Annotated in this window: 54 protein-coding genes, 1 tRNA gene and 1 riboswitch (1 of these 56 running past the window's edge); of the genes, 19 read left to right on the forward strand and 36 right to left on the reverse strand. The window is 49.5% G+C overall.

The window, feature by feature from the left end; genetic code table 11:
• Positions 1–526 (reverse strand): 3,4-dihydroxy-2-butanone-4-phosphate synthase (gene ribB / locus CFERDRAFT_RS02570; protein ID WP_040432969.1); only part of this gene is annotated, 526 nt, incomplete at its 3' end.
• A 180-nt stretch (positions 527–706) separates the two neighbouring features.
• Positions 707–858: riboswitch (FMN riboswitch) on the reverse strand.
• A 286-nt stretch (positions 859–1,144) separates the two neighbouring features.
• On the opposite strand from ribB, the gene rd reads away from it, so the two are divergent.
• Positions 1,145–1,321 carry a rubredoxin gene (rd, locus tag CFERDRAFT_RS02575; protein WP_006365647.1) on the forward strand — a complete coding sequence of 59 codons (177 nt, stop codon included), beginning with the start codon at positions 1,145–1,147 and terminating at the stop codon, positions 1,319–1,321.
• Between the two features lie 184 nt (positions 1,322–1,505).
• Here the strand turns inward: rd and mtgA are convergent, their stop codons facing one another.
• The 7 genes from mtgA to atpA form a co-directional block, all read right to left on the reverse strand.
• Positions 1,506–2,402: a monofunctional biosynthetic peptidoglycan transglycosylase gene (gene mtgA / locus CFERDRAFT_RS02580; RefSeq protein WP_006365648.1), complete on the reverse strand. Its 897-nt coding sequence runs from the start codon at positions 2,400–2,402 to the stop codon at positions 1,506–1,508.
• Between the two features lie 222 nt (positions 2,403–2,624).
• Positions 2,625–2,697, reverse strand: a tRNA-Arg gene (locus CFERDRAFT_RS02585).
• A gap of 46 nt (positions 2,698–2,743) precedes the next feature.
• A complete protein-coding gene (gene mutL, locus CFERDRAFT_RS02590; RefSeq protein WP_006365649.1) occupies positions 2,744–4,624 on the reverse strand; it encodes a DNA mismatch repair endonuclease MutL in 1,881 nt (626 codons plus the stop codon).
• A 197-nt stretch (positions 4,625–4,821) separates the two neighbouring features.
• The gene (locus CFERDRAFT_RS02595; protein WP_006365650.1) at positions 4,822–6,078 is read right to left on the reverse strand and encodes a CinA family nicotinamide mononucleotide deamidase-related protein; all 1,257 of its coding nucleotides are present in this window, start codon (positions 6,076–6,078) and stop codon (positions 4,822–4,824) included.
• Positions 6,079–6,091: 13 nt separating this feature from the next.
• A complete protein-coding gene (gene thrA / locus CFERDRAFT_RS02600) occupies positions 6,092–8,554 on the reverse strand; it encodes a bifunctional aspartate kinase/homoserine dehydrogenase I (protein ID WP_040432972.1) in 2,463 nt (820 codons plus the stop codon).
• 173 nt (positions 8,555–8,727) lie between these two features.
• Positions 8,728–9,603, reverse strand: a complete 876-nt coding sequence (locus CFERDRAFT_RS02605) for a F0F1 ATP synthase subunit gamma (RefSeq protein ID WP_006365652.1) — start codon at positions 9,601–9,603, stop codon at positions 8,728–8,730.
• A 47-nt stretch (positions 9,604–9,650) separates the two neighbouring features.
• Positions 9,651–11,231: a F0F1 ATP synthase subunit alpha gene (gene atpA / locus CFERDRAFT_RS02610; RefSeq protein ID WP_006365653.1), complete on the reverse strand. Its 1,581-nt coding sequence runs from the start codon at positions 11,229–11,231 to the stop codon at positions 9,651–9,653.
• A 220-nt stretch (positions 11,232–11,451) separates the two neighbouring features.
• Between atpA and CFERDRAFT_RS02615 the strand changes: the two genes are divergently transcribed.
• Genes CFERDRAFT_RS02615 through CFERDRAFT_RS02625 form a run of 3 tightly spaced genes read left to right on the forward strand, consistent with a single transcriptional unit; the run spans position 11,452 to position 14,487 of the window.
• Positions 11,452–12,414: a homoserine kinase gene (locus CFERDRAFT_RS02615; protein ID WP_040433011.1), complete on the forward strand. Its 963-nt coding sequence runs from the start codon at positions 11,452–11,454 to the stop codon at positions 12,412–12,414.
• 26 nt (positions 12,415–12,440) lie between these two features.
• A complete protein-coding gene (thrC, locus tag CFERDRAFT_RS02620) occupies positions 12,441–13,757 on the forward strand; it encodes a threonine synthase (protein WP_006365655.1) in 1,317 nt (438 codons plus the stop codon).
• A gap of 19 nt (positions 13,758–13,776) precedes the next feature.
• Positions 13,777–14,487, forward strand: a complete 711-nt coding sequence (locus CFERDRAFT_RS02625) for a lysophospholipid acyltransferase family protein (protein ID WP_006365656.1) — start codon at positions 13,777–13,779, stop codon at positions 14,485–14,487.
• A 22-nt stretch (positions 14,488–14,509) separates the two neighbouring features.
• Here CFERDRAFT_RS02625 and ribH read toward each other — a convergent pair whose 3' ends face one another.
• Together ribH and CFERDRAFT_RS02635 are read right to left on the reverse strand one after the other, a co-directional pair.
• Positions 14,510–14,977 (reverse strand): 6,7-dimethyl-8-ribityllumazine synthase, encoded by a 468-nt coding sequence (ribH, locus tag CFERDRAFT_RS02630; protein ID WP_006365657.1) that lies wholly within the window; start codon positions 14,975–14,977, stop codon positions 14,510–14,512.
• Positions 14,978–15,010: 33 nt separating this feature from the next.
• Positions 15,011–15,646 (reverse strand): D-sedoheptulose-7-phosphate isomerase, encoded by a 636-nt coding sequence (locus CFERDRAFT_RS02635; protein WP_040432973.1) that lies wholly within the window; start codon positions 15,644–15,646, stop codon positions 15,011–15,013.
• A gap of 259 nt (positions 15,647–15,905) precedes the next feature.
• On the opposite strand from CFERDRAFT_RS02635, the gene CFERDRAFT_RS02640 reads away from it, so the two are divergent.
• Both CFERDRAFT_RS02640 and CFERDRAFT_RS02645 read left to right on the forward strand, forming a co-directional pair.
• Complete coding sequence (locus CFERDRAFT_RS02640; protein WP_006365659.1) at positions 15,906–16,454, forward strand: Panacea domain-containing protein; 549 nt, start codon at positions 15,906–15,908, stop codon at positions 16,452–16,454.
• A complete protein-coding gene (locus tag CFERDRAFT_RS02645; protein ID WP_006365660.1) occupies positions 16,451–16,909 on the forward strand; it encodes a hypothetical protein in 459 nt (152 codons plus the stop codon). Before CFERDRAFT_RS02640 ends, CFERDRAFT_RS02645 begins: the two co-directional genes overlap by 4 nt.
• A 269-nt stretch (positions 16,910–17,178) precedes the next feature.
• Here CFERDRAFT_RS02645 and hemE read toward each other — a convergent pair whose 3' ends face one another.
• The 10 genes from hemE to CFERDRAFT_RS02695 all read right to left on the reverse strand — a co-directional run bounded on the left by hemE (position 17,179) and on the right by CFERDRAFT_RS02695 (position 25,320).
• Positions 17,179–18,231 carry a uroporphyrinogen decarboxylase gene (hemE, locus tag CFERDRAFT_RS02650; protein ID WP_006365661.1) on the reverse strand — a complete coding sequence of 351 codons (1,053 nt, stop codon included), beginning with the start codon at positions 18,229–18,231 and terminating at the stop codon, positions 17,179–17,181.
• 178 nt (positions 18,232–18,409) lie between these two features.
• The gene (locus CFERDRAFT_RS02655) at positions 18,410–19,258 is read right to left on the reverse strand and encodes a CoB--CoM heterodisulfide reductase iron-sulfur subunit B family protein (RefSeq protein ID WP_006365662.1); all 849 of its coding nucleotides are present in this window, start codon (positions 19,256–19,258) and stop codon (positions 18,410–18,412) included.
• Between the two features lie 16 nt (positions 19,259–19,274).
• Entirely contained in the window at positions 19,275–20,309 is a 1,035-nt protein-coding gene (locus CFERDRAFT_RS02660; RefSeq protein WP_006365663.1) for a succinate dehydrogenase/fumarate reductase iron-sulfur subunit, read from the reverse strand.
• An 11-nt stretch (positions 20,310–20,320) separates the two neighbouring features.
• Positions 20,321–22,024 carry an FAD-dependent oxidoreductase gene (locus tag CFERDRAFT_RS02665; protein WP_006365664.1) on the reverse strand — a complete coding sequence of 568 codons (1,704 nt, stop codon included), beginning with the start codon at positions 22,022–22,024 and terminating at the stop codon, positions 20,321–20,323.
• A 135-nt stretch (positions 22,025–22,159) separates the two neighbouring features.
• Positions 22,160–22,606: a CBS domain-containing protein gene (locus tag CFERDRAFT_RS02670; protein ID WP_006365665.1), complete on the reverse strand. Its 447-nt coding sequence runs from the start codon at positions 22,604–22,606 to the stop codon at positions 22,160–22,162.
• Positions 22,607–22,810: 204 nt separating this feature from the next.
• Entirely contained in the window at positions 22,811–23,452 is a 642-nt protein-coding gene (locus CFERDRAFT_RS02675) for a hydroxyacylglutathione hydrolase family protein (protein ID WP_006365666.1), read from the reverse strand.
• Between the two features lie 267 nt (positions 23,453–23,719).
• The gene (locus tag CFERDRAFT_RS02685; RefSeq protein ID WP_006365667.1) at positions 23,720–23,950 is read right to left on the reverse strand and encodes a metal-sensitive transcriptional regulator; all 231 of its coding nucleotides are present in this window, start codon (positions 23,948–23,950) and stop codon (positions 23,720–23,722) included.
• Positions 23,951–24,106: 156 nt separating this feature from the next.
• Positions 24,107–24,730 carry a DUF1997 domain-containing protein gene (locus CFERDRAFT_RS02690; RefSeq protein ID WP_006365668.1) on the reverse strand — a complete coding sequence of 208 codons (624 nt, stop codon included), beginning with the start codon at positions 24,728–24,730 and terminating at the stop codon, positions 24,107–24,109.
• A gap of 60 nt (positions 24,731–24,790) precedes the next feature.
• Positions 24,791–24,928 carry a hypothetical protein gene (locus CFERDRAFT_RS12275; protein ID WP_156777977.1) on the reverse strand — a complete coding sequence of 46 codons (138 nt, stop codon included), beginning with the start codon at positions 24,926–24,928 and terminating at the stop codon, positions 24,791–24,793.
• Between the two features lie 47 nt (positions 24,929–24,975).
• A complete protein-coding gene (locus CFERDRAFT_RS02695) occupies positions 24,976–25,320 on the reverse strand; it encodes a hypothetical protein (protein WP_006365669.1) in 345 nt (114 codons plus the stop codon).
• Positions 25,321–25,731: 411 nt separating this feature from the next.
• Here CFERDRAFT_RS02695 and CFERDRAFT_RS12610 point away from each other — a divergent pair, with 411 nt between their 5' ends.
• Complete coding sequence (locus CFERDRAFT_RS12610; protein ID WP_006365786.1) at positions 25,732–25,857, forward strand: hypothetical protein; 126 nt, start codon at positions 25,732–25,734, stop codon at positions 25,855–25,857.
• Between the two features lie 30 nt (positions 25,858–25,887).
• On the opposite strand, the gene CFERDRAFT_RS02700 is transcribed toward CFERDRAFT_RS12610, so the two are convergent.
• A complete protein-coding gene (locus tag CFERDRAFT_RS02700; RefSeq protein WP_006365670.1) occupies positions 25,888–26,517 on the reverse strand; it encodes a flavodoxin domain-containing protein in 630 nt (209 codons plus the stop codon).
• 441 nt (positions 26,518–26,958) lie between these two features.
• On the opposite strand from CFERDRAFT_RS02700, the gene CFERDRAFT_RS02705 reads away from it, so the two are divergent.
• From CFERDRAFT_RS02705 to CFERDRAFT_RS02735, 7 genes are all read left to right on the forward strand, one after another.
• On the forward strand, positions 26,959–27,183 hold the full coding sequence (locus CFERDRAFT_RS02705; protein WP_006365671.1) for a hypothetical protein: 225 nt from the start codon (positions 26,959–26,961) through the stop codon (positions 27,181–27,183).
• A 111-nt stretch (positions 27,184–27,294) separates the two neighbouring features.
• Positions 27,295–28,299, forward strand: coding sequence for an aminoglycoside phosphotransferase family protein (locus CFERDRAFT_RS02710; RefSeq protein WP_006365672.1), 1,005 nt, complete (start codon positions 27,295–27,297; stop codon positions 28,297–28,299).
• Complete coding sequence (locus CFERDRAFT_RS02715) at positions 28,296–29,237, forward strand: sugar phosphate nucleotidyltransferase (RefSeq protein WP_006365673.1); 942 nt, start codon at positions 28,296–28,298, stop codon at positions 29,235–29,237. The genes CFERDRAFT_RS02710 and CFERDRAFT_RS02715 overlap by 4 nt, the downstream gene beginning before the upstream one ends.
• 13 nt (positions 29,238–29,250) lie before the next feature.
• Complete coding sequence (locus CFERDRAFT_RS02720) at positions 29,251–30,414, forward strand: exo-beta-N-acetylmuramidase NamZ family protein (RefSeq protein WP_006365674.1); 1,164 nt, start codon at positions 29,251–29,253, stop codon at positions 30,412–30,414.
• 79 nt (positions 30,415–30,493) lie between these two features.
• On the forward strand, positions 30,494–31,903 hold the full coding sequence (locus tag CFERDRAFT_RS02725) for a sodium:solute symporter (RefSeq protein WP_006365675.1): 1,410 nt from the start codon (positions 30,494–30,496) through the stop codon (positions 31,901–31,903).
• A 248-nt stretch (positions 31,904–32,151) separates the two neighbouring features.
• Positions 32,152–35,979, forward strand: a complete 3,828-nt coding sequence (locus CFERDRAFT_RS02730; protein WP_006365676.1) for a PAS domain S-box protein — start codon at positions 32,152–32,154, stop codon at positions 35,977–35,979.
• A gap of 5 nt (positions 35,980–35,984) precedes the next feature.
• Entirely contained in the window at positions 35,985–36,344 is a 360-nt protein-coding gene (locus tag CFERDRAFT_RS02735; protein WP_006365677.1) for a response regulator, read from the forward strand.
• An 85-nt stretch (positions 36,345–36,429) separates the two neighbouring features.
• On the opposite strand, the gene CFERDRAFT_RS02740 is transcribed toward CFERDRAFT_RS02735, so the two are convergent.
• Positions 36,430–37,131, reverse strand: coding sequence for an SDR family oxidoreductase (locus CFERDRAFT_RS02740; protein WP_006365678.1), 702 nt, complete (start codon positions 37,129–37,131; stop codon positions 36,430–36,432).
• 193 nt (positions 37,132–37,324) lie between these two features.
• Here CFERDRAFT_RS02740 and CFERDRAFT_RS02745 point away from each other — a divergent pair, with 193 nt between their 5' ends.
• Together CFERDRAFT_RS02745 and CFERDRAFT_RS02750 are read left to right on the forward strand one after the other, a co-directional pair.
• Entirely contained in the window at positions 37,325–38,668 is a 1,344-nt protein-coding gene (locus CFERDRAFT_RS02745; RefSeq protein WP_006365679.1) for a pentapeptide repeat-containing protein, read from the forward strand.
• An 80-nt stretch (positions 38,669–38,748) separates the two neighbouring features.
• Positions 38,749–38,979, forward strand: coding sequence for a hypothetical protein (locus CFERDRAFT_RS02750; RefSeq protein WP_040432977.1), 231 nt, complete (start codon positions 38,749–38,751; stop codon positions 38,977–38,979).
• A 43-nt stretch (positions 38,980–39,022) separates the two neighbouring features.
• Here the strand turns inward: CFERDRAFT_RS02750 and CFERDRAFT_RS02755 are convergent, their stop codons facing one another.
• The 4 genes from CFERDRAFT_RS02755 to CFERDRAFT_RS02770 all read right to left on the reverse strand — a co-directional run bounded on the left by CFERDRAFT_RS02755 (position 39,023) and on the right by CFERDRAFT_RS02770 (position 43,361).
• On the reverse strand, positions 39,023–39,316 hold the full coding sequence (locus CFERDRAFT_RS02755; protein ID WP_006365680.1) for a hypothetical protein: 294 nt from the start codon (positions 39,314–39,316) through the stop codon (positions 39,023–39,025).
• 243 nt (positions 39,317–39,559) lie between these two features.
• Positions 39,560–40,102, reverse strand: a complete 543-nt coding sequence (locus CFERDRAFT_RS02760; RefSeq protein WP_232209744.1) for a PAS domain-containing protein — start codon at positions 40,100–40,102, stop codon at positions 39,560–39,562.
• A gap of 343 nt (positions 40,103–40,445) precedes the next feature.
• Positions 40,446–41,210, reverse strand: coding sequence for a TerC family protein (locus tag CFERDRAFT_RS02765; protein ID WP_006365682.1), 765 nt, complete (start codon positions 41,208–41,210; stop codon positions 40,446–40,448).
• 237 nt (positions 41,211–41,447) lie between these two features.
• Entirely contained in the window at positions 41,448–43,361 is a 1,914-nt protein-coding gene (locus CFERDRAFT_RS02770; RefSeq protein ID WP_006365683.1) for a potassium transporter Kup, read from the reverse strand.
• A gap of 614 nt (positions 43,362–43,975) precedes the next feature.
• On the opposite strand from CFERDRAFT_RS02770, the gene CFERDRAFT_RS02775 reads away from it, so the two are divergent.
• Complete coding sequence (locus CFERDRAFT_RS02775) at positions 43,976–44,479, forward strand: septal ring lytic transglycosylase RlpA family protein (RefSeq protein ID WP_006365684.1); 504 nt, start codon at positions 43,976–43,978, stop codon at positions 44,477–44,479.
• Between the two features lie 180 nt (positions 44,480–44,659).
• Positions 44,660–45,136, forward strand: a complete 477-nt coding sequence (locus CFERDRAFT_RS02780; protein WP_006365685.1) for a septal ring lytic transglycosylase RlpA family protein — start codon at positions 44,660–44,662, stop codon at positions 45,134–45,136.
• A gap of 28 nt (positions 45,137–45,164) precedes the next feature.
• Here the strand turns inward: CFERDRAFT_RS02780 and CFERDRAFT_RS02785 are convergent, their stop codons facing one another.
• The 6 genes from CFERDRAFT_RS02785 to mazG all read right to left on the reverse strand — a co-directional run bounded on the left by CFERDRAFT_RS02785 (position 45,165) and on the right by mazG (position 51,471).
• The gene (locus CFERDRAFT_RS02785) at positions 45,165–45,875 is read right to left on the reverse strand and encodes a class I SAM-dependent methyltransferase (RefSeq protein WP_006365686.1); all 711 of its coding nucleotides are present in this window, start codon (positions 45,873–45,875) and stop codon (positions 45,165–45,167) included.
• Between the two features lie 227 nt (positions 45,876–46,102).
• Entirely contained in the window at positions 46,103–47,965 is a 1,863-nt protein-coding gene (gene dsbD / locus CFERDRAFT_RS02790) for a protein-disulfide reductase DsbD (RefSeq protein ID WP_006365687.1), read from the reverse strand.
• A 48-nt stretch (positions 47,966–48,013) separates the two neighbouring features.
• Positions 48,014–48,901, reverse strand: coding sequence for an FAD:protein FMN transferase (locus CFERDRAFT_RS02795; protein ID WP_006365688.1), 888 nt, complete (start codon positions 48,899–48,901; stop codon positions 48,014–48,016).
• A complete protein-coding gene (locus tag CFERDRAFT_RS12615) occupies positions 48,855–48,983 on the reverse strand; it encodes a hypothetical protein (protein ID WP_269479149.1) in 129 nt (42 codons plus the stop codon). The genes CFERDRAFT_RS02795 and CFERDRAFT_RS12615 overlap by 47 nt, the downstream gene beginning before the upstream one ends.
• 19 nt (positions 48,984–49,002) lie before the next feature.
• Entirely contained in the window at positions 49,003–50,169 is a 1,167-nt protein-coding gene (locus CFERDRAFT_RS02800; protein WP_232209749.1) for a DUF3570 domain-containing protein, read from the reverse strand.
• A 492-nt stretch (positions 50,170–50,661) separates the two neighbouring features.
• Complete coding sequence (gene mazG, locus CFERDRAFT_RS02805; RefSeq protein WP_006365690.1) at positions 50,662–51,471, reverse strand: nucleoside triphosphate pyrophosphohydrolase; 810 nt, start codon at positions 51,469–51,471, stop codon at positions 50,662–50,664.
• A 155-nt stretch (positions 51,472–51,626) separates the two neighbouring features.
• Here mazG and mnmE point away from each other — a divergent pair, with 155 nt between their 5' ends.
• The gene (mnmE, locus tag CFERDRAFT_RS02810) at positions 51,627–53,051 is read left to right on the forward strand and encodes a tRNA uridine-5-carboxymethylaminomethyl(34) synthesis GTPase MnmE (protein ID WP_006365691.1); all 1,425 of its coding nucleotides are present in this window, start codon (positions 51,627–51,629) and stop codon (positions 53,049–53,051) included.
• A gap of 101 nt (positions 53,052–53,152) precedes the next feature.
• Here the strand turns inward: mnmE and CFERDRAFT_RS02815 are convergent, their stop codons facing one another.
• The 4 genes from CFERDRAFT_RS02815 to CFERDRAFT_RS02830 all read right to left on the reverse strand — a co-directional run.
• Positions 53,153–53,629: a DUF1566 domain-containing protein gene (locus CFERDRAFT_RS02815; RefSeq protein ID WP_006365692.1), complete on the reverse strand. Its 477-nt coding sequence runs from the start codon at positions 53,627–53,629 to the stop codon at positions 53,153–53,155.
• 196 nt (positions 53,630–53,825) lie between these two features.
• Complete coding sequence (locus CFERDRAFT_RS02820; RefSeq protein WP_006365693.1) at positions 53,826–56,507, reverse strand: carboxypeptidase-like regulatory domain-containing protein; 2,682 nt, start codon at positions 56,505–56,507, stop codon at positions 53,826–53,828.
• A gap of 53 nt (positions 56,508–56,560) precedes the next feature.
• Complete coding sequence (locus tag CFERDRAFT_RS02825; protein WP_006365694.1) at positions 56,561–57,385, reverse strand: fimbrial biogenesis chaperone; 825 nt, start codon at positions 57,383–57,385, stop codon at positions 56,561–56,563.
• A protein-coding gene (locus CFERDRAFT_RS02830) for a hypothetical protein (protein WP_006365695.1) crosses the window boundary here: on the reverse strand, positions 57,382–57,671 show its 3' portion. 361 nt of this gene lie beyond the right edge of the window; 290 of the gene's 651 nt are visible here — the last part of the coding sequence; the start codon falls outside the window, past its right edge — the gene reads right to left on this strand; it ends in the stop codon at positions 57,382–57,384. Before CFERDRAFT_RS02830 ends, CFERDRAFT_RS02825 begins: the two co-directional genes overlap by 4 nt.

A 57,671-nucleotide genomic window follows, 5' to 3' on the forward strand; every position in this document is an offset into this window, starting at 1 on the left:
GTGAGTCGCAGAGAACTCCGCAGGGGTTGAGCCCGGCGAGGCGCATGAGGTCAACCGTGCCTTCAGTGTGACCGGGGCGCTCAAGCACGCCGCCCGCCCTTGCCCTGAGAGGGAAGATATGACCCGGTCGGCGAAGATCGGAGGGAAGGGCATCCAGAGATGCGGCGGCTCTTACCGTATGGACCCGGTCGGCAGCGGAAACCCCCGTTGTCACCCCTTCGGCAGCTTCGATGGAGACGGTGAAGGCGGTCTGAAAACCGCTGGTGTTGTTGGCCACCATCATGGGGAGCTCAAGCGAGCGGACTTTTTCGTCCGTCATGCAGAGGCAGACAATGCCGCTGCACTCCCGTATGAGCAGTGCCATCTGGGAAACGGTAAGGTATTCGGCGGAATAAATAAGATCGGCTTCGTTTTCACGATCCGGAGAGTCGGCAACAAGCACCCCCTTACCTTCACGAAGGGCAGTGAGGGCTCGCTCAACACGCTCAAAAGAGTCTCCATACTTACGGGCAAGAATCTGATTCATGGTATCATATTTTATTGATGGCAATTAGGTACCATACCACAAAAGCATCTCAAAAAAACATGCTGCAAGCGGCAGCCAAAAGACTATGAAGAGTCCGGTGGCCGACAGCGCAGGAACAACATATTTCTGAGAGGTGCCCATGAATCAGGGCGAAGGAATGCAGGAGTATTTCCTGGGCATCGCTATCCTCTTTCATCCGGACTATAACCGTCGGCTTTGGAGTTTCACCAAATCTGCTGACCTTTCGAAATAATCGAAAGCGCTCGCGGGCTTTCCGGATTAACAGCCGGTATACCGCCGGTGGGGATTTTCACCCCGCCCTGAGAACAGGTTAATGATATGTTACAACAACAGTAAAAAGATACATAAGGCTGGCGAAAGTTCAAAACGGGTGCCCGCGATTAATTTTGACGAAATTGAGTAAACAGTCAAAATTTGCAGAATCCCTGAAACGCACGTCGAAGAGCAAACAACACTGTTCAGGGGAAAAAGGCGAACTTTTTAGCCGCCCGCGGACTTAATGTTAGCTGAATGAGAGGGCCGGATGACTCGACATATCCGGCTGATCTCTCATTGAATTTGTCATAACGAAAACGAATAATTAAAACGGAGTTTTTTATGGAAAAGTGGGTCTGTATACCATGCGGCTACGTCTATGATCCTGAAGTTGGTGATCCCGACAGCGGCATTGAACCTGGAACATCCTTTGAAAACATACCTGATGACTGGGTCTGCCCGGTATGCGGTGTGGATAAAACACTCTTTGAACCGCTGAGCGAACAGCGGGGCCATTAAATTAATTTGTTGCGCAGATTGATAGCTGCGTTGGGAGGTGCTCGAAATCCTCATGTACTCGCATGTACACTCCGGTTTCTCCGCTCCTTCCGCCTTGCTCTAAAACTGCTCACGACAATTTATTATGATACCCGGATAACAGAAAACGCTCCAGAACCGGAGCGTTTTCTTGTGTAAATCATCTTCAGGGTGTTTTCGGCTTGCCGCTATTTTCAGAAGGGGGTGCACCTGAAGTGCCTTCTCCCGATCCCCCGTCAGCACCACCTTGATCGGTTGCACTGCTATCCGCCGACAGCACATCATTAATAAGACTTTCGGGAATACCGACTACAACAGAATCAACCGCTGTGGTATCCGCAGGAAGCGACATAACCTCCTGATATCCGGGAACAATAATGCCCCTCCGCTGCATGATGGCATAGATGATTCTGGAACGGGCACGCACATAGGGCGATGAACCCACCGGGGAGTACCTGATCGGGTTCGGCAGTACCGAGGCAAGCTTTGCCGCCTGCTGTCCCGATAATCCAGAGGGAGCCACGCCGTAGTAGTGACGGGAGGCTTCGCCGATGCCGAAAATACCGTCACCCCACTCGGCAACATTGACGTAGAGCTCCAGAATCCTCCGTTTGGATAGTGTTTTTTCGATTCTCCAGGTAAGAATGGCCTCCTTGATCTTGCGTACCGGATTTTTTGATGCCGAGAGATAGAGATTCTTGGCCAGCTGCTGGCTTATGGTACTGCCGCCCATCTTGAATTTTTTGGCCAGCAGGTTTTTTTCTATAGCCCGCTCGATTGCCTGGTAATCAAACCCTCCATGCTGCCAGAACTTGTCGTCTTCGGCAATCAGCACCGCTTTGACAAGATTCGGCGAGATTTTTTTCAGGGGAACCCACCTCTGGCGGATCTTTTTATCCAGAAGTCCCTCCTGAAGCCACTCGGTTTCCCGATCCTCCATAAAAGCGGTTTTCGCCGGGTTCTCATCAACGAGTCTGCCGACATCGGGATAGACAAAGTAACGGGCAATATCGGCAACGAACATCACCAGAAAAATGATGATGATTGCTCTGATAAATCTCATGTGTGCAGGTAGTTAATGCTGCCGGAAATAATGGTCCCTCTCGTACAATCAATTGTTTCAGAGGGCCCTGTAACTATGGATGTAAAATACCAAATAAGCGGGAGATACAACGGCAGGTGAGCAAATTTCTTTGCCCCTGCAATCGATAAAATACAGCGCATGCATCCAATGCATTACATAAATGGTGAACGGGTGGGCAGTAAAGGGGGGAAAAAAGAAAAGTGCCCTCGGGCAGACTCGAACCGCCGACCTACAGTTTAGGAAACTGTTGCTCTATCCACTGAGCTACAAGGGCATAGGGGGGAATTTAGTACTTTTGCAGAAACTTGCAACAACCCCGCTTATTTTCTTCCGAACATCCGGTCGAGCTGGTCAAGCGAGAGCTTGATGATAACCGGTCTGCCGTGCGGACAGGAGTAAGGGTCACGGGTGGCAAAAAGGTTGTCAATCAGGGTACGCATCTCTTCGAGATTGAGCTTCTGGCCGGTCATGATGGCATTGCGGCAGGAGTAGGACTTGGCCAGATTGTCACGCTTGTCGAGCTTGAGTCGTGAAGCATTGTCCTGATATTCGGCAATCATCTCCTGAAGGATGGTCACCTCGGTGCCCGGCTTGACATCCTGCGGAACCCCCTCGATCATGATGGTCTTGTTGCCGAAGAGGCGCAGATTGAAGCCGAGTCGGTAGAGATCATCACGGATCTCCTCAAAAACCTCGTACTCCCATGGCCGGAACTCTACTTTCTGGGGAAAGAGCAGCTGCTGGGAGTTGGGAACATTCTGGGTCATCACATCAACCGCACGTTCGTACAGAACCCTCTCATGCGCCACATGCTGATCGATAATCATAAGGCCGGTCTTGATCTGGCAGATCAGGTATTTGTTATGCAGTTGCCAGATTTTCGGTTCAGCCTCTTTCGGGTTCGGCTGACCCTCATCTCCGGGTAGCGGAGAGAGAAGGGCAAAAGAGAGTCCGTCATCACCTTCACGAAGCTCAGACTGAGACTTCGGTGCCGGGGAGCCGGAACGGCCTGTAAAGAGTTCGCTCTGGAGCAGGGTTGACGATCTCGTTTCCGGAGCATGCTGAAATGCTCCTTCACGATAATTACGGTAGAGATCTCCCGTCGTCATGGATCTGTCCGGAATATCCTGGAAGGAGAGCTTCCGCCAGGCCGACTCCTGACGGGGCGCGCCAAAGGCATCATCACGCGCTGTAGCTGCCAGATCGGGTGAGAAATCATGGAGCTGGATAGCCCGCTTGATGACCGGATAGAACATATTGCGCACACTGCGTTCATCATCAAAGCGGACCTCAAGCTTGGCCGGATGGACATTTACATCGATACGCGACGGATCAATTTCGAGAAAAAGCAGCACAAACGGGGCCTGACGCTCCACAAGCAGTTCACCATAAGCTTGCTGGACAGCCTGGGAGAGCATCCTGTTCTGGATAACCCTGCGGTTGATAAAGAAATACTGGTCGAGCTTCTTGCGTTTCTGCATTGCCGGCTTGCCGAGAAATCCTCGAATGGAGAGGTAATCGTTCTCCTCTGAAAGCTCAATCAGGCTGTCGGAAAAATCACTGCCGTAAAAAAAGTTGAGCCGTTCGGCCATTTCCGGCGTCCTGAAATGGAAAAGCTCCTCGTCATCGTTGTACATCCTCCACTCGATTTCAGGATAGGCAAGTGCAAATGACTTGATAACCTCAAATATATGCTGAAACTCGGTTGCATTGGATTTCAGAAACTTCCGACGGGCAGGTACATTGTAGAAGAGGTTTCTGACGCTCATGGTTGTTCCCTGCTCTCCCTGAACACCCGACTCCTCGGCAAGAACTCCCCCTTCGTAGCGGAAGCGCAACCCGAGCGTCTCCTTTGCTGTACGGGTTTTCAGTTCGAAATGCGAGACCGAAGAGATACTTGCCAGTGCTTCGCCCCTGAATCCGAGCGTTTTCAGAGAGTCGAGATCCTCGACTCCGATAATCTTGCTGGTTGCGAAGCGCTCAACACAGAGCAGTGCATCTTCGCGCAGCATCCCCGCACCATTATCAACTATACGTATAAGCTCCTTTCCGGCATCCTTGACAGAGAGCGTTATTTTATCGGCTCCGGCGTCAATGGAATTCTCCAGAAGTTCCTTGACAACCGATGCCGGACGCTGAACAACTTCGCCGGCAGAAATTTTGTTAGCAATACTATCCGGTAATCTTGCAATTCTTGCCATACGCTGTCATGAGAACATTTTTCTTTTCGCCAAAGCCATTGCCGATAATTTATGAGCAGAACAAGTTATTGATAAAAGAGCTTCTTTTTTTACAAAATGACAATATAATTTTGAGGAGGTGAACGCTTTTCCTTCTGAAGCTTGCAGGTGCTGAATGCATGAGAAAAAAAAGTCAGCGGAACAGAAAATCCAGGCGGTCAGGAGGCGCGAAGGTACTCCCAGATTTCACGAAGAGCAGCTTCACTGAAGCGGATTTTGTTCAGCTCGCGATCTCCATGCATGAAGAGTGTGCGCGACTGCACGGTTCCTGAGGATTTAACCGCCAGTGCGAGGCAGAGCATACCGACCGGTTTTTCAGCAGAGCCGCCCGCAGGCCCGGCAATACCTGTTGTTGCAAGCGCAAAATCAGCCCCGCTTTTTTCAAGACACCCTCTTGCCATGGCACAGGCAACCTCTTCGCTCACGGCTCCGAACTCTTCAACACTCTCCTTCGGCACCCCCAGCGTCTCCTCTTTGGCTTTGTTGGTGTAAACCACAAAACCCTGGAGAAAATAGGCCGATGAACCTGCAACATCAGTCAGGCGACTTGCAACAAGACCTCCGGTACATGATTCCGCCACAGCAACCGTGAGCCCACTGCGGGAAAGCAGTTCGCCGATCGTCTCTTCAAGTGTACTCTCTCCGGTTGCATAGATAAACCTCTTCGCCCGCTTGATGATGGCATCAACAACCCCTTTGTTATCCTCCTCCACTCTCTCCCGGTCACTGCCGATCGTGCTTATCATCAGCGACACGCCGGCTGCATGGGGAAGATAGGCCAGGGTTGTTCCCTCCGGAAGTGAATCCTCAACCTCAACAATCATCTCCGCCAGCATCGATTCACCGATACCAAGTGTTTTAACCGGCGTATGGCGGATAAATGAGGAGGAGAGTGCCGAAAAATAGGGGAGCACCGTAAGCTCCATCATGGCCTTCATTTCAGAAGGCACTCCCGGCATCAGAACCAGATAGTTGTTCCTGAAAGGCTCGCCGCATCCGATAATCATACCCGCCGCAGACCCTTTTGTATTCAGAATAACATGCGACCCTTCAATCACCATCGCCTGGTCACGAAGAGCATCATTCATGGTACGGCCTCGCTGTTTCATAAGCGAGGCAAGATTCTGATAGGCATCCTCACTCAGCTCTACTCCTCTCCGGAGAAGCTGCTGCACAGCACTGCGGGTCCGGTCATCCCGTGTAGGCCCGAGACCTCCGGTAACCAGCACCACCTCGGATCGTTCAAGTGACTCTGCAAGCACTGCCGCAATCTCCGGCTCAACGTCAGAGCAGGCAACTATCCGGTTCACCGCGATGCCGATACCGGCCAGAGCAGCGGCCATAAACGACGCATTGGTGTTTACCCGCTGCCCTTTGAGCAACTCATCACCGATTGAAACAATATCTGCACGCATATAGCTCTCTTCGTTAAACCAGATAACTTGCTATCCGGAGAATATCGGCAAAAACACCCCCAGCCGTAACCTCTCCGCCTGCACCGGGGCCACGGACAACAAGAGGAGTTGCATGGTAGCGATCCGTCGTAAAGACCACCATATTTTCCGATCCGCTGAGTCCGGCGATAGGACTTGAAAGCGGAACCCGTTTGACTCCTATGGATGCCTTTCCGTCCTTTATTCCGCCGGCATAGGCTATGGTCATCCCGTCCGCCGCGGCTTTTTCGCTCTCTTCCGCATACCAGCTGTCCACACTCTCCAATCGGTCAAGAAACTCCCCGACCGGCATCTCACCGCGATACTCCTCCGGCACGAGACTCTCGACAAGCACATCACTGAACTCGAGGGTAAAGCCGAGTTCACGGCCGAGAATGAGAAACTTTCGGGCAAAATCAGCACCCGAGAGATCGTCCCTCGGATCGGGCTCGGTATAGCCCGCCTCTTTGGCTCGCCGGACAATTTCGCTGAACCGCCCTCCCTTGCGCAGTTCGTTGAAAATAAAGCTCAATGTTCCGGAGAGAACTCCGTCGATACTGATAATCTTGTCTCCGCTGTTCTTAAGGTCGTTCAGGGTGTTGATAATCGGCAACCCGGCGCCGACATTGGTTTCATAGAGAAAACGGGCATTGCTTTTGCGCTGGGCATCCCTGATGCTCCTGTAGAGCGGCCAGCTGCCCGCCATGCCCAGTTTGTTGGCGGTGACAACGGAAATATTGGCCAGCAGGAGATCGGGATAGATTGCCGCAACCTCTTTGCTTGCCGTACAATCGACAAAAATGGTATTGTGCAGGTTTTTCTCCCGGATAATCTCCATATAGCCTTCAATACCTCTCTTCCCGCTTCTCGGCTGAAGAGCCTGCTGCCAGGAGTCAAGATCAATACCCTCATCGTTGAGTGCAATAGTGCCGGTATTTGCCATCCCGCAAACAACCACATCAAGGTCATTCTCCTCCTGCAGGTTGCGCCGATGGGCACGGATCTGCCCGATGAGACTTCTGGCGATTGTACCGGTCCCGGCTATAAAGAGATGCACCTTGCGCTGCGAGAGGAAGAATGATTCGTGTATACAGTTCAGGGCCTTGTCCTCATCGTTGCTGTCAATGACAAGGGAGATGTTCATCTCATTTGCGCCCTGGGCCACCGCAATAACATTGACCCCGTTTTTGCCGAGTGTTTCAAACAACTGGGCGGATACACCCGCGTGACCGGACATGTTGTTGCCGACTACCGCAATCATGGCAAGGTTTTTGCGAATTGCAAGCGGATCGATCTGACGGGACTCAATTTCAGCCCGAAACTCCTGTTCAAGTATTTTTTTCGCGTTCGGAGCCTGGGCCGGGTTGATGGCCAGCGTGATCGACTGTTCGGAAGAGGCCTGGGATATGAATATGATGTTGATGCGGTGACGGGCAAGACAGCTGAAAAGTCGTGAGGCAATCCCCGGAACGCCAACCATTCCGCTGCCGGACATGTTCAACAGTACAATATTATTAATGGATGTAAGCCCCGTAACGGGCAGCGAACGGTTTCTCTCCGGAGATAATGGTGCTCCATCAATTCGTGTTCCTTCAGCTGATGGATTGAAACTGTTTTTGATCAGGATCGGAATACCCGCCTTCATGGCCGGCTGAACAGCAAGTGGATGCAGCACCTTTGCACCGGCATGGGATAGTTCCATGGCTTCAGCATAACTGATAAACGGCAGAATCCGGGCATCCCGGACCCGTTTTGGATCGGCACTGAAAAAACCGTCCACATCGGTCCATATACAAATTTCGGCTGCACCAAGTGCTGCGCCAAGAATTGATGCTGTATAATCAGAGCCTCCCCGCCCGATGGTCGTTGCCGAACCATCCGGTGCTGCCGCTATAAAACCGGTCACCACCGGAACACCGGCAAAAGAGGCAAACTGTTTTCTGATCTGCAGTTCGGATGCATGAGCGTCAACCCTCGCATCGGCATAATTGGCATCGGTAACAATCAGCTTTCGGGCATCAAGATAGTAGGCTTCAATACGTCGCTCCTGAAGATAACTGCTGACAATCAGTGCAGAGAGTCGCTCACCGAATCCAAGCACAAGCGCCAGACTTTTATCGGAAAGCTCCCTGAGCAGAAAGACACCGTGCAGAATATCCTTGAGTTCGGAAAATTCAGTGCTGAATGCAACTGAAAAGGTAACGGGGATATTTCCGGAAAAGAGTTCCTGCGAAATTTCGAGATGGCGCTGCTCAAGCTCTTCGAGGGTGCGGCGATATCCGCTCTCTCCGCTCCCGGCCCTGGTGGCTGCGTCAAGAAGAAGATCGGTTACACCCTGAACTGCCGAAACCACAACAATAAGGTTATCATCAGCCAATGCACCGGCAATGATATCGACCACGTTGTTCATCCGCCCGGCCGACCCCAGAGAGATCCCCCCAAACTTGTATATCTTCATGCTCACGCCCACGCCTTGATTGAATATGAAATGAGATTGATGGTGAATCATTACCCGTTAAAATATAAATCATTTCCGGTTCAGCCGCATCTCCGGCAGCGCTCTTGAACAATTTCACAAAAAAAAAGCGCCCACTGGGGGGCGCTTTTATCATACATTCGTCGTGTTGTCGGTCAACTGCTCAATGCGTCAGCGCCCGCAACAATTTCACTCAGCTCGGTAGTAATCGCAGCCTGGCGTGCACGGTTATAGCTGATGTTGAGAGAGCGGAGAAGATCCTTGGCATTCTCTGTCGCCGAATCCATCGCAGCCATACGGGCAGCATGCTCGGCAGCATTGGATTCAAGCAGCATTCTCCAGACCTGGGTATTGAGATGGCGGGGAACCAGCACATCAATTATTGCGGAGGGAGAGGGTTCGTAAATATAATCACTGCTGCTCTCCTTGCCGGCACTAACGGGCGCAATAGGAAGAAGCTCCTCTGCTTTCAGGTTCGGCGCAAGCACCGACTTGAACTCATTGTAGACAACTATCACACGGTCAACCTCTCCACGCAGATACATACCGGAGGCGGTATCGGCAATCTCCTTGGCAATGCTGAAATCAAGATTCTGGAAAACCGCCGGGTACCCCTTGAGAATGTTGTAATCCCGCTTGCGGAAGAACTCGAGTCCTCTGGTGCCCGCACAGATCATACTTACGCCGCCCTTGCGGTGAACATCGGCGTAATCTTCATGAATGGTCTTGTATGCGAGCTTGATGATATTGGTATTGAACGCACCGCATAGACCCCTGTCGGAAGTAATAAGAATCACAAGCACCTTATTAACCTCCGGACGTCCCGAAAGCAGAGGGTTACGCGAAGTATCTACCTTTGCAGAAAGAGAGCCGAGCATCTCCTTCAGCTTTCCGGCATAGGGTCGAGCCATGACGGCCCGATCCTGTGCCCTTCTGAGCTTTGCTGCAGCTACCATCTTCATCGCCTTGGTAACCTGCTGTGTAGACTTCACCCCTTTGATTCGTACACGTATATCCTTTAATGTAGCCATGAATTACGGGACTGTTATTAATTGCTTAAAATCTGCTGATCCTGATATTACGCCTTGTTTTTTGCCTTGAAGGTCTCAACAAACTTCAACGCGAACTCCTTGAGCTTGTTGGCTGTATCACTTTCAAGAGCACCGCTCGTTGCAATAGCGCTGAGAATGTCACTCTGCTTGATTTCAAGCGCAGAGAGGAACTCCTCCTCAAACTTGCGGATAAAGCGCAGATCAACCGTATCGAGCAATCCCTGGGTACCAAGGAAGATGATCGCAACCTGCTTTTCAACCGGCATCGGGATATACTGACCCTGCTTGAGGATTTCAACAAGCCTCGCACCACGATCAAGCTGTGCTTTTGTTGTCTTGTCAAGATCAGAACCGAATTTCGAGAAGGCCTCGAGTTCACGGAACTGGGCAAGATCAAGACGAAGGGTACCGGCAACCTTTTTCATGGCCTTGATCTGGGCTGCACCACCAACACGGGAGACCGAGATACCGACGTTGATAGCAGGCCTCTGACCGGAGTTGAAGAGGTTCGACTCAAGAAAGATCTGTCCATCAGTGATGGAGATCACGTTGGTCGGAATATAGGCTGAAACGTCACCTGCCTGTGTTTCAATAACCGGCAGCGCGGTAAGACTTCCGCCACCTTTCACGATAGGCTTGAGTGCATCGGGAAGATCGTTCATCTTGCGTGCAACTTCAATATCGTCAGTTATTTTCGCAGCTCTTTCAAGCAGACGGGAGTGCAGATAAAAAACGTCGCCAGGATAGGCTTCGCGTCCAGGCGGACGGCGAAGAAGCAGAGAGAGCTGACGATAGGCAACGGCCTGTTTTGAAAGATCATCATAGACAACAAGTGCATGACGGCCGGTATCGCGGAAGAACTCACCAAGAGTCGCTCCGGCAAACGGGGCAATAAACTGAAGCGGTGCAGGATCCGAAGCCGTAGCGGAAATAACGGTGGTGTACTCCATTGCACCATATTTTTCCAGGGTATTGACAACCTGGGCAACCGTTGAACCTTTCAGGCCGATGGCAACATAGATACAGAAAACGCCTTTGCCTTTCTGGTTGATGATGGTGTCAATCGCAACCGCTGTTTTTCCTGTCTGACGGTCACCGATAATAAGTTCGCGCTGTCCGCGACCGATCGGAATCATGGAGTCGATAGCCTTGAGACCCGTCTGCAAAGGCTCGTGAACTGATTTACGATAGATAACACCGGGAGCCCTGCGTTCGAGAGGAAGACGAAGTTCGGTTTCAATGGAGCCTTTACCGTCGATCGGCTCGCCAAGTGGATTAATAACCCTGCCGAGCATAGCCTCGCCAACGGGGATTGAAGCAAGAATGCTGGTTCTTTTAACTGTATCACCCTCTTTTACCAATGTTGATTCACCAAACAACACAGCTCCGACGTTATCCTCCTCAAGGTTCAACGCCATACCCATGACGTTATTGGGAAACTCAAGAAGCTCACCTGCTGCTGCCTTTGACAAACCATACACACGAGCAATACCGTCACCAACCTGCAGCACTGTTCCTACGTCATAAACTTCTGCTTCGGACTCAAAACCGGCAAGCTGCTTGCGAAGTATGGATGAAACCTCATCAGGCCTGACTGTTGTAGACATATCTTATTCCGCTTGGTTATTTGTTAAGAAAAGAGAAAGATTCTGTTTACCTTCTTTTGAAGTTTAAATCGGGCGGCTGCCTGTCCAAAAGATTAAAACCTAAATTTAACGAAAAGCTTTTAGTTATTCAAATTCTCTCTCTCATTTGATTGAAGCTTCGTTTTATTTGATTGTCTATCCTACACCCAAACTTACAGGAATTTTGTCTGCAGAAAACGGTATAAAAACTATCAGGGGATTCGCTTCTGCAACCGTCGGCAATGTCGCCTGCGGTTTTGACGTTCTCGGCTTTGCCATAACCGAGCCGGGTGATGAAGTCATCCTGACACTCGATGAAGAAAAACATACCGGCTCTCCGGTCTCCATTACATCTATAACCGGAGATGGCGGCGCGTTGCCGCTTGACCCGAAAAAAAATACATCGAGCTTTGTTGTTCTCAAGTTCCTTGAATATATCCGGACCCATAAGCAGATTGACTTTACCGGTCATATTTCGCTTGAACTGAAAAAACACCTGCCGCTCAGCAGCGGTATGGGAAGCAGTGCAGCCAGCGCTGCTGCAGCCCTTGTTGCCGCCAATGAGCTGCTGGGAAATCCATGTACAAAAATGGAACTGGTTCATTTTGCTATTGAGGGTGAACGGGTTGCCTGCGGATCAGCTCATGCCGACAATGCCGCTCCGGCTATTCTCGGTAATTTTGTGCTGATCAGAAGCTATACACCACTTGACCTCATCACGATACCTTCGCCTGAACACCTCTACTGCTCCCTTGTGCACCCGCATACCGAACTGCGCACCTCCTATGCCCGTTCGGTGCTGCCGACCGAGATACCGCTCAAACAGGCGATCCAGCAGTGGGGTAATGTCGGCGCACTTGTCAGCGGTCTATTGACCTCAGACTATGAACTCATCGGACGCGCTCTTGTTGACGTTGTCGCCGAGCCGAAACGCGCGCCGCTCATACCGGGATTTTTTGATGTCAAACAGGCGGCAATTGATGCCGGGGCTCTCGGATGCAGTATTGCCGGCTCAGGTCCCTCAATTTTTGCCTTCTCTTCATCCGAAAAAACAGCTCTTGCTGTCGGTCTGGCCATGAAAGAGGCATTTCTGCACTCCAAAGCCCGCCTTGAGTCCGATATGTGGGTATCACCCATATGCAAGCAGGGCGCAAGAATACTGTAACAAAACAATAGAGCGTAACCTTAGTCATGATCTACTTCAGCACCAATAAATCCTCCATACCGGTCTCCATCAAGAAAGCAACACTTGAAGGCCTTGCTCCCGATGGCGGTCTTTACGTCCCTTCGGAAATCCCGCATTTCTCACCCGGCGAGATCGCCCTGCTTGAAGGCGCCAGCTTTAACAATATCGCATTTGCCATTGCCAAAAAGTTTATCGGAGCTGAGATCCCCCTGGACCTTCTCGGCGATATGATTGAGAACTGCTATACATTCGAGACGCCGCTTGTCGAGTTGAACAGCGATACCTTTATCGAAGAGCTGTTTTGTGGACCCACACTGGCTTTCAAGGATTACGGCGCACGCTTTCTTGCCCGCCTTACCGGTTATTTTGCCGCCGAAGATAACCGGCTTATCACCGTGCTTGTCGCGACATCGGGAGATACCGGCAGCGCGGTAGCTTACGGATTCCAGGGCATTGCAAACACAAGGGTGGTACTGCTCTATCCTTCCGGAAAGGTGAGCCCCCTGCAGGAACAGCAGTTGACTACTGCGGGAGGCAATGTACACGCTCTTGAAGTCAAAGGCGATTTCGATGACTGCCAGCGAATGGTAAAACAGGCCTTCGTCGATCCCTCCCTCAGCAAAAAGCTGACCCTCACATCGGCCAACTCTATCAACATATCACGCCTGATTCCGCAGTCATTCTATTACGCCTGGGCAACCCAGCAGCTCAGGGAGCGTTTCGGCAATGTTGAGCCTCTTTTTGCGGTACCGAGCGGTAATTATGGCAACCTGACTGCCGGTATACTGGCAAAAAAAATGGGCTTTCCCATCAGCCATTTTATTGCCGCGTCAAATGCCAATGACAGTGTCACCCGCTATCTTTATGACGGACGCTACGACCCTCATCCAACCATCACCACCCGTTCAACGGCGATGGACGTCGGCAATCCAAGCAATTTTGCACGGCTGCGGTATCTCTACAACAACGATCACGCGGCTATGGGCCGGGATATCACGGGTATCGCCGTCGCGGATAAAGAGACCCTTGAAACAATCCGCTCGGTTTATGAGCGCTTCGGCTACACTGCCGACCCTCATACCGCAGTTGCTTTCCGTGCGCTTGAGCTGTACAGAAGTTCAGGAGAGAGTGCCGGAAAACCGGGCGTTGTTCTTTCAACCGCCCATCCGGCAAAATTCCTCGAAGTTATCAGTGATGCGCTTGACCGGGAGGTTGAGATCCCTGAACGCCTTAAAGAGGTTCTCAACAAAAAGAAAATGGCTGTAACAATCAGTTCGGACTACAACGAGCTCGCAATGTTCCTCAACGGGCTTGACTGTTAACCATTGAAAAAAAGGGCCAATGAACCTCAGAACCCTGATTTTTTTTCTCATCCTGGTGCCGATCATGTTTATCGGGATGACCATCTACCTCTTTGTCAACCTCATTGACCGGACCGGTGACAGCTTTTACCGGCTGGCTGCATGGTGGGGGCGTTTCAGTGCAAAACTCTTCGGAATTTCAGTCGAGGTTATCGGCAGGGAAAATTACAGCTCCGATCAGAACTATCTGCTTGTCAGTAATCATGCGGGGATGGCTGATATTCCGCTCATCCTCGGTAACATTGCTATCAACCTCCGCTTTCTGGCAAAAGAGGAGCTTGGCAAAATTCCGATCTTTGGATGGACGCTCAAGCTGGCTGGTTATGTCATGATTAAACGGGGGCAGAACAGGGATGCTCTGAAAAGCCTTCTTGCGGCATCAAACGTCCTGAAAAAAGGGCGCTCCGTCCATATCTTCCCCGAAGGGACCCGCTCATTCGATGGCAAACTCCTCCCCTTCAAACGGGGAGCTTTTCTTGTTGCCGAAAAGGGCGGGGCTCCGGTTCTGCCGGTCACAATTATCGGCAGCCATCTGATTACACCGAAAAAAAGCCTTAAAATCAACAAGGGAAAAATCAGAATCATCATTGCCCCGCCAATTCCGCCCTCACAGTTCAACAGCGTTGAAGAGCTCAAAAAAACCTGTGCCGGCATCATCGGAAGCAATCTCGAGAAGTACCGCTATAACTGAATACGAAAACACAAAAGAACCGCTATATATTACGATAGAGGTTCACCATCTCGATCGCCGTCATGGCAGCATCAAACCCCTTGTTGCCGGCTTTCGTACCAGCCCGCTCAATTGCCTGCTCAAGGTTTTCCGTAGTCAGAACACCGAACGCAATCGGAACCCCTGTCTCAAGAGAGGCCTGGGCAATCCCCTTGGTCGCTTCAGCGGCGATAACATCAAAATGGGGAGTAGAGCCTCTGATTATGGCCCCAAGGGCGATAATGGCGTCATAGTTACCCGTCACTGCAACCTTTTTGGCAACCATCGGCAGCTCAAAGGCACCGGGACAGCGGTAGATGGTGATGTTCTCCTCCGATCCTCCGTGACGGCGAATGCAGTCCACAGCACCCTCAACAAGTTTCTGACCAATAAAATCGTTAAAGCGGGAAACAACTACTGCGAACCGTGAATCCTTTGCACTCAGTGCTCCTTCAACCTGTTTAATCTGCATAGCTCAGTTCTTTTTGTTTTTATGAAGCTGGTTCTATGAACGGCAGTATCCGAGCAGCCGTTCCACAAGATCGATAATAACATGGCCGATGGCGATATGAGACTCCTGCACCCGGTCGGCACTGCCTGAATGGGGAACAATAACCTCAAGATCGGCCATCCCTTTCAAGACTCCTCCGTCTCCGCCAAGCAGGGCAAGGGTCTTCAGCCCGTTCATGTTTGCATAATCAAGCGCATTGACGACACTTCTGCTGTTGCCGCTGGTGGAGAGTCCCAGGAGAATATCCCCTTCTCGCCCGTAGGCCTCAACGAGCCGGGCAAACACCGCATCGTAACCAAGGTCATTGGCTCCTGCCGTCAGGGCTGAGCTATCGGTCGTGAGCGCAATGGCGGGAAGTGCCGGTCGTTCAACGCTGCTGCGGTAACGGATGGTAAGTTCGGTCGCAAGATGCTGGGCATCGGCCGCACTGCCGCCGTTACCGCAAAGCAGCACCTTGCCCCCCTCCTCAAACGTTCCGGCAATCATACGCGCCATGGCAACAATAACAGCACTGTTCTGACGTGCAACACTCTCTATCAGCCGCGCACTGTAGAGCATGGTATCAAGCACCACCTCGTCATAACGGGTTCGATCACTCATCCCGTCGGAACACCTGCAGTCACCGGCCATAGAAACAGTGTATAAACTTGAAATGACAATATTTGCAGAATATAATGAAAAATCCGAAGGCTTGCTCTACCTTCACCGACAAACTATGAACACCACCAGATGAACAAAAGCTTTATCCCAGCCTCCTCATTGATGAGAACAGAGAACTTCCATTCGAAATGATAACAGAATTAATTAGAGGGCAGGGTGAGGATCAACACACAAGAATTGTTATTGAAAATAAGAGATGTGAATAGCAAATTTTGTTTAAATTTACTTCATGAACTCACCGTCAGATAAAATAGCAATCACAATCAATACCTTACTCTACATCATTCAAAAGATTGGTGGTATCGGAGATTTTCATAAGGTATTTAAAATCCTCTACTTTGCGGATCAGAAACATCTGGCAAGGTATGGTTCTGCCATTACTGAGGATAAATACATTGCCATGACATACGGGCCTGTTCCTTCAATGGCATATGATATTGTCAAGTCAATACGGGGTGATGGGCTGATGGCAACCTTCCAGGATCAATTCACACCATATTTCGAACTTGTCGGCAAGTACTCCATCAGGGCAAAAATCAATCCTGACCTTGATTATCTGTCAGAATCTGAAATGCTATGCCTGAATGAATCGGTCAGTGAAAGTGAACAACTCACCTTTCAGAAGCGTACGGACAAATCTCACGACAGTGCATGGCACAACGCAGACGAAAATGGTGAAATGAGCTTGATGGATATTGCAAAGGTCGGCGGTGCGAACAACGGTATGATTGCCTACATCAGGGAGAGCATCGAAAACGAAGAAGCTGCCTTTGGATGAGCATTGGTGATTTTTTCCCGGACTCCTTCAAGGAAGAGTTTGCCCGAAGAAACCTGAAAGTTGGAAGCGTACTCAAGCTTCATGTCAAAGAGACCAACCCGCCTAAAGAAAAGCGCTTTATCATTGTCGGCAAAACGCTCGACAGCCTTTGCCTTGCCACCGTTTACATCAACTCAGAAATCAATCCCTTTGTCAATTTCTCCCCGGAGTTTCAGGATCTCCACTGCTTTTTCGACGCAACTGGAAGAGACTACCTTGACCATGACTCATATGTTGACTGCTCTGCCATATACATCAGAAATAATGATGAACTCCATGAAGCACTGAAAACCCGCCCTGATGCACTTATCGGATTGGTAACCGAAAGTGATTTACAGACTATCCGCAGCAAAATCGTCAGCTCGCCAAAAATCAAGGGAAAAGACAAGAAGCGATTCGGCTTTTACCCGGCTTGACCAAATCAGGTTTCTCATGTTGATGCCTTCTCGAAAGTATTATGCAACTCTAGCCTTTCGCAATTAAAGAGTTCGCAACTGCTTGTCAGAAAAAACGTCAAAAATAACTTTTCTCTTCAATCTTTTCTTTAATTCAACGTTTTCTTCTGGCTTTAAGAGAAGCAGAGACGCCATCAAATCGTGGAACAGATTTATCGTTGTGCAAAAAAAACTCCGCCTCATGCATTGAGCACAGGGCGGAGTCGGAAACAACGAAGAAAAAGTGGCGCTTAGTGGTACTGGGCGCTCTCTTCCTTGACAAATTCAACCAGAAGCTTCAGGTTTTCAGGATCCATATCCGGCAGAATACCATGGCCGAGGTTGAAAACGTGGCCGGAGTGCTCGGTATGCTGGCCGAAAGATTTGAGAATCTTGGAGGCTTCTGACTTGATCAATGCCGGCGTGCCATAGAGCACTGTCGGATCAAGGTTCCCCTGCAGAGCTACGCGATCGTTCAGTTCGGCACGTGCCTTGCCGATATCCATACCCCAGCCGAGGCCCATGGCATCGCAGCCGGTGTCAGCAATTTCGGAAAGAATGGTATTACAATCCTTAGAGAAGACAATAACCGGAGTATCAGGATGTTTGGCCTTGATCGCCTGCACGGTCTCCTTGATGTAAGGAAGAGCGTATACACGGTAGTCATCCTCGGAAAGCGCACTTGCCCATGAATCAAAGATCTGGATAGCATCTGCGCCTGCTTCAATCTGCTTGAGCACATAAGCAGTGATAACGCCGGAAATTTTACCAAGAAGCGCATGGGCCATTGCCGGTTCACGGTACATCATCTTTTTGGCATAGGCGTAATTCTTGGATCCGCCGCCTTCAACTGCATAGGTAAAGAGGGTCCATGCCGCACCGGTAAAGCCGATGAGGGGAACGCGGTTGTCGAGCTCTTTTTTGGTCATTCTGAGCGCATCCATCACATAACCAAGCTTTTCATCGATATCAGGCACAATCAGCTTGTCGATATCGGCCTGGGAGCGAATAGGATTAAGCTTGATCCCTTTGGATTCGATAATCTCGACATTCATGCCCATCGCTTCATTGATGACAAGAATATCAGAGAAAATAATCGCAGCATCAACACCCATCAACTCAACAGGCTGAATGGTCACCTCGGTAGCAAGTTCCGGGGTTTTGCAAAGGGTTAAAAAATCGGTTTTTTCTCTGACTGCACGGTATTCCGGCAAATAACGACCGGCCTGACGCATTACCCAGATTGGCGTCCTGGAACATGGCTGACGCTTTAATGCCCGAAGAAAAAGATCATTTTTGAGCATGCAATGCAATAATTTGATGGGTTAACAAAACAAGCTGCCCGTCAGAGAATCCGGTAGTCTACACCCCCGGCTGAGAGCAATGTAAAAGTGCAAAGGTACGTTTTTTTACCCTTTTATTAAAACTTTCCGACAGATCGTTACTCTACCGGCACATTTCCCGAAGAGAAAAGAGCTTCAATCAGCTGACAATGTGTCGTTTGATACCAAGCTGTTTTGCGTTGTAACCGAGAGCAAGACCGACCATTTCAGAGAGATGGAATACGGGTATAGAGCTCTTGATGCCAGCCTGTTTGAGCGCTTTTGCCTGATAGCCGTCAAGTACCGTATGGCACAGTGGACACGGGGTTACGATAAAATCGGCTTTCAGTCGAAGAGCCTCTTCGAGCGCCTCTCCGGCAACATTGAGCGACTCCTGTTCGGCAACCAGCAGGGTATGAAATCCGCAGCAGCGGTTTTTATGCTCATAGGGAATGGTTTCTCCGCCAAGCGCCTCGATCAACAGGTCAAGGGAGCTCGGATCAAGAGGATTGTCCTTGCCGAGCACCGAAGAGGGCCGGAGAATGTGACAACCGTAAAACGGTGCTATCCGGTAATCTTTGAGAGGAACCTTCACCTTCTGGCGGATGGTCTCCAGGCCGACATCGTCAATGAGAACCCAGAGAAGATGACGGACCTCGGAGGTACCGTGATATTCAAGCCCCTCTTTTTTCAGCAGCTCATTGACCTCCTGCTTCAGCTCCGGTGATTCATCAAGCTTTTTCTTGGCCGTCCGGATCGTCATAAGACAGGTATTGCAGGAGACAACAAGGTCAAGGCCCATTTTTTCGGCATAGGCAATATTGCGGGCATTGACCAGCGCGAAGTGTTTCGGACTGACATAGTCAAGATTGCTCCCGCCGCAACAGGTACTCTCATGCAGTTTAACCAGTTCGATTCCAAGATCCTTCTGCCAGAGATCAATCGAGCGGTCAACCTCTTTCGTCATTGACTCATTGATGCAGCTCAGATAGTATGCGTATCGCTTCATCCGGAAGTTCCCCCGATTATTTTTTATGAGATTTATGATCCTGCTTCACATGCTCGCTCATCTCTCTGAACTCGCTCCTGAAAGCCTTTATTCCTTTGGATGGTTTGACCATCGGAGGAGGAGGCGGGGTACGCCGTTTCAGAATCATTTTAACAGCCATAGGAAGAAGGTTCTGCATGGTCCAGAGCACACCATTGGTACGGAACGGCAGGGTAGCTTCAACCAGTTTACCTTTCTTTTCGATATCGGACATAAAGGCTTCAGCATGCTTGGCTCCGCTGGTATCCTTCATCCCCCTGCTCTCAAGCGCATCTTCTCGTATACCGTGAATGGCATCCATGATCGGAATGCTTTTCACACAGGACTCCTGACAGCGGTAACAGTGGGTACAGTCCCATACGCCGTGATCCTTGACCAGTTCGGCAAGACGGAGATCATGCATGGAATCCCTGGTATCAACATTCATCCGGTAGGATTTCAGCAGTACAGCCGGGGAGACATACTCCTTGTTGGCCCTAAGTATACTGCACTCGGAAACACAGGATGCACAGAGAATGCAGTCGGTTGCCTTGTCATATTTCAGAAACTCCTCTTCGGAAACAAGAAACTCCTTTTTACCCATCTCACTCTCGGGCATTGTGGAGTCCACCCAGTTTGAGTAGTGCTTCATCTTGTCGACAAGCGGATCCATATCGACAATCAGATCCTTGATGAGTGGCAGGTTGCGTAACGGTTCAACCTTTATTACACCTTCCTCCTTCGACTTGGCGAGCATATCCCATACCTGGGTAGTGCAGGCCAGCATTGAAATTCCGTTCACGCGCATACCGCACGATCCACAGATACCTGCCTGACAGAATGCCCGGAAACTGACCGAGGCATCGACATGCTCCTTGATGTAGTTCAATGCACGAAGGACTGTAATACCTCTTTCGACAGGAATGGTATAATCGTCAAAATAGGATTTGCTGTCAACCTGCGGGTTAAATCGGAAAACCCGGAAGGTTACATCTCTTTTTCCCTCTTTATGCTGATCTGTTGACACCGTCATAAGCGAAATAGTTAATAGGTTCTTTCCTGGAGTTCATAGCGACCCATAGTGACCGGTTTTTCACCGAGTTTAACGTGACCGTCAATCAGGGTTGCCATTGTGTGCTTGTGCCATTTTTCATCATCCCTTGTCGGAAAATCTGTCCGGGTATGTGAACCACGACTCTCTTCGCGGGCAAAGGCACCGGCAGCAACGGTTTCAGCCAAATCGAGCATATTTTTCAGCTCCAGCACCTGCAGGAGATTGGTATTGAATACATCACTGCTGTCAGAAACCCTCACTTTTTTGAACCGCTCTTTCAGTTCCGCAACCTCCGCTATCCCCTTCTTTAAAAGGGAAGATTCACGGTAGATGCCGACATTGGCCGCCATGGTCTGACCAAGCTCTTCACGCAGTTCGCCATACCGCTCATAGTGACCGGATGGCTGCATGCTGCTCCGGAGTTCTGCGAGCTGATCCTTGACCTCATCTTCCGATATCGCTGCCGGCTCGAATTTTCTTGCTTCCAGCGCTGCGGTATGACCGGCAATACGGCCGAAGACAAGAATATCAAGCAGTGAGTTACCTCCAAGCCGGTTTGCACCGTGAACTGAAACACAGGCTGATTCACCTGCGGCGTAAACACCTTCCATCACCGTGCGTCCATAGTTATCAGTATCAATTCCACCCATGGAGTAGTGGGCGGTCGGGCGGACAGGAATCGGTTCAAGAATGGGATCAACTCCCTCAAAATTCATAGCCATCTCACGTATCTGGGGAAGCCTTGACTTGATCAGATCAGCACCGAGATGGGTAAGATCGAGATGGATATATTTTCCTGCGGGGCTGTCAAAACCTCTGCCCTGGAGAATTTCCGTTTCAAGTGAGCGGGAGACAAGGTCCCGGGGGCCAAGCTCCATCTTTTCGGGTGCATATCGTGACATAAAACGCTCGCCATCCTTGTTGAGCAGATAGCCGCCTTCACCTCTGGCGCCTTCGGTAACAAGCAGGCCGCTCTTTCTCAGTCCGGTGGGATGGAACTGGACAAACTCCATATCTTTCAGCGGGATACCTGCCCGGTAGGCGATAGCCTGGCCGTCACCGGTATTACCCGCAGCATTGCTTGACCGGTTCCAGTACATCTTGGCATAGCCTCCTGTTGCAAAAATCACGGTTCTCGCAGGAAAAGCCTCAACCGCGCCGGTCTTCATGTTCATTGCAATCAACCCCTTTGAACGACTGCCGTTGACGGAGAGGTTGAGAGCAAAATATTCATTGAAAAATATCACCCCTTTTTTCAGACACTGTTCGTAAAGGGTCTGGAGAATGGTATGGCCTGTCTTGTCGGCGCAGTAGCAGCATCTCGGACGCCCGGCACCACCGAATGGCCTCTGGGCAATGGTATTGTCATCGAGCCTTGACCACGGTGTTCCGATATTTTCAAGTTCCCGGATAATTTTGGGCGCTTCACTGCAGAGCACCTCAACAGCATCCTGATCAGCAAGATAATCGCTCCCCTTGATGGTATCGAAAATATGCATTTCTACCGTATCGTCCTTTGCCTTGTTGGCAAGAGCCGCATTGGCGCCACCCTGTGCCGCTGAGGTATGCGAACGGTTGGGATAGACCTTGGAAAGCACGGCAATATTCAGTGCAGGATTGGTTTTCATTGCCTCCATAGCGGCATAAAGACCGGCACCACCGCCTCCGACAATAACGATATCAAATGGTTTCATTCGCTCAAATCTCCTTATGAAGCTGTCAGGCAACCCCACTGATTAAATGAACGGGCACAGCCGCAGCCGAAAGCCCGTTCATTGAAATTTTCTTTATGGTAAAACCGAAGAAAGCAGTTTCAGAGAACCTGACTGCTACAGGGCGACATGATCGTCATGGACCGGAAGTTCCTCAACTGCGTGAAGCACATCGGCCATATTGAGCACACCGACGACCTTGTTGCCTTCCATGACGGTAAGACGTCTGATATTGGTTCTTTTCATCAGACGGAGGGCATACTTGATTCTGAGGCCGGGATTAACACTGATCAGAGGCTTGCTCATGATTTGAAATACAGGGGTGTTCCAGGGATCGCGATGGACATCTTCACCCGGATCGATCACTTTTTCAAGGATATCCTTTTCGGTAACGATACCATAGCAGTCATCTTCGTTACGGGGCTCGACAAGCAGACCGCTCTCGGCGCTCTTTTTCATAATCTGAAGAGCCTCGGCAACCGTACAGCTTCCTTTGATTTTATGAAATTCTTTCTGCATAAGGGCGGATACCGGCAGCGTACGCAAGGTTATAAGCTGATCCATAGTTATCAGGTTACTTATGATTAATAAAACACCTCAATACCCTCTTATGATCTATCAGACAGCATAACAGGGCACCAATTTCATGACCGAAAGCTAAAAAAAGGCGGGGACGCCAGAATATCACCCGTAAGGTTGGCGCAAGAACTTTCAATTTATAAAAAAAATCCACACAATTGCAAAAACAGCTCCGGGCAAAATAGGGAATTATGCAATCCCGTGCATTTTTTTATACTCCGCCCAGTTATGTTTCAGGGCAAGAAACGCATTGAAATCGGGCTGAAGAAGAAAGGGATTGGATCGGCGTTCAATACCGATGGAAGAGTGCGGTGCGGTCCCGTAATCGTGACCGGGCCATACTTTTGTGATATCCGGCAGGCCCAGGAGCTTCTCATGCAGGGAGTTATACTCTTCAAGAGCCTGGGCACGGGTGACGGTGCCGCCGACCTTTCCGGTGAAGAGTGTGTCACCGGTAAAAAGGGCATCACCGACAAGAATGCAGATGGAATCCGGGGTATGGCCGGGGGTATAAAGAATTCGGGCATCAAGAGTGCCGAGAGAAAAGCTGGCCGCATCCTCAACCCTGACTCCTGTCCGGGGGCAGGTATCGCCGTAAAGCAGCGGAACAATACCGGTAAGGTGCCTGATCGCCCCGTTGCCATTGGTATGATCGTCATGTCCATGGGTTGAAAATATATACCGGATGACAAAACCATGTTCTTCGGCAAACCGGACAATCATGGAGGGATCAAATGACGCATCAATCACCAGCGCTTCACCCGAAACTTCATCGGCAACAAGATAACCGAAGTTCCTGTCGCCGCCCGTACGAAACTGTTCAACAATCATGAGCCATATCTCCTTCAGGCTGTTTTTTCAGCATTCATGAGAACAGCTCCTGCGGGAGACTCCCGGTCAAAAGCTGTCGGATTCTTTTCAAACCCGGGGTTGATCGCTTCAGACTTGTCATCAGCAACAGCAGAGTAATGAACAGGGCTGCCGACCCCGTCTCCCCGCCAACATGGCCGGAGCGGCACCCTTTAAGGGATAAGATTGCTGAACCTTTGAATTTGAGAAGCCATAAAGCGTGCCCGGACATTCCTCCCTCCGGAGCAATTACTGTTTTGAAATGAGTTTCAAAATCTTCTCCACACTTTCCGGATCATCATGACTCAGACACTTTTTGAGGTTGCGGTGCAGCACCAGCGAAAAGGTATTGTCAAGAGCAGCTTTTGCTGCCTGGAACTGTGTGATGATCTGGCCGCACTCCTCTTCCCTTTCAATCATTCTCTGCAACCCTTCTACCTGACCGGCCACCCTTTTTAATCTCATAATCACATCTTTCATGATAGATCAGGCTTGAACTCTGAAATTGCAGGAGGCGAAAGATATACCTGTACCATGCTCAGGTATAATAATAACAAAAAAAGCGTAACCGGACGCTTGTGAAAACGCGGGTAAAAAACAGAGGAGTTCACCTGTAAACACTGAAGCAGCCTGGAGCTATTTGCCAGCCCCCGCCACTATTGACTCCGCAGAGGTGCAGCAGATATCCGACTGCACCTGACAGAGCATGCTTTCGGTCGCCTGCTGCATGATTTGCGACATGATCGCATCACTCATGAACTTGAGTATTCCTTCCGGCATAAGGTTCAAGGGAAAGGAGATCTCAAAATCAAGCGCTATATCGGTATCAAAGAAAACTGATGTCCGGTTATCCTTATGATGCAGAAGACAAATCTCGGAACTTGCCTTGCCGATGAAGGTATTAGGACCCACCGCATCAAATTCGGGATAGTCATGAACCGCCTCCCAGCGGATCCTTTTGCCTTTTCCATCGAGATGTATTCCGGGTTTCAGTCTCGATACAAACTTCTGCCCATAGCTGTCGTCAACCGTGATGCTCTCTTCATGCTGACGGACAAAAAAGACCGCTGTAATCGGATTGTTCCGGGGATCATTAACCTGAAAAACCCACTGAAAAATACCGAGATCAACGTGATATTTCACATTACTGCAATACGGATTACACTTGAGCAGTTTTTCGTGATCCGAAAAATATATGGTTGATTCATGCAGGCATGAATCAAGGATGATATGCACAGTACTTTTACCTACTACTTCCATGATAAAACCAAAATAATTGAGAAACTCATCAGACAACACTTGTGGAATTTTTTAACGCCCTTAACCCATAGAGAGTTCCTGACTGAATGCGTTCGATTTCAGAAAAAACAGCTCCGCCGTCAAATGCTTTCCCTTCAGTTCATCGCGCATTTTTAAAAGAGGGAAGAGGCTCATCTCCCGGGCATACAGGAGTGACATTGGTCACTGCCAGTGACCGCTATGGGGCTGCATTCCATGGCGGAAATTCATGATTTAGGCTTCAGCGCATCGGCAATAGTGTTGATCGATCCTGCAAGTGTCGTCAGAGCCAGATCAACCATTTTGAGCTGTGAACGATTGATATCAACCAGCGCCTGGCAAAGAAGTGTAAATGAGGCAATGGTGTCAACACCCGCCTCTGCTGATGGCACATTTGCCGCCGCAGGCTTCGGGACCACCGCCGGTTTCGGCTGTTCCGCACTCACTGACGGGACAGGGCTTTGTGTCCGGGTTGCTGGCGCCTCTGCCGCTGCAGGAGCTGCTGCTGGCTCAGGGGTGAGTGCGCGTTTTTTAAAAAAGGAAAAAAATCCGCCTTTTTTTTCTTGTGCCATAGGAGTAATACCGTTTAAGGTTGAAAATAGCGTTCTTGATGAGGTTGCCGGGTAATCGTCATACACCCTGAAACTTCAATATCGATCAATAAGTGCTCCGAACCTCAGCCAGGGGTCTCTCTCCTCAACAATACGCAGGAGCCGACACCGGTTTTAATCAGATAAAGATTCAAAAGCTTTTTCGGACATGACCGGCACGGGAAATATCGCCACCTGACGCTGCCCGCACGTTAGCGGGAAAACTACATGATCTGAAAAATATCGCCTTAAGCGTAACTGAAAATTCCGATAAATTCCTTAATGTTGCAAACGGGCCGTTTGTATTACAAGAGAGTCTGCGAAAAAATCTCCCTGCAAACGAAATAAAAGCAAAAGAACCTCACTACGACATAAACAAACGCTCAAACAACCATGGAAGAAACAGTCAAGTACACAACACTGTATGCACCGGTACTCTTTTTTGTTTCGGGAGTGTTTATTGTCATGCTTCTCAACAAGTTTATCGGGAAGCAGCAATCGGATAAAAAAACAAAATGATCCGGCCTCCAGGGGATCAGAATTGTTGCGTCACCCCTGCATCTCATCTTTGGCCGCCATCAGGACGGCAACGGTAATTTCCCGGCACCCCCTCTCCGCTGCATACTCCTCTGCTACCGTCTTGATCTTGCCCTGCATGAATGAGGGTATGGAGTGCAGCAATCCAAGGGCATCATCGCTCCATTCAACCGGGTGCGATGCGCGCCCCTCTTTCAGCGTTTTCTCATACTCGTAAAGAAGGTCATCTACAAACTCTTCAATAGTCTCACTCTCTGAAAGTGCTCCCGGCGGAATGATTTTTTCCGCAAGAATCCGGTTCCGTATCAGATGAATTTTCAACTGAGGCAGGTAGAGCACTGCAGCCAGGGTGTCGGGACTGCCGCAGGTGAGAAAGAGTGCGATTTTTTTTCGCTTCAGATTCTTTTTCAGATTCCCCTGTATCAGTGCCGCAAGAAGCTGGGAAGAGACAAGAAAATAGTAGACCGGTGCGCCGAGTATGACAATATCAAACTCCCTGACAAAACTGTAATCGGCCATCGCCTTGCATTTCGCTTTTTCAACATAGGCACCGGACTCTGCAAGCTGCTGACCAATTGAATCGATAATTGCCTCTGTAGAACCTCCGGCAGTTTTGCTATCATATAAAATAACAGCTCTCATCAACAAAAAGGATAAATGTTGCTCTATGAAACAGCGAAAACACTCCGCATCCGCTTAACGCTGTTTATGTTTTTTTGTATGTAGTTTGGTAATATATCACATAAAACAATTCAACAAGAAGTGCGACACCCAAAAATAGCCGGGGGCAAACGGGCACGAACCCGGAATTTGCAACTAATAACGCATCTCAAGCATTGATTCTTTTCATACGTTTGAACACTATTGAAGGGCGTTGAAGGACGACAGAGCAAAAAGAGGGTGCCGCACAACCCGTCAGGCGGGGGTTTTGACGTTCGGCAATAAGAGGGGAAGAAGCTGTTCTGACCTTTTTTCTATTTGCTCTACAAAGTAAAATGTTTTAACTTGATTAAAATCCGTAAGTAAATAGCGGAATCAGTTTTTAAACCATACCTCTTTCAATAAACCTAAACAATAACAGCCATGTCAAACGGATCAAACGATGTATCAGGCGCAATCAGCAACCTGCTCGATACCGTCGGTAAACTTGGACAGCAGCAGATTGAAATCCTGAACAACGGAATCAAAACCGCAACCCAGCTGATCGAGCCTCTTGGTAAAACAGCTACCGACCTTGTTGGAAACCTCCTGAACACCTTCAACCAGGTTTTGCAGAACATTTCAGCAGCTATTGCTCCTAAAAAGTAAGCGCTTGAATTTCCTGAAAAAGCACCTTATGCATACCGCATAGGGTGCTTTTTTTTTGCATTCCTCAATGGATTTCTGACTGTTATAACGACACCCCGAGACCGTTGCCGCATGACCATAACGGATAATATCGCTTCACTCTTCGCATCCGGATCCCGCAAGAGCCTCTCAATCACAAAAATTCAGGGCGATGCATCAAGTCGTCAATATTTCAGGGTCACAGAGCCGGGTAATACCGTAATTGCCTGTTACGATCCTGCATTTGAAGAGACGGCAAAAGAGGAGTATGCTTTTCTTTTGATGCACTCACTGTTCAGCAGAAACGCAATTCCTGTTCCGGAAGTCATTGCTGTTGATGAGAAAAAAGGGCTGCTCCTTCTTGAAGACTGCGGAGACCAGCTGCTTCAGAATCTTTTCGGTTCTCCGGCAGCAGAAACCATTCCCGGCCGGTACCGGGAGATTATCAGGACGCTCATCCAGCTCCAGTCAATCCGTGGTGATCAGAAGAAAATTCCGTTCAACATCAGTTTTGATCGCGAAAAACTCATGTTTGAATTTGATTTCTTTATCACCCACGGCCTGCTTGACTATTTTGCTCCACAAATGGGCTCGAATCTGATCGGCACCTTGCGGCATGAATTTGAAGCCATAGCAGCGATACTCGTCAAACCAGAGCACTTTGTGCTGAACCATCGGGATTTTCACAGCCGAAACATACTGATTCACCAGGGCAATCCGGTGATTATTGATTTTCAGGATGCCCGTATGGGGCTTCCGCAATATGATGCCGTCTCGCTGCTGCGAGACTCCTACGTCACACTTGAGCCGGATCTCACCGAAGAGCTGAAAGCACTCCACTATAATGAACTCAGGCTTGGCGGCGTGACGTCAATGAGCTTTGACGAATACCTTTATTATTTTGATATCATGGCTTTTCAGCGCAATATCAAGGCAATAGGCACATTCTGCTATCAGACCAGGGTCAAAAAAAACCGTACATTTGAGCACTCCATAGCGCCAACACTGCGTTACCTCCCTGAATATATCGACGCAAGAGCCGAGCTGAAAAAGGCGGGAAAACTCCTGCATGCAATTATTGAAGAAAACAGGCAATGAAAGCATTTGTCCTTGCGGCGGGTTTCGGTACCAGGCTGAAACCACTGACCGATCATATCCCGAAACCTCTGATTCCGGTTCTCAACATTCCATGCCTGTTCTATACCTTCTATCTGTTGAAGCTGGCGGGGATCAGGGAGATTATCTGCAACACGCACCACCATGCCGATACGATAAGGCGTTTTATCGATGCAAGCAAGCTGACTGATCTGGAGATATCGTTTTCAGAGGAACCGGTAATTCTGGGAACCGGAGGGGGACTGAAAAAGTGCGAAAAGCTGCTTGGCGACAGTGAATTTATTCTCGTCAACAGTGATATTATCACCGATATAGATTTCACCGCTCTTATTGCACATCACCGGCAATCTAAACGAGCCGGAACCCTTACCCTTTTTGAAACACCCGAAGCCGCCTCCATAGGGTATATAGGCATTGAAGAGGGGCTGGTAAAGGATTTTCGGAACCTTCGCAATTCCGGCCTCGTCTCCTCTTTTATCTATACCGGAACAGCTGTACTGACTCCGGAAATATTCAGATATCTGCAAAACGGCTTCTCGGGAATTGTCGATACCGGATTTACCGGGCTTGTCGATAACGGTGGGCTGAGCTACTATCAGCATGAAGGGGTATGGATGGATATCGGTACCATGGCGAACTACTGGAAAGCAAATCTTGACCGGGAGTCAATTATTTCCCGGATGGCCGCCCCCATGAAACGGGCGATAGGCATGGAACCGCACCGGATCTCACCCGCCGCCGATATCAGTCCGGATGCCCTGATTTCAGGATCGGTCATTGGACGAGGATGCAAAATCGGCCCGGGGTGTACCATAACCGATTCGGTGCTGCTGCCTGAAACAGAGGTCAGGGCGGGAACAACCATCATCAACTCCGTGGTCGACCCCTTTCATACCACTATAATGGGTAATCCCAACTAAAACAGGACAGAACATGGTAGCAACAGGACTGGATATGCTGCTCAGAGAGATTGAAAGGTTTCGCAACCGGAGAGTCGGTCTGATTGTCAATCAGAGCTCCGTTACACCTGATCTGCAATACTCATGGAACCTCCTGAAGGAAAAAGGGATCAGGATAGAGCGGATTTTTTCGCCGGAACACGGACTCTTTGCTACCGAACAGGACCAGATTGCTGTCGATTACCAGCCGGAGCTTGGCTGTGAAGTGGTCAGCCTCTATGGCGACTCGTCCGAAACGCTGCTTCCCGACCGCTCACTCCTCGACGATCTCGACCTGATACTCTTCGATATTCAGGATGTCGGCTCCCGCTACTACACCTACGTCAACACCCTTGCACTCTTCATGGAGGTTCTTTCCGGAAAAGAGAGCGAGATCATGGTGCTTGACCGCCCGAACCCCCTCGGGGGCGCCATAGTAGAAGGCCCGATGCTCGATATGGAATGCAAATCATTTGTGGGCATTTTCCCCGTTCCTGTCCGGCACGCCATGACCGCCGGAGAGCTGGCGCTGCTCTACAGGGATTTCAAAAAGCTTGATCTGAACCTCACCGTCATGAAAATGGAGGGGTGGCAGCGCTCCATGCTTTTTCAGGAAACCGGCCTGCCATGGATTCCGCCATCCCCGAACATGCCGACATTTGCAACTGCCGAGGTCTACCCCGGCATGTGCCTCTTTGAGGGGCTGAACATCTCGGAAGGAAGAGGAACCACAACACCCTTTCAGCTTTCCGGCGCGCCATTCATCAACCCTGAAGAGCTTGCCCGGCAGTGCCGGAGTTACGGGCTCGAAGGAGTTCTTTTCCGTCCGACATGGTACAAGCCTACATTTCACAAGTTCTCGGGTGAAGTGTGCGGTGGAATCTGGCTGCAGGTAACCGATCATACCCGGTTCCGCTCATTCTCCACCGCGGTGGCCATGACCGCAGCCCTGCAGAAGCTCTATGGTGAGCAGCTCCGTTTTTTAAGCGGCGTATACGAGTTCAACGACACCATTCCGGCATTTGATCTTCTGGCCGGAAACAGCACCATTCGCACGTCGATACAGAGCGGAGTGGAGCCTGTCAGCTTGATTGCGTCATGGCAGGATGATGAAAAGAGCTTTCTACAGGTCAAGCAGCAGTTCCATCTTTATGATTAATATGCTGACAAGAAGCTCCGGTTTGTTAAACATCTATCAACGAACCCTTTTTTACTAACCTCCCCGGAATATTCAGACCATGCAGCCAATCGATCTTGCAATCATCGTCCTCTTTCTGGCAGGCAATACACTCTTCGGTCTCTGGCATGGAAAAAGCAATAAAAGCAGTAAGGATTATTTTCTCGGCAACCACAATCTGCCATGGATAGTCTCAATGCTCTCCATTGTAGCATCCGAAACCTCGGTTCTGACCTTTGTCAGTGTTCCCGGCCTTGCCTACCGTGGCGACTGGAGCTTCCTTCAGCTTGCCATGGGCTACATTGTCGGCAGAGTCCTTGTCAGCTTTATCCTTCTGCCTATGTACTTCAAGCATGGGGTCAGCTCCATTTATGAGATTATCGGCTTACGCTACGGCACCGGCATGCAGAAAGTGGCTGCCATCGTTTTTCTTGTTACCAGGACTCTTGGCGATGCAATCAGGTTTCTTGCCGCAGGTGTTGTCGTACAGGTTGTTACCGGCTGGTCACTTCCGCTTGCGGTCATGATTATCGGTGTTGTCACGCTTGTCTATACCCTTTCCGGCGGAATCAAGGCCGTTGTCTGGCTTGAAAGCTTCCAGTTCAGCCTCTATCTCCTCGGGGGCATTCTTTCAATTGTATTCCTTCTCCAAAGCATAGACCAGGGGCTTCCGTCAATTATAACCTCACTCCTCGCAGCCGGAAAACTGAACATCATCAACACCGATCCCCATATATTAACCAATCCGCTCACCTTTATCAGTGCCTTTATCGGCGGCATTCTCCTCTCACTTTCGTCTCACGGAGTCGATTACATGATGGTACAGCGTGTGCTCGGCTGCAAGGATCTGCGATCGGCAAGAAAAGCAATGATCGGCAGCGGATTTTTCGTTTTTTTTCAGTTCTCAGTTTTTCTGCTTGCAGGCTCCCTCATCTCGGTTTTCATGCACGGGGCGCCAATGGAAAAAGACCGGGAATTTGCCTTTTTTATTGTTCACCATCTTCCGGCCGGACTGAAAGGGCTGCTGATCGCCGGAGTATTATCTGCCGCAATGTCAACGCACAGCTCGGCAATCAACTCTCTGGCCTCCTCAACAGTCAACGATATCCTCGGAGGAAAGGGTTCGCTTGGTTTTTCAAGGGTAATCTCACTCTTCTGGGCGGTACTGCTGATCGTCATAGCGCTTCTGTTTGATACCGGCAGCAATGCCATTGTTATGGTCGGGCTGGAAATAGCATCGTTTACCTATGGCGGCCTGCTGGGACTCTTTCTCCTGTCAAAAAACAAACGCAACTTTCATGCAGCAAGTCTGGGTGCGGGATTGATTGCGAGCATGGGTATCGTCTTTGTGCTGAAATTTATGGGACTTGCATGGACATGGTATATCTCTGTTTCAGTTCTGGTAAATCTGCTGGTAACCGTAGGCGTGGATATGATCTTCTTCAGCAAAAAAGATCAGGCATATCAATAATATCTTTTATCAAAGAAACAACTATCTTTGACCAGATGCGCCACATAACGGTTTCATGAAGTGAACCGGCGCAAACAGAAAAGCCATCAAGCACAGAATTGTGACCTCAAGCGCCCGCATCCCTGCATGCCATAATTTCCGGGATGTACGACATACTTTCACTCTGATCCATTCCGGACCGGGCAACAGATCCGTTCAGAGATGGAGTGCCGGGAGTTGCCGTTGCACAGTTGTAACCGTTACTGCTCATGCATAAAGAAAAAGCGGAGTTGTTCAGCGAACAGGAACGGCTTCATAAGGAGAGTGCGGCGCTCAGAAAAAAACTGACCGAGCTTCAAAAGAGAGTATCATCTCTTGAAAAATCCGAAAGTAACCTCAAGATGGTTCTGGAGGCAACAGAAGCAGGCTCCTGGGACTGGGAGATCAAATCCGGAAAACTTGCCGTAAATGAAGAGTGGGCCGCAATTCTCGGCTTCACCCTTGAGGAGCTTGAACCGATAACGATCAATACCTGGGTGGATCGATGTCATCCGGATGATCTTGCGATCTCCAACCAGCTCATTGAAGAACATTTCAGCGGGAAAACCGAACATTACGAAATGAAAGCCCGGATGCGTCACAAGCTCGGCCACTGGGTCTGGGTGCTTGACCGCGGCAAGGTGTTCGAGCGTGATGCGAAAGGCAATCCGGTGCGAATGATCGGCTCCCATCAGAACATCACACAAAAAAAGGAGTCCGAAAAGGCTGTTGAAGAGAGCCGACATTTCGAGCAGCTTGTATCAAAGCTCTCAAATCAGTTCATCATGTTGCACTATGAGAAAATTGATGATCTGATCAACAGCACACTCCGCCTCATCGGTGAATTTGTTCTGGCTGACCGAAGCTACATTTTCCAGTTCCGGAACGAACTGGCACTGATGGACAACTCCTACGAATGGTGCGCTGAAGGCATTGAACCGCAGATCGATCAGTTGCAGGAGATTCCGACCGATATGGCTCCCTGGTGGATGGATCATATCAAAAACAACCGGGTCATCCATATTCCCCGCATCTCGGAGATGCCGCCGGAGGCCTCGGCAGAACAAGAGCTGCTTGCATCACAGGATATCAAATCACTGATTGTCATTCCCCTCATCGCAGGGTCACAGCCATTCGGTTATATCGGCTTTGATGCCGTATCACAGGAGCGGCACTGGCAGCCCGAAATTATTTCAGTGCTGGAACTTGCCGGAGGTATCATTGCCAGCGCCCTGAAGCGCAAGCAGATAGAGCAATTTATCAAGAAAGAGCTTGATCTTGCCATCAGGCTGAGCCAAAGTTCATCCTTCCAGGAGACCCTGAAGATCTGCCTTCAGGCGGCAATTTCAGCTTCAGGGATGGATTGCGGAGGCATTTACCTTGTCAATCATCAGGAACAGAGATTAACCCTCGCCGATCACGAGGGACTGTCAGAAACATTTGTTAAGCAGGCAAAATACTACCGCTTTGATTCACCAAATGTAAAACTGATACGGAAAGGGAAACCCATCTATCAGCAATACGGCAATATCAGCGATAAAAGGCATAAATCCATCATCGAAGAAAAACTGCAAGCCATTGCGATTGTCCCGATCTCCTTCAAGGGTGAGGTCATTGCCTGCCTGAATATTGCCTCCCACTCGCAGTGTCATATTCCGGACTTTTCCCGGGTAGCCCTTGAAACCCTTGCCTCCCATATCGGATCGGCCATCATGCAGGCCCATCATGAGAAAGAGATTGAGGTAGCAAAAATAAATCTTGAAACGCTCTTCAACACGGTTGAAGATTTCCTGTTCATTGTCAACATGGAGGGCAATGTCATCCACACCAATGACTATGTGCGCAATCGGCTTGGTTACACTGCCGAAGAGCTGCAAAATCTGCATGTGCTCTCTTTTCATCCCCAGGATCAACAGGCTGAAGCAAAAGCGAACATTGAAGGGATGCTTGCCGGAACCGAGGTTTCATGCCTGGTTCCGCTGATAACCAGGAGTGGCACTCGCATTCCTGTCGAGACCAAAGTTACACCGGGAATCTGGAACAATCAGCCGGTACTGTTCGGTATGAGCCGCGATGTGTCCGAGCGGATGCGATCCGAGATGGCATTGAAGGAGAGTGAAAAACGGTTCAGGGAGCTGACCGAGCTTCTTCCGCTGCCGCTGTTTGAAACCGACAACAGCGGGCGTATTACCTATTCAAACCAGAAAGGGTATGAAATTTTCGGATACAGCAAACAGGAACTTGATCTCGGAATCTCCTTCTTTCAATTCTGTCCCCCTGGAGATCAGGAGAAATGGCTTGCCGATTTTGAATCGGTAAAAGCCGGAACCACGCAATCGATAAGCAAAGAGTATCATGCGGTCAAAAAAGATGGCAACACGTTTCCGATTCTGCTTTATGCTTCATCGATCATTATAAACGGCATAGTAACCGGAGCCCGGGGGATCATCGTAGACCTCACGGAACTGAAAGCTGCGGAAGAGGCGGTAAGAACCAGTTTACTGCAGAAACGGATTGTCAATGAGTTCCAGAGCCTGATAGACAACATTCCCGGAACCGTCTATCGTACCAATGAAAAGGGGAATACGACCATGCTCTCGATGATCGGTGATTTTGAAGCTCACTATACCATTGCTGATCTTGAAAAGGATCTGTTTGAAACCGGCACAATGATCCATCCGGAGGATCACAATGCGGTATCAGTTTCCAACATGACCCTTAAATCAACCAAAACATCACAGGCCCTGATCTACCGCATCGTTATGAAAAACGGTGAATTGAGATGGATAGAGGACCGCAAAACCTCTGTGTTCTCCTCCGATGGTCAGTACAGAGGCGTAGACGGGATTCTGTTTGACATCACCAACCGCATTACGGCTCAGGAGGAGAAGCTTCAGCTTGAATCACGACTCCGCAAAACTCAACGGCTTGAAACCATCGGTACGCTTGCCGGAGGAATTGCTCATGATTTCAACAATATTCTCACCCCCATCCTCGGTTATGCCGAAATGGGGGAGCTCTGCAGCGACAAAGAGGATTCGATGCATGAGTATTTCACGGAGATCACAAAGGCTGCTGAGAGAGCAAAAAATCTTGTCGCACAAATCCTTACCTTCAGCAGAACAAGTGAATCCTCTCCTGATATTGTCTCGGTACAATCCGTTATCGAAGAGGCACTGAAACTGCTCCGGCCATCGATTCCATCGACAATCAGCATCGAGCAGTATATAGAACAATCCTGCCGGAATGTTTTTGCCGATTCATCGCAAATTCATCAGATCATTGTCAATCTGTGCACCAATGCCTTCCAGGCAATGGAACAGAGGGGCGGGGTGCTTACCATTGAGCTCAGGGAGGTCAAGCCTGATTCCGACATGCATAAAATGCTCCCGAATCTTCAGGCTGAAAGCTATATGCAGCTGCGGATATCCGATACAGGCACAGGAATGGATGAGGCAATAATGGAGCGCATCTTTGAACCATTCTTTACCACAAAATCCGTCGGAAAGGGCACCGGACTGGGGCTCTCGGTTGTCCACGGTATTATCAAAAGCTTTCATGGGGAGATCACCGTCGAAAGCCAGCCAGGCATCGGCTCGACATTTATAGTCTATCTCCCGGTGGTCAATGAAAAAACCGAAAAAACCATCAGGCAAAAACTTCCCCCTGAAGGGAAAGGGAGCATCCTCTTTGTTGACGATGAACCGGCAACGCTAAGGATGATGACGCTTATGATGACCAGGCTTGGATTCCGTATCGAAGCAAGAAACTCACCCCTTGAGGCACTTGAACTGTTCCGTAAAAAACGGGAGCAGTTCAATCTTGTCATTACCGACCTTACCATGCCCGAAATGAACGGCATTGATTTCGCCGAGCAGCTCCACAAAATCAGCAGCGAGACACCGGTAATCCTGATGACCGGCTACGGAAAAGATATCGAACCCACCGATGCACTGAGTAAATACGGTATCAGGCGGATACTGAAAAAACCGATCAATCTGGCTCAGATTGCATCAATAATCAACGAAGTACTGTCAAACACACCACACCTTAACTAATCATTATGAAAATTCTGGTTATTGACGATGACGGCGACGTCAGAAAGTTTATTCTCACCACACTTACAAGGGAAAACCATACTGTCTTTGAAGCCGGAGACGGCAACCAGGGTCTTCAGCTGCTTCAGGAACACAGGGATATCTCTGTGGTGATAACCGACCTCATCATGCCTGAAAAAGAGGGTCTTGAAACGATCATTGAAATCCGCTCGCTTTTGCCGGCAATAAAAATCCTGGCCATCTCGGGCGGAGGAAAAGTCGGCCCGGATAACTATCTGGTTCTGGCCGATACACTCGGCGCAAACTCCACCCTGAAAAAACCATTCACAGGCAAAGAGTTGCTTGATGCCCTCAGAAACCTTTAACGATTATCATCAAAAATGTTGCCGGTAAAGAGAGCAATCAGGGGCCGAAAAATCAGCATGCAGCGCCGGAAGCTTCTGAACCGCTTTATTCAGGAATCATGGAATAAAAGGGCTCCAGACTCTGCTGATTTTCTTCAACCTCGTTGATCACCTCAAAGGTTTTGTTTTTCGCCTTTTCTACCCAGAGCGAAAGCACCAGAAGCTCCGCAACATCAGAGCGGTTGATCCAGCCACTCCACAACCTGTCACCGGTATCAACATGGAGCCGGTGTCTCAGAGGTTCACCATCTTTCAGCCCTCCCGGCCGTACTATGGTGAAGGAGCGGTCAGAGCCGGAGAATACCTTTCTCACATGCTCTTCGGCCTCCCATTTTTTAAGCAGAACACCGGCAAACAGATTGAGCGGATGATACCATTTGGTAACAGCCATAGAGCTGACAAGGGCAAAATGCTTTACCCCTGCGTTGGCGGCCTCATCAACAAGCCTCATCACACCATCGCGATCCACCTCTGCGGGGGAGGACTCCCCTGAATAGGAGCCGGAGCCGAGCGCTGAAATAACCGCACTGCACCCCTTCACCGCCACGGCAATATCAGTGGCGCTCTGGATCACACCGCTGACACACTCTACTCTGTCGCCAAAAAGGCTCACGGCCTTATCCCTGTCGCGGCAGAAGACTCTGACGGGAACACCATAATGCAGCAGGCGCTTCACAACCCATTGACCGGTGCGTCCCGTTCCCCCGGCCACAAGAACCCTTCCGTTGTAACTATTTTCAGAATTCATGATATCCCCTGTAAAAGTTGAGATCAAATTATTATGTAATAACGTATTAATAGAGAGAACCCTTTCGCCGGCATTTAAGTTTCTCTTCTCTCTTGTAATTTCATTACTTTTTAAATTCACTACGGCCCGACGCTCATGATAAAGAGATTCAGAGCTGGAGTACGAGCCTACCCAATCAAATAATCAGGCAACTATGAATCGCAAAGGCACTCTGATCGCAACGATCTGTATTGGTCTGGTCGTTTCAGCAGGCAATAGTGCTGTGGCATACGATACCGTGACACTGAACGCACTGAAAAAGAGCGTTGCCGAATGGAACAGCTGGCGCCTTGCCTCACCGGCAGCAAACATCGATCTCTACAAGGCTGTACTTGAAGATGCCGATCTGAGTGAAGCAAATCTGGGTGGAGCCCTCCTCGTTCGCTCTGACCTCAGTGGTTCAAAACTCAACAGGGCAAACCTGAAGGGCGCAAACCTCATGATGGCATTTATCAAAAAAGCTGACATGAAAGGCACCGATCTTTCCGGTGCATGCCTGATAAAGGCAAATATGAAGGGTTCATTCATGAAAGAAGCCATATTCAGGGGGGCAAATCTTCAGGGTGCCAACCTGAGATGGGTCATGCTTGAAGAGGCCGATATGGAGGACGCGAACCTGGCAAACACGGTTCTGTTTGAAGCCAATCTCGAAAACGCGAACCTCAAGGGGGCAAACCTGAAAGATGCGGTATTCCTTGATCAGGCTCTTCTTGAGCGTGCCGTCCTGTCAAACAATACCATCCTCCCTTCGGGAGATAGAGCCACCTTACGCTGGAGTCTGCTCCATAATGCAAAATTTGTCCGAGAACCGGAGCGCTCCCCGTTAACCTATACGACACCGGTTTTCACCCCTTCTGAAAAAAAGGAGAGTCACGGTTCACTCACAGCACCCTCTTCGGTCATATCGGGCACAAAAAGCAATGAACAGCCTGCACTTGTCATCGAGGATGTTGAGTCATGGAACACTATGCGCAAGACAAAAAAAGATCTCGACGTAACCATGAAAGAGGAAAAGCTCGACGATTCAAGCCTGAAAGGGGTTAATCTGCAGGGTGCGACTCTTTCCGGATCAAGCTTCAAGAGCGCATCGCTGGATGAGGCCAATCTGGCCGGTGCAAATCTCAGTAAGGTCAACTTCCATAAAGCCGATATGAAAGGGGCTCATCTGCAGGGTGCGAATCTGCAGGGTGCAAATCTTGACCGCGCATTTCTCAAAGATGCGGACCTGAGCAATACCAACCTCTCAAACGCTGTTCTTTTCGGAACAATACTCACCGGAGCGAATCTGCAGAATGCAAATCTTGAAAATGCATCACTTTTTGAAGCCGATCTCGAAGAGGCAAATCTTGGGGGGGCAAATCTGAAAGGGGCAAACATTACCGATGCCAATTTCAACAATGCATCACTATCTCCTCTCACAACACTTCCGTCAGGAAAACCCGCAACAGCGGAGTGGGCAACGCTGAATCGTGCGAAATTTATAATAATCAAGAAATAAGCGAGCACCCGGAATAGCACTGAATCCGGCTGGCATTTATATGTTGCGGTTTATAATCCTGTAAAAGAGGGGACAAAAGCATGGCAAACATTCTTGTAGCAAGTTACTACAGCAGATGGGACCTGCATAAACATACAGGCAGAATTGCGATCTATGACTCAAGTAGTCAATTGATTGAAAACCACTCATTCTCCGACCCGGCTGAATTTCATGCGGTAGTGAGTATGCTCCGCAATGAAAAGCCCCTGTGGTATGAAACAGAGGCCCACTATCTGCGAACCGGCAATGAACCTGCAGGGGAAAACGAATAGCACAATCACCCCCTGATTTTATTGCATGAGAACCAAAGTGGAATCAGGGTTGTTCGTTGATCCTCGGAAAGCGCTTCCGATAAAGAAAATGATGGAGAATCCTGGCTTTACTGATATTGGGGTCACCGGTATTCAGTCTGTGCTGTTTTCCCGTTCGGGTAACAACATCAAGGGATCCATCATTATTGACGCTGACAACCTTCCAGAACTTGTCCACAACATAATGATATTCCTCCCCGTGTTCCAGCGGATAAATCTGCTTGGCACGAGGTCCCGGAGAAAAAGAGCATTTCGGCTTATGGTAAACAATATAATCGCCAACCTTGAACTGACTCATACCAACCTCCTTACCTGCTTAATAACCGAACATTACTTTATATATAAAACATATAATTTATAGTAATAAAATCGGGAGAAAAAACCGTATCAATTTAATAGCATTACGGACTTGAAACAAGACGATATATTTCAGAAAAAAGAGCCGATTGATCACCATAAAACAGGAGCGGATTCTTCCGGGGAAATAACGGCATGAAGCGTAACTGCAGAAAAGAACAGGAAAGCTGCAAATAATGAGCGTCTAACTCTCTCTGCGCTTTAAAATCATAGCATATTCAGCCTGTTCTGACATTGGTATCTTTTTTATATACAGGCAGAGCTCAACAGGAATAAAACTGCCGTCACTTGTTTTGAATCTCGAAGCAAACGAGACAATATCATCATCAAGCCGCTGCTGCTGCAAAACACTCTGTATGGTGACATAATCATCAGGATGGATCAATCGGGATAATTCAGCACCGGACAAAGCCCCTTTTTCATATCCCAAAAACCTTTCAATCGATCCTGTCAGATCAACGATACGTTCATCCTGATCAACAATTGCATAGGCATCGATCGCCGGCTTGCTCACATCAGTACTTCCGGCAATCTGCAGCCGAACCTTCCTGAAAAGGTTTTCAATATCCATACGGTACCGGGACAACGCCAGTGTATTACTCAGCGAAGAGGGGACCGTGCTGTGAACATGACCGGAGATTAGCCACTCTATATCTGCGCCATCCTTTTCAAGCCGCGCAATCATTTTCTTTCCGGGCATGCATTTACCCGAAAGATAGGGAGTCATCTGAGCCGGATATTTAATGCCGGTAGCACGACAGAACGCATTGACTGATCCGTGTTTTTTCAGAACGTACTCTCTGAGTCTTTGATTGAATCCCGTAGATGAACCCATAACATCAAAAAAAGGAGTGCATTGAAAAGTGCCTGCCATACATGAGCATCTCTATACAGCAACGAGTATGGAGAAATCAATAACAACAGGTAAATAAAGCATCCGGAAGGCAGAAATACCACAACTTTTCGGGAGCAAACGAATGAATATACCTTCCGGTATCAAATATACATCTTATAAAAAAAGATATACTAAAGAAAAACCGTGATCGCACTCTTCATCAGGAGCTTATACCTCAACGATCTTTTGCCGGATAGTTGAACAGCTGACTGGTCAGCATGGGAATAACAAAAACAGCAACGGTGACCCCGGAAGTGATAATATCTCCGGTATGGCCTTCAAGCAATCGAACAAAAACCGTTTCCGGATAAAAATGCTCCACGGCAGAGAGGGTGAGCTTGAGACCAAGCAGGCCAATGACGACAAACGCTGAGGTCTCAAGAAAGGGATACTTCTCCATCAACCGGACAAAGCCCTGGGCAACAAACCGCATGGCGAGAATACCGATAAACACGCCGGTCCAGATCAGAACGATGTTGTCAGTAAAGGCAACAGCGGCAAAAATATTATCTATGGAAAAAGCCAGATCCATCATTTCGATAAGCAGCACCGTGGACCAGAATGTTCCAAGCGATCCTGATGTCCATTTATACAGCCAGTTATCCTCTTTCTGAAAATAGTCATCGCTTTTTTGCGGAGTTGATCGTCCTTTCATCCAGTCCCAGAAAAGATAGAGCAGGTAGAGTCCTCCCAATGGCTTCAGCCACCATATCTGAACCAGAACTGCTGCAAAAAAAAGACAGATTCCTCTGAAGGCATAAGCTCCGATAATGCCGTATCGAAGTGCAATCGCACGTTTTTTTTCAGGAAGGTCCATAACCATTGTCGCAAGTACTGCTGCATTATCGACCGAGAGCAGACTTTCAATGATGATCAGATTACCGATAACAAGCAGTGACGACAGTGGATTATTAAAAATATTGTGGACAACATCCATCATAATTCAATCAGTATGTACTATTCCCTCATAATAACGCTCATGCAACGCTTTTCCATATAAAACGCCGTCACAACTACCGATCAACGATCTTCTCTTCTGACAGTAGTCCCCGGTGTATTGGGTTGTGAGGGGTTTGAAGGCGAAACGGATGGAGCACAAAAAACCGAGTCGCGACAGGCAGGGATAAGGATGTCGAGAACACCCGAGCCCTGTCTGTCGCGAAGGCAACAAATATATTCAGATCTGCACCAGAAGACCTATCTCAATTACCTGACCGGATGGCAGATCGTAGTAAGCTGTAGCACTGAGTGCATTTCGGGCCATCAGGGCAAAAAGCTTTTTCCGCCATAAAATCATCTTCGTTTTCAGGCCGGCAACAATTTTCTCACGACTGAGAAAAAAGCTGATGGCAGCAGGCTTGAAATGCAGACCCTGATGATTAGCCAGAGCTATGACCTGGCGAATATTGGGGTACTCAAGAAAACCAAATCGGGCAACAACCTTGAAAAAACCATCGCCAAGCTTGACTACCTCAACCTTGCGGCTGTTCGGCACCCTCGGCACCCGCTCTGTACTGAAATGAAAAAGTGCCACCTCCGAATGCAGTACCTTGTTATGACGAAGGTTGTGGAGCATGGCAATTGGTATTACATCCGGATTGGCCGTCAGATAGACCGCCTGCCCGGTTACCCGCTGAGGCTGCTGCAACGCAAGACTCTGCATGAACTCTTCAACCGTGAGGGTACGGTCCTGCAACTGCTGCAAAAGAAGAGTGCGCCCCTGTTTCCATGTCAGCATAATGGTAAAGATAACCAGGCCGATCGCAAGCGGGAACCAGGCGCCATGGAAAAGTTTGGTCATACTTGCCCCGAAAAAGGAGATATCGACCACAGCAAAACAGCTGATCATAATCGTGAGCGCCACATTGTTCCACTTCCAGAGATCACGGGCAACATAGTAAAACAGGATGGTGGAGATCAGCATGGTGGCCGTAACGGCAACGCCATATGCCGCGGCAAGCTTGCTGGATGAGCCGAAACCGGCAACCAGACTGATGGTTGCAATCATAAGCGACCAGTTCGCTGCCGGAACATAAATTTGTCCCATATGCTTGGCAGAGGTATGCGTAACCGTAAGGCGGGGAAGATAACCAAGCTGGATGGCCTGCTGGGTTAAAGAGAAGACGCCGGTGATCAGAGCCTGTGAGGCAATAATCGTTGCCGATGTTGCCAGTATCACCATAGGAATCATTGCCCACTCCGGTACAAGCCCGTAAAAGGGATGATGAGACTCCTGCGGAAATGCCAGGAGCAGTGCTCCCTGTCCGAAATAGTTAAGCAGCAAAGCCGGAAGCACCAGCACTACCCAGGTCATACGGATGGGACGCCGTCCAAAATGGCCCATATCAGCATAGAGTGCTTCAGCACCGGTAACCGAGAGGAAAACCGCACCGAGCACCATAAAGCCCTGAAGATGATTGCCTAAAATGAATGAGATCCCGTACCAGGGCAGAATTGCCTGCAGAATCTGCGGATACCGAATAATCTCCATAAGGCCGAGCACTCCGATAACCGCAAACCAGACAAAGATAATCGGACCGAAAAGAGCTCCGACCCTTGCTGTGCCGTGATGCTGGAAGAAAAAAAGAAGAGCAAGGACTGCAATGGTGACAGGAATAACCAGATCCTTGAATGCCGGCGCAATAATCTGAACACCTTCAACAGCGCTGAGAACCGATATGGCCGGCGTAATCATACCGTCACCATAGAGCAGTGCCGCACCGAAAAGGCCGATAGCCACCAGAAACCAGCGTTCATGACCGATTTTTTTACTCTGGGTAATGATCAGTGCTGTAAGGGCCAGAATACCGCCCTCACCGTCATTATCCGCCTTCATGATAAAGGTCAGGTATTTCAGACTGACAATCAGCAAGAGCGACCAGACAAGCAGGGAGAGCACTCCGAGAACATTGCCCTCTGTAACAGGAATACCATAATCGCCATGGAAACATTCACGAACAGCATAGAGGGGACTGGTTCCGATATCACCGAATACCACACCGAGAGCAGCAAGAGAGAGGCCTGCAAGCCGTTTAAAGCCGGAAGGTTCTGAATGGGAAGCTGAACCTGGCTCTTCAGACGTTATTGACATGATTATCTTCTCAAAAAAAATAATATAACACAGGTTTCATGCCTGATAAAAACAACAATAAAGCCAATTAATCCTAAAATTACAAAGGACCGCCACTGTGCCTGCATCTGTAAGAGAGGAAAAAGAGCGTTCGGTTGCACACCGCTACCATACCTTTAGAGAACAAAATATTGAGTGCTCAATATAGACAATAGTTGCCCAATCGAACAATTCGGCTGGCCGGACAGCGATCCGCAGCCGAGCATTGATCACCATCCTTTCAGAATCCGGAAACAACCCCGGAGCGTGTTCGTAAAAAAAACAGAACAGCAGCAGTCTTACCTGGAATGAATATTATCCACAATAAAGAATAAAATGAGGATTTACTGCCGGGTATCCTGAAAACAGCAAAAGCTCATTCGAAGGATGAATTTTAGCCATTAAAATTCGATTTATCCCTCCAAAGGGCTCGAAACTCCTGTATTTAAAAGGCTTTGCGTAATAATTGCTTATTATGATTTTATTTCTTTATATTAAGAGGTGCCGGGGAACTGAATGGATTATCGATTTTTATTCATTTCGACTCATCACTCCCTGGATTCCGTCACGATGACGGGCAACCAAACCCCGAGTTTATGAAGCATGAAAAACAAGTTATCAACCTATCATTTGTAATAGCTCTGATGTTGGCCACTCTTTCGGTCAATACGAGCGGTTCGATTTTCTCCGGAATAACCGAACGATATAATCCTTTCTACAGCTCTGCAGAAGCAGCGCAGCAGAACAGCTCACCACTGAATACAGAATCACACATAAACACTCTCGTCGGTGAAGGGAAAGCCTCCTTCTACGCCAATCAGTTTCATGGCCGTACAACGGCAAATGGCGAGACCTTCAATATGAACAAGCTGACCGCTGCCCATCCTTCACTGCCTTTCGGCACATGGGTAAGAGTAACCAATATGCGAACAGGCAAAGACGTTGTCGTTCGGATCAATGATAGAGGTCCATTTGTCAAAGGCAGGATTATCGACCTCTCTATCGGCGCAGCAAAGGAGCTTGGCATACTGAAAACAGGAACCGCCCAGGTTAAACTGGAAACTATTGGTTCCTCCAACCGCAGATCATCAGCTTCCTGACGGCCGCCTCCTCATCCCGGTTTAAACAGGATGCACTCGGAGGTTACTAACGGTTTTTGTATATTAAACATGGAAAGGCCACCCGGCCTTTTCATGTTTACAAGCGGAACAAAACCGGCTCTGACTGAATTGAGGCGAAAGAGAAAACGTTTAAAAGAACGCTCATAACCTTTTGGCATTATGACGAAAATCAGACGACCTGCGCTCCGGCTCCCTTTTCTCCTGATTATTACCCTTATTATCTGCTGCCCTGCATTGAACACCGCACCACTCTATGCAGCAGAAGCATCTGAACTTCCCTTTGAAAACAGCTCTTCATTCCCGCAGGATAACTGTGGTGTGACCACCCTTATTCCTGAGCGCGCTTTGGCTGCTGAAGGGACCGCCTCCTACTACAGCAGAAAGTTTCAAGGCAGAAAAACAGCAAGCGGTGAATCTTTTAACTGTAGCCACTTCACTGCAGCCCACCGCTCACTTCCTTTTGGAACCAGTGTCAGGGTGATCAATCTTGATAACGGAAAACATGTCGTTGTTCGCATCAACGACCGGGGTCCTTATTTAAAGGGACGAATTATTGATGTTTCTCCAGCCGCCGCCAGAGAGATCGGGCTTTTCGGCAATGGAACCGCCAATGTGCGCATTGAAGCCTGGAACTGAGGTGTCTCCTCCCGGCATCCAGGCGCCATTACTTTCTGAAAACCATCACAAGTGCTGAGCTCCGGTTGTTCATAAACGACTGGTGCTCAAAACCGCCATACACCCCCTCAACCGAAAACCCCGCAGCAGTAAGCCGGCTTAAAAAGGCATCCTCGCAAAGAGGATAGAGCGGTGACTCTTCATGAAAAATCATTTTTCCCCCGGAGATCATCTTTACCTCAAAAGTTACCTGTTCCGGCGAGATGCGGCTATATCGGCGATGAAACTCCATCGAGCCGGAGGCAATACTTTTTACCGGAAAGGTATACTCCTGCAAAGTCAGAAAATAGTCCCAGTTCACAACCTGAAAAACCCAGAATCCTCCCTCCGCAAGTTGCTCATACAGCGAAGCAAAAAAAAGCGAAAGCTGCCCTCCGGAGAGATGAGCCAGCACATTACCGATTGAGTAGATCATCTGAAAGGATGAGGGGATGCGCTCTATGGCGGTCATATCCATGCAGTGGAATGCAGCAAGCGGAAAATCCTCCTTTGCTGCAGCAATCATCCCTGAATCAAGATCAACCCCCACAGCATGGTAACCATCAAGGGCAAACCTGCCGCAATAGAAACCGGGACCGCAGCCGGCATCAAGCAGTTTGCTTCCGGGAGCGCCAGCATACTCCTGGAGGAAGCGATAAACCTCCTCTCTGAAAGGGAAAATCTGACTGTAAAACGGTGCGAATTCCGTATAAAAAGACATGCCGCTGCATTTAGATTGCCTGTCACTGCAGGAAGTAACGTACCCATAACCAGAAAAGATAAGCAGAACTGTTCACAACAACCAGCCATACGAAAGGGCGGTGTGGCTGAAAACAGCTCGCCCTGTTTCCGTCTGGCAAGGGCGGAAGCAGGGCAAAAATGGGATCAAGCAGAGCGGCGCATGACCACCTGGCGCGGGAATCCGGTAATCTTTTCAGCCGGAAGCGATCAACTGCCTGCCACAAACTTGCTGAGATGAGTGGAAAAAGCAGGTGCTTCAAGAAAACCGATAACTCTGCTGTCCGGAATCTCCTTGCCTGATGCATCAAAAAAGATCATACCGGGAGGGCCGAACAACCCGAAGCGTTTCATCAATTCACGGTCATCAGCACTGTTGGCGGTAACATCAACCTGAAGCAGTGTCAGGTTGTTGAACTGTGAAATCACTTGGGGATCATGAAAGGTGAACTTATCCATCTCCTTACAGGCAACACACCAGTCAGCATAAAAATCGAGCATGACCGGCTTTTCCGCCGACTGGAGAGCCTGATCAAGCTCTGCTGCTGAGCGGATCTGTGTGAAAGCGACCCTCTTCTCATCACCTGAAACAGAAACCGCAGAGGCATGAAACCCTGAGAGCGGCTTCAGGACATCGGTTCCGCCTGAAGTCGCGCCAATAAGCTCCAGTACCCCGATAATAAAGAGCACCAGCCCAAGAGCCTTGCCGAACTTCTGGGCAATCGTTGATTTTTCGGCATGTTTATCGAAAACCCCGAGAAAGACAGCACAAAGAATCGTGTATGCTCCCCATGCGATCATGACCGCCTGAGCCGGAATAACCGGTGAAACCATCCAGATGGCAACAGCAATCAGCAGAAGTCCGAAAACATATTTCACGCCGATCATCCATGCTCCGGCTCGGGGAAGCAGACTTCCGGCAGACAATCCGACCAGCAGAAGCGGAACACTCATACCCATGGCCATTGAAAAAAGCGCCAGTCCGCCAATAACCACATCTTTCGTCTGGCTGATATAGACAAGCGTTCCTGCGAGCGGCGCAGCAACACAGGGCCCGACAATCAGTGCTGAAAGGGAGCCCATCAAAAACACACCCACAAAACGACCGCCCTTGAGGTTTCCGGAAGTTTTGTTCAGCTTGTTCTGTATGGAGGCAGGCATCTGAAGCTGATAGACATCAAACATCGAAAGCGAGAGCGTCACAAGCAGAAGCGCAAAGAGTATCAGTACCCAGGGTTTCTGCAATGCTCCTGCAAGTCCCTCACCGGCAAGCCCGGCGGCAACACCAAGAGAGGTATAAACCAGTGCCATTCCCAGACAGTAAGCCAGCGCCATTAAAAAACTGCGACGGCGGGTCACTTCGCCCTCACCGACAATAATCGACGAGAGAATGGGAATCATGGGCAGCACACAGGGAGTAAAGGAGAGCAGCAGACCGAACGCAAGGAATGCAAGGGCTATTTTCCAGAGACTTCCGCCTGCCAGGGTTGATTTCGCCAGATTGAGATCGTTATCTGCCGGCTTTACTTCAGTCGGTGCCACTGATGATGGCGCTGCTGCACTGTCTGCAGGAGGTGTAACTGATCCGGCATCGGCAACCGGCTGTTCACCTGCCACAGCCAGTACTCCCGGTTTTGAAGGATCAACCGTGAAGCTCTTGGTTATAGGTGGATAGCAGAGGCCGTCTTCGGCACACCCCTGATACTCGACGTTGAGCGTAAATATGCCGTCCGCTTTTACAACAGGAGCTGAAACCGACAGCCTGTCATGATAGATAGCAAGCTTTTCGTTTGTTGTCGGATCGGTATACAATATTGCCTTCGGCATAACGGGATTCTGAAGCTTCGCAGCCCCTCCATCAACAGTCGCCTTCACCTTGTCCTGATAAAGCTTGTACCCTTTTGCTATCTCCCAATTCAGCAAAATCGTTTTGGAGCCGCTCAGCTCAGCCCTGAGCTTGAAGGCCTGATCAGGATCAAGAAACTCAGCCGCAAAAGCAACACGTACAGTACTGCAGAGTACCATAAAAAAAGTAAAAAGAGCGGCTGCGCGCCTGAAATAATAATGCGTCATAATGTTATCGCCTCAACGTCGTTAGTGAATATTATAAAATCTGCTCTGTTAAGTATTGTGATAAATCCTGCCGAACTTGTCCACTGCCAGATAGTCCATTCCCGAATCCTTGAGGAAAGCCAACCCATCATCCTCCTTGAGCATTGCGATGGTCGAGTAACTCCCCGCTGTTATGGCTAACGGAGCCACAACCGTTACCGAACGCCAATAGGTGACCGGATATCCCTTACGGGGATGGATGATATGGCAGTATCGTTTTCCATCCGCTTCAAAAAATCGCTCATAATCACCGCTTGTGGCAAGTGCGCCGGAATAGAGCGGGATAGAGGCAATCGTTCTTTCGCGGTGACGCGGATCCTGAATACCGATTACCCAGGGCGTACCGTCAGGTTTTGGGCCTATAACCCGTATATCACCGGCAAGATTGACATAACCGGACTTTACCCCTTTTCCGTGAATAACCGCCGCAGCTCTGTCGGCGGCATACTCTTTGCCGAAGCCGCCAAAATCAAGCTCCATTCCCGCAACCGGCAGATGCACCCGGTCATCCTTCTGCTCCACACGCTTCCAGTCGACAAGAGGAAGCAGCGATGAAAGCGTTTCCGGTGAAGGCACTGCGGCCTCACTGAAGTTCCAGGCCTTGCGCAACACCCCTGAAGTGATATCAAATAACCCTGAACTGGTTTCATAGAGCTTATCTGCATACTGCAAAAGCGTTATGGTCTCCGTGTCACAGGAAACAGAATCCTGGCCGGCGGCAGCATTGATGCGCGAAACAATGCTCTCCGGCCGGTATCGGGAGTAGATACGCTCAATTCTTGAAACCTCCGCGATGGCATGTGCGGCTATTGCCTGCCCTTTATTCTTGCTTTCGGCAACAAGGACAACTTCACAATTGCTCTTCATTGCCTGAAAGCGAAAACGAAAAATATTCATAACTGCTTTTTTTGTAGAACGACCGGGAGTCAAGCGCCCCGACCGGCAGGTTCACAACCGCCATGTACATCTGAAAATTCATACTCTTTCCTGCATTCTACTCAGAACTGCCGTGAAACTCCGGCCTGAACACTTCTGGCATGAAAAGCCGTGACTCCCTGATCGCCGTTACCAAATAGTGCCCACTCTTGACGCTGTTCATACTTTTCGAACTTCAAATCCACCAGCCAGTCACGGCCCAACTGCTTGCTTATCTTAACCCCGGCCGTAACGGCGCCAAAAGCTGAAAGTCGCTGATCTTCCGTATAAAAGAGTGCGCCGGCAGGAGGCGGTGTGGCTGTTGACGGGTTTGCCTGCTCTGCCGGGCCGGCTACCACATAAAAATCAGCCTCGGACTGTGTATAGAGTCGAAGCAGCGGTGTTATTGTCCAGCCATGATGCAGCGGCTGCACATACTCACCCCCAAGCGTATGCGCCCGAATACCGAAAGAGTCGGTGTAATAACGCCAGGAGAGCCTGATGGTACCGTCACTGCCATCGAAATGGTGGTTCCACCGGGTCAGGAGGGTCATGTTATTGCGATCCCTCGGCCTCTGGTCCGGATCCTTGTAGGGATCGGTGTAATAGCCGTTTCCGTTTGAGTAGCCAAGGTTGAGCTGCACAATATCACGCTTCGATAACACTCTTGTAACGCCAAACAGGCCCGCTAATATCTGCTTCCCTTCATCCCGGTCCTGTTTTTTCACCGCCACAACATTCGGAACACTGAGCTTTATGGTGTCATCGGTAAAACTTCCGCCGAGAGTATACGTTGTGTTTTTGTCTTCAGTCGACCAGCTCCCCTGCAAAGAGGCGCTGCGGGAGATATAATCAGACTCTTTCGAATAACTGACAGCAGCTCCCAGCGTTCCCCTTGAAAAGTACCGGGTGAGATTGAAGTCTCCGGCATAACGCAACTCCCCCGATGCTCCCGATACCGCGTTATTTGCCGGAAAACCTGAGGAGTGGTAGGCCGGAGAAGCCCCGGTAACCGAATCCTCCATGAACGATGTTCCGATTGACCATTTACCGGCAATGGGAGCTGTTGCCATCACAGTAAGAGCATTAACCGCAATCCGATCCCTCTGCATCCCTGTTGTAAACGCTGAATCTCCGGACTGACTATCCTGATAATTCAGATATTTCATGCTGACCACTCCCCGTTCCGGCGGAGCATCAGCATAGAGCATCTGCCCTGAGGGCAATGCCAGTGCGGCACCTAAAAGCACACTGCTCAAACGGGTGGATTTTACCTTTGAATGCAACCTCATCACATAGAGAGCAGTTACTGTTATTTCTAAATTGATAACCCCCGCAGCAGCAAAAAGCTGATTACCTGTTTACGTGCAAGATCTCTTGCCGGAGAATATTTCTGATGGTGTCAACCACCTTTTTTCCCCTGCATGTGCAGAAAAAAAAAGGCGTTAAAATACAACAACAGAATACATAATTACTGCTTTCCGGAAAAACAACTGCCAACGCAAGGTGAACACAAAATCAATGCCGGTACATCAAGAGGAGTATCTGGTTGTTATTATCAGGTCATCAAGGCAACAGCGCAGTCATCGACGCATCTCTATCATCACCAGCCAAAATCAATATCATCAAGGTGCTTACGGTACCGGCAGGATCAGCAGCTTATCAGCTAACCCTTTTTAATTGTAGTGAATAAACAATTAAAGAAGCCTTAACGATAACTTAATTTACGCTTAAAAAACGTCCTAACACCGTTTTGCCTCCTGCCACAAGGCATCAAGCTCTTCGGGGCTGAACTCCTTCCAGTCGCGCGCCGAAGAGTGCACCTTCTCTTCAACAGCGCGAAATCTGGCCATGAACTTGTTGGTGGCTTTTCTGAGCGCGTCTTCAGGATTGGCACCAAGAAAACGGCTGTAGTTGACAATAGTGAAGAGCAGGTCGCCAAACTCCTCCTCCTGCTCAGCCTTGCCTGCCGCATGTTTCAGTTCACTGATCTCTTCAGCAAGCTTGTCGAGCACCCCGTCATCACTTGGCCAGTCGAAACCGACTCCGGAGACCTTTTTCTGCACCCGGTATGCCCGCAGCAGCTCCGACATGGTGTTCGGCACACCCTCAAGCAAACTTTGACGACCCTCCTGCATTTTAAGACTTTCCCAGTTTTTCACAACCTCCCGTTCGCTCTCGGCTACAACGTCACCAAACACATGAGGATGACGGCTTATGAGCTTGTGAGAGAGCGCATCAAAAACATCTCCAAACGAGAAGGTTCCGCGCTCACCGGCGAGTTCCACCTGAAAACAGAGGTGGAGAAAGAGGTCGCCTATCTCTTTTTTAAGTTCACTCTCGTCCCCCTCGTCGATAGCATGTACCAGCTCATAGCTCTCCTCAAGCAGCAGATGGGCAAGCGAGTGCGATGTCTGTTTTCTGTCCCATGGGCACTCCTGGCGAAGCACCTTTACCAGGCTGACCACCCGTTCAAACTGCTCCTGAAGCGTACGCTCTCTCTTTGCGGTAATAGCAGCTTTCAACTGCTCAATCGGTCTGTTCTCCTGCATGGTCTCTTTTGATTTTGTTTCCCTTCAAACTGCCAAGGGTATCGCTCTACAGTATCGGGACGAAACAGCGTTACAACGATGCCCTAAAGTTACAATTTCTTGCCTCTAATCCTTATACTTCCAGAACGTACAGTCAACCTCAAAAACCAGCAGCCATGACCACCCGCTCCGCCTCTCTGCCTGAACCGGGCATGCCGATAGCCGCAGTTGCAACGCCGGTTGGTGTCGGCGCACTGGCGATTTTGCGTATAAGCGGCAGGGGAGTTTTCGGGATCGCCGGGCGTATTTTCAAAAAAAAGCAGAACCCCGCATTCCGATTTGCAGAAGCTAAGGGATATACGGCCCATTTCGGCTCCGTACATGACTCTGAGGGACTGATTGATGAAGTGGTAGCACTCGTCCTGCGCGCCCCGAACTCCTTTACCATGGAGGATATGGTGGAGTTTACCTGCCACGGCGGGCCGGTTGTTGTTCAGCACATTCTGAAAGTGCTGCTCGATGAGGGGTGTCGCCTGGCTGAACCCGGAGAGTTTACCCGCCGCGCCTTCCTCAACGGCCGCATTGATCTCCTCCAGGCTGAAGCCATCGGAGAGATGATCCATGCCCGCTCTGAATCAGCCTTCCGCACGGCGGTGACCCAGATGCAGGGGACACTTTCACTCCGTCTTGAGGCCATGCGCGAGCAGCTTCTTCGCTCCTGCGCACTGCTTGAGCTTGAGCTGGATTTCAGCGAGGAGGATGTGGAGTTCCAGAACCGCAGAGAGCTTCAGCAGCAGCTGGGAGTGTTGCAGGAGGAGCTGCGTCGTCTTGTCGACTCCTACCAGCATGGCAGGATAATGAAGGAGGGGGTTGCAACAGTCATTGCGGGCAGACCGAATGCCGGTAAATCAACCCTCCTCAATACACTGCTCGGCCTGGAGCGCTCGATTGTCAGCCACATGCCGGGTACGACCCGCGACTACATTGAGGAGTGCTTTCTCTATAACAAAACCATGTTCCGCCTCACCGATACTGCGGGTCTGCGCGAAGCCGAGGAGGCGGTCGAGCACGAAGGGGTGAAGCGAAGCTATCGAAAAATTGCCGAAGCCGACCTTATCGTATACATCCTTGACCTCACGCTTGATGACTATGCGGATGAGGTTGCCCGAATTCTTGAATTCAAAAGCGAGTACCGAAATGCAAGGATGATTGTTGCGGCCAACAAAATTGACCTGGCATCGGAAAGTCCGGAAAGGATTCAAGAGCTGCGTGAGGCAACCGGTTGTGACGTTTGCGGAATTTCGGCGGCAAAGGGGGAAGGGCTTGAGACACTTAAAGAGCTGATGAGCACTATGGTTGTTGGGCTCGACAAGCTGCATGAGGCAAGCGTGCTGGTCACCAGCCTTCGCCACTACGAAGCCCTGCGCAACGCCTCCGATGCCCTCGAAAACGCCCGGATGTTGATCAACAGCAACTCCGAAACCGAACTCATCGCCTTTGAACTCCGTTCAGCCCTCAACTACGTCGGTGAGATCACCGGAAAAGTCATCAACGAGGAGATACTCAACATGATCTTTGACCAGTTCTGCATAGGCAAATAGATCGCCTGCGGTGAGCCGGATAACCCTGCAACCGGAAAGATATTTTACCGGATGAAGCCATAACCGGCATTTATTCTTTCCGGCTCTGGAATAACCTACGGTCAAAACGCCCGGATAGCCCTTACCCGGTTGTAGGCGTCCTTTGGTTCGGCGCTCTGGTTGCCGAACCGACTGAAATCCTTTATCCAGATTCCGGCTTTAATCCAGCCTCCTCCGTCAGGGCTCTCCGAGGAGCTCCAGTAGGTGGCGGAATCCTGCACAAAACCACCGACCACCCGTTTATGCATAAAGAGCTGGTTCAACTGCTCCTTGTCTGGCAGAATCCAGTCACGAAAACCGCCGGCTTCTGATTTTCTGCATGCCTCCACTGCATCCGGCCAGTTAAACAACCCTTCAGACAACCCTTTCATGGCGGCTATACCCGGAGAGGATCCCTCCATATCGGATTTTGCAGCTATCAAACCGTGCACTCCTGTCTGGTCGATAAAAAAGATAATCCCGCCACCATATTGCGCGCCGATTTTGATGTCGGGTGAAGGATATGATTTCTCTCCGAATAGTTTGTTGAACAAAGACATAAATGAGGCTTGAAACGTTAACTAAAAGGCACTTCTATTAATTTATTCCGCAATTCGATTGCTTCGTTTGTTCCCGACAACGTCGGGATCGGGATACATTCCGGTTATTGCACTCCGCCAGCCTATCAATCAAACCACTCTCGACAACCAAAAGCGGTGCCCTGCAGTATACTACTTGTTACCCGTTCCACCGCTCTCAGGGTGCAGGTTCACCGACGGGAACCTCTACCGGCGGAAGGGGAGGAACAACAATAGTCATATTGACATCAAAAAGGAAATCATCCTTGATCGTTATATCAACCGGACGGGGATTTGCAATCGGGCGATTTCCGACCGATACCGGAGTGATCCGGTATGTTCCGCTGCGAAGGGTATCGGCACGATAGTAACCGAATTCGTTGGTAAAGGTCTTGACCGCGGATATGCCCTCCTTGCCGGATACTTCGAGCAGGACATTGGCAATACCGTTGCCGGAGGAGTCACCAACAAATCCTGCGACACCGAACTCCGCATAAACCGGAATGGTGAGCGCCGTAACCGCTCCGCTTTTAACTTCCACTTTCCTCTCTTTCTGATCAACCGCCAGCTCAATAGGCAGTTTTTCGGGATCAACAGCAACATTATAGATACCGGGCTTCAGACTCCCGATAAAAAATGATCCATCAATCTGCTGCTGCTGCATCTGACGGCCATTGAGCAGTATGCTGATATTATTGATGTCGGAAGCGGAGAGCTTTGTCTCATTGCCGATATCGAGTGACCCGGCAATAGCTCCTCTGGTAAGGGTAACGGCATTGCGATTGATAGGAAAAAGCCCCCGGTTCGACCAACCAAGATCCCATGACAACGAGAGTGCAACATTTTTCTGTGTCTCGGGCATAATAACGTTGGCATTCACATCGCCCATGGTAATATTGGCGACGGTTTTCATCTGATAGGTATACTGCAGGGCAACCCTGAGTCCGGTATTGATATAACGGGTCCATGATCCGGCAATTCCGAACGATGATGCTGAACGGGAAATTGCCGTCTCGATCAGATCATTGGTATTCTCTTTTGGGTACCAGTTGAATAACAGATTGGTGATATTTGTTTTATAGATACGGTGATAATCGTTTAACAGTCGAACGTTGAAGTGATTACTGAAATTGCGCTGATAATCGAGAGAGATAATATCATTCTGATAGATCGTACGCAGGGTATTGTAATCACCTATCCGGATGCCGGCCTCATAACGGTAGTTCTCAAAATCATCAGGAGTTGCGCTGAGTGTAAGCCGGGAAAAAGGATAGAGGCTGACTGCGGGCAGAACATAATGGGCAGGCCAGCGATCCCCCAGTTTTTCGTAGTGCGCAATAATCTGCACCCCCAACTGCCGGAAGGGAGATGCTCCCCAGCGGAACAGATGATTGATATCTCTTTCCTGAAAATCATAGGCGAAACGATCCTGGCGTATGGTTCCCCAGTATGCCGCCGTCCAGTTCGTATAGTGGCCTTCAAGCCGGAAATCGGCAGCTCCGCGTTCATTGGAACGGGCTCCGTAGAGTGCGGCATTCCAGTTTGCTCCGGGAGAGAGTATTGTTCCGAGAAGCAGATCCGATGATTGAGCTGACGGGTTCAACTGCATTGCAGCTTCAAGGGTAATTCTGCTGTGCAGGCCATAGAGTACATTGCCGAAAGCAGCATCTGCATTGTTAACCCGCTCCTGCTGGATGAGCAGGTTTCCGGTTTTTCCCAGACCGCCGCGAATCAGCAGTTCTCCCTGCGGCAGAGCCCTTCCCGCAACTGACTGGCTGAAGTCAATGACCTTGAAGGGTTTTTCATTGATGGAACGAAGATAGATATACACCTCAGTTTTACGAAGGTCTGTCGACATCCGGACGTTCTCAAAAAAGAACTTGCCGTCGAGACCGATGCGCTGGCGCTGAAAAACCTCACCGTCAAAGCGCAGTTCAGCGATACTGGCGGGTGGGCCGTTGCCTTCAATAGTCCTTAACTGGTTTGCATCAATATTCAAAAAAAGCTCGCTTGCATTATCCTGCCCGGCATCAAGCTGGCGCATAATCGAATGGTTATTCCAGCCGATCTGCACACCGGTCATGTTTGTCGAACCGATCAGCGAATAACTTCCGGTATACCCGGTACCGATCCGAAGAGCAAGTTTATTGTTGAAGGTCGTCCAATGGTAGCGTGAAGGGGTAAATGCCGATCCTCTTTCGGTCGCAGCAGTGACATTCCAGACACCGTTCAAGAGCCTTCCTCCGCTTGCGATCTGCAGATTACGATTGACATCCGAGTTAAAATCATAGTCGGCTGAAGCCTCGATGCCGATAAATGAAATGGAGCGATCCGGAGCCAGGATATCGGCCGTTCTGATTGCCATTTTTCTCGGTGAACCGGCACTCCAGGGGATAGTGAGCATAACAGCGAAGAGAGGCTGGTTAAACTCCGGAGAGGCAAGAAAGGTGGTTTTAAGATCAGTAAAAGAGATGCATGGAACAGCATCAAACTCTTTCAGTCTGGCTGTATTGAAACTGATAACGCCGATATTCGTCGGATAAAAGGCTGTTCCGGCACTCCGACGCTCCTCTTTTAACCCCGTTTTGTCAAGAAAGATTGAAAACGGAATCCAGTACTCCCTGTTTTCACGAAAAACCGTATCCTCTTTTTCCAGGCGGTTATTCATGTAGATACCGACGAGCAATCGCTCCATACCTGAAGCAACCTGTGCATTGGATGGCGATAGCTGAACGGAAGGAGTGGGTGTTTTAACTGACGGCGTATCAGGCAAAGAGCCTGCTTCTTCCGCTACTGCCACAGAGGAAGAGAAGAGCGCAATAAGTGCGATATGGAGAACAACAAAAAGATAGCGCTGCATAAAGCTGAAAAGAGAAAATGATCCCCTGAGGACTCTTTGACGTACAGGCTGAACTACTGTAAAATCTTTTCAATCTTTTTACCATCAATCGTGCCGCTTACCGTTATGATGTAACCGGTATTCTTGTCAGGAGGATCAAATTTTGTGGTAATGGTACGCCTCTGGCCGGCAAGTACCGGGGTGTTGTTCATACTGCCGGAACCAAGAAACCACTCCGGCCTCTTTTTATCACGAGGCCAGTTCGTATAGCTTCCTATGGATTTAAATCCGGGGAACCCGTCTTTTTTCCACAGGGCATACTCCCCTTTCAGACGGGTGTGGACATTGCCGCTGTTCTGAATATCCACTTTCAGAGTGCCTGAAGCCCGGTCAAGCGACACGCCCTGCAATGATGCAGCGCGCTGAATCTTCTCCGCATAGCCGTAGACTCCTACTCCGAGCTTGAAGAGTATCTCCACTCCTCCGGGGTTTGTGGGCGAAAGCTGTTCAGCAAAATAGATAACCGCGCGATGCTCACCCGGATTTGGAAGCGTACGGGGACGAATGGAGAATCTGATAACCTGTTCATTACCCGGATCGATGGTAAAACTCACGGGATTGATAATCATCCACTGGTCCAGCGACTGGGAATCAGGCGGGAGTATCTTCAGTTTATTCTGTTCATCAAGCGTCCAGTTGTAAACCTCAACCTTGAGGGTTACCGGATTTTTTTTAAGATTCTTGATCCGTATGGACTCATTGACCGGCTTTGAGCCTATGTTGAGCTCAAACATGGCTGGAGAGACCGCAACCTGCCCCGGCGGATCCTCGGCAAAGAGAGTCCCCCATTGAAAAACTGAAAGCAGCAGCAGAAGAGTGAGCGTTACAATGCGTTTCATTGAAAGTTCACCGCGGTTATGTTGGCTTTAACTGTCCCGGAATAGGTGCCGGAATTTTTTATACTTCCAAAGTTAAAGGAAATATTGACAGAATCCGTCAATGTCCACCGATTACTTGAACGTTTTGTTGCTGTCACACCATTGGGAATCACCGTTACCGCAATGGTTGAGGAGGGATCAAGAGAGTTCGAAAACACTCCCGGCTGGCCATTTGCCCCCGTTACCGTGTAGGTAACGCTCACACTGGGCACCGTGGTATTGTTGAGTCGAAACGCCCACGTCCAGA

The organism is Chlorobium ferrooxidans DSM 13031, assembly GCF_000168715.1.
Taxonomy (GTDB): domain Bacteria; phylum Bacteroidota; class Chlorobiia; order Chlorobiales; family Chlorobiaceae; genus Chlorobium; species Chlorobium ferrooxidans.

Bases quoted from the DNA above. Each gene is read 5' to 3' on its own strand.
- CFERDRAFT_RS02660 (WP_006365663.1), bottom strand. From the start codon at position 20,309: ATGACGGTGTCAACAGATCAGCATAAAGAGGGAAAAAGAGATGTAACC.
- CFERDRAFT_RS02625 (WP_006365656.1), top strand. From the start codon at position 13,777: ATGAACCTCAGAACCCTGATTTTTTTTCTCATCCTGGTGCCGATCATG.
- CFERDRAFT_RS02820 (WP_006365693.1), bottom strand. From the start codon at position 56,507: ATGCAGCGCTATCTTTTTGTTGTTCTCCATATCGCACTTATTGCGCTC.
- CFERDRAFT_RS02785 (WP_006365686.1), bottom strand. From the start codon at position 45,875: ATGTCTTTTTATACGGAATTCGCACCGTTTTACAGTCAGATTTTCCCT.
- CFERDRAFT_RS02690 (WP_006365668.1), bottom strand. From the start codon at position 24,730: ATGGAAGTAGTAGGTAAAAGTACTGTGCATATCATCCTTGATTCATGC.
- CFERDRAFT_RS02795 (WP_006365688.1), bottom strand. From the start codon at position 48,901: ATGAATATTTTTCGTTTTCGCTTTCAGGCAATGAAGAGCAATTGTGAA.
- dsbD (WP_006365687.1), bottom strand. From the start codon at position 47,965: ATGACGCATTATTATTTCAGGCGCGCAGCCGCTCTTTTTACTTTTTTT.
- CFERDRAFT_RS02700 (WP_006365670.1), bottom strand. From the start codon at position 26,517: ATGAGAGCTGTTATTTTATATGATAGCAAAACTGCCGGAGGTTCTACA.
- CFERDRAFT_RS02760 (WP_232209744.1), bottom strand. From the start codon at position 40,102: ATGACTCCCTATCTTTCGGGTAAATGCATGCCCGGAAAGAAAATGATT.
- CFERDRAFT_RS02705 (WP_006365671.1), top strand. From the start codon at position 26,959: ATGTCAAACGGATCAAACGATGTATCAGGCGCAATCAGCAACCTGCTC.
- CFERDRAFT_RS02655 (WP_006365662.1), bottom strand. From the start codon at position 19,258: ATGAAGCGATACGCATACTATCTGAGCTGCATCAATGAGTCAATGACG.
- CFERDRAFT_RS02675 (WP_006365666.1), bottom strand. From the start codon at position 23,452: ATGATTGTTGAACAGTTTCGTACGGGCGGCGACAGGAACTTCGGTTAT.
- CFERDRAFT_RS02735 (WP_006365677.1), top strand. From the start codon at position 35,985: ATGAAAATTCTGGTTATTGACGATGACGGCGACGTCAGAAAGTTTATT.
- CFERDRAFT_RS12615 (WP_269479149.1), bottom strand. From the start codon at position 48,983: ATGAATTTTCAGATGTACATGGCGGTTGTGAACCTGCCGGTCGGGGCG.
- mnmE (WP_006365691.1), top strand. From the start codon at position 51,627: ATGACCACCCGCTCCGCCTCTCTGCCTGAACCGGGCATGCCGATAGCC.
- CFERDRAFT_RS02750 (WP_040432977.1), top strand. From the start codon at position 38,749: ATGGCAAACATTCTTGTAGCAAGTTACTACAGCAGATGGGACCTGCAT.
- CFERDRAFT_RS02595 (WP_006365650.1), bottom strand. From the start codon at position 6,078: ATGCGTGCAGATATTGTTTCAATCGGTGATGAGTTGCTCAAAGGGCAG.
- CFERDRAFT_RS02605 (WP_006365652.1), bottom strand. From the start codon at position 9,603: ATGGCTACATTAAAGGATATACGTGTACGAATCAAAGGGGTGAAGTCT.
- CFERDRAFT_RS02765 (WP_006365682.1), bottom strand. From the start codon at position 41,210: ATGATGGATGTTGTCCACAATATTTTTAATAATCCACTGTCGTCACTG.
- CFERDRAFT_RS02670 (WP_006365665.1), bottom strand. From the start codon at position 22,606: ATGGATCAGCTTATAACCTTGCGTACGCTGCCGGTATCCGCCCTTATG.
- CFERDRAFT_RS02770 (WP_006365683.1), bottom strand. From the start codon at position 43,361: ATGTCAATAACGTCTGAAGAGCCAGGTTCAGCTTCCCATTCAGAACCT.
- hemE (WP_006365661.1), bottom strand. From the start codon at position 18,231: ATGCTCAAAAATGATCTTTTTCTTCGGGCATTAAAGCGTCAGCCATGT.
- mtgA (WP_006365648.1), bottom strand. From the start codon at position 2,402: ATGAGATTTATCAGAGCAATCATCATCATTTTTCTGGTGATGTTCGTT.
- mazG (WP_006365690.1), bottom strand. From the start codon at position 51,471: ATGCAGGAGAACAGACCGATTGAGCAGTTGAAAGCTGCTATTACCGCA.
- CFERDRAFT_RS02695 (WP_006365669.1), bottom strand. From the start codon at position 25,320: ATGGCACAAGAAAAAAAAGGCGGATTTTTTTCCTTTTTTAAAAAACGC.
- thrC (WP_006365655.1), top strand. From the start codon at position 12,441: ATGATCTACTTCAGCACCAATAAATCCTCCATACCGGTCTCCATCAAG.
- CFERDRAFT_RS02775 (WP_006365684.1), top strand. From the start codon at position 43,976: ATGAAGCATGAAAAACAAGTTATCAACCTATCATTTGTAATAGCTCTG.
- CFERDRAFT_RS02780 (WP_006365685.1), top strand. From the start codon at position 44,660: ATGACGAAAATCAGACGACCTGCGCTCCGGCTCCCTTTTCTCCTGATT.
- CFERDRAFT_RS02740 (WP_006365678.1), bottom strand. From the start codon at position 37,131: ATGAATTCTGAAAATAGTTACAACGGAAGGGTTCTTGTGGCCGGGGGA.
- CFERDRAFT_RS02720 (WP_006365674.1), top strand. From the start codon at position 29,251: ATGGTAGCAACAGGACTGGATATGCTGCTCAGAGAGATTGAAAGGTTT.
- CFERDRAFT_RS02665 (WP_006365664.1), bottom strand. From the start codon at position 22,024: ATGAAACCATTTGATATCGTTATTGTCGGAGGCGGTGGTGCCGGTCTT.
- CFERDRAFT_RS02730 (WP_006365676.1), top strand. From the start codon at position 32,152: ATGCATAAAGAAAAAGCGGAGTTGTTCAGCGAACAGGAACGGCTTCAT.
- rd (WP_006365647.1), top strand. From the start codon at position 1,145: ATGGAAAAGTGGGTCTGTATACCATGCGGCTACGTCTATGATCCTGAA.
- CFERDRAFT_RS02745 (WP_006365679.1), top strand. From the start codon at position 37,325: ATGAATCGCAAAGGCACTCTGATCGCAACGATCTGTATTGGTCTGGTC.
- CFERDRAFT_RS02685 (WP_006365667.1), bottom strand. From the start codon at position 23,950: ATGAAAGATGTGATTATGAGATTAAAAAGGGTGGCCGGTCAGGTAGAA.
- CFERDRAFT_RS02755 (WP_006365680.1), bottom strand. From the start codon at position 39,316: ATGAGTCAGTTCAAGGTTGGCGATTATATTGTTTACCATAAGCCGAAA.
- CFERDRAFT_RS02640 (WP_006365659.1), top strand. From the start codon at position 15,906: ATGAACTCACCGTCAGATAAAATAGCAATCACAATCAATACCTTACTC.
- CFERDRAFT_RS02635 (WP_040432973.1), bottom strand. From the start codon at position 15,646: ATGGCCGGTGACTGCAGGTGTTCCGACGGGATGAGTGATCGAACCCGT.
- CFERDRAFT_RS12275 (WP_156777977.1), bottom strand. From the start codon at position 24,928: ATGTCACTCCTGTATGCCCGGGAGATGAGCCTCTTCCCTCTTTTAAAA.
- CFERDRAFT_RS02645 (WP_006365660.1), top strand. From the start codon at position 16,451: ATGAGCATTGGTGATTTTTTCCCGGACTCCTTCAAGGAAGAGTTTGCC.
- CFERDRAFT_RS02825 (WP_006365694.1), bottom strand. From the start codon at position 57,385: ATGAAACGCATTGTAACGCTCACTCTTCTGCTGCTGCTTTCAGTTTTT.
- CFERDRAFT_RS02815 (WP_006365692.1), bottom strand. From the start codon at position 53,629: ATGTCTTTGTTCAACAAACTATTCGGAGAGAAATCATATCCTTCACCC.
- CFERDRAFT_RS12610 (WP_006365786.1), top strand. From the start codon at position 25,732: ATGGAAGAAACAGTCAAGTACACAACACTGTATGCACCGGTACTCTTT.
- CFERDRAFT_RS02715 (WP_006365673.1), top strand. From the start codon at position 28,296: ATGAAAGCATTTGTCCTTGCGGCGGGTTTCGGTACCAGGCTGAAACCA.
- CFERDRAFT_RS02725 (WP_006365675.1), top strand. From the start codon at position 30,494: ATGCAGCCAATCGATCTTGCAATCATCGTCCTCTTTCTGGCAGGCAAT.
- mutL (WP_006365649.1), bottom strand. From the start codon at position 4,624: ATGGCAAGAATTGCAAGATTACCGGATAGTATTGCTAACAAAATTTCT.
- CFERDRAFT_RS02710 (WP_006365672.1), top strand. From the start codon at position 27,295: ATGACCATAACGGATAATATCGCTTCACTCTTCGCATCCGGATCCCGC.
- thrA (WP_040432972.1), bottom strand. From the start codon at position 8,554: ATGAAGATATACAAGTTTGGGGGGATCTCTCTGGGGTCGGCCGGGCGG.
- ribH (WP_006365657.1), bottom strand. From the start codon at position 14,977: ATGCAGATTAAACAGGTTGAAGGAGCACTGAGTGCAAAGGATTCACGG.
- atpA (WP_006365653.1), bottom strand. From the start codon at position 11,231: ATGTCTACAACAGTCAGGCCTGATGAGGTTTCATCCATACTTCGCAAG.